The organism is Psychrobacter glacincola (assembly GCF_965118485.1).
GTDB lineage: Bacteria > Pseudomonadota > Gammaproteobacteria > Pseudomonadales > Moraxellaceae > Psychrobacter > Psychrobacter glacincola_D.
Genome location: NZ_CBCPJH010000008.1, coordinates 57,672 through 115,342, shown reverse-complemented (window position 1 = coordinate 115,342; position 57,671 = coordinate 57,672). Strand labels below are relative to the sequence as shown.

General features: G+C 42.1%; 44 protein-coding genes (1 of these 44 only partly in view). 20 read left to right on the top strand and 24 right to left on the bottom strand.

The genetic code is table 11. From position 1 onward, the window contains the following. Positions 1–27: 27 nt before the first annotated feature. The 5 genes from uvrA to yghU form a co-directional block, all read right to left on the bottom strand. Positions 28–2,586, bottom strand: a complete 2,559-nt coding sequence (gene uvrA, locus ACMHKH_RS04580; protein ID WP_413519483.1) for an excinuclease ABC subunit UvrA — start codon at positions 2,584–2,586, stop codon at positions 28–30. 297 nt (positions 2,587–2,883) lie between these two features. Further along, a complete protein-coding gene (locus ACMHKH_RS04575) occupies positions 2,884–4,128 on the bottom strand; it encodes a DUF819 domain-containing protein (protein ID WP_413519482.1) in 1,245 nt (414 codons plus the stop codon). A 219-nt stretch (positions 4,129–4,347) separates the two neighbouring features. Then, positions 4,348–6,012, bottom strand: coding sequence for a DEAD/DEAH box helicase (locus tag ACMHKH_RS04570; protein ID WP_413519481.1), 1,665 nt, complete (start codon positions 6,010–6,012; stop codon positions 4,348–4,350). Positions 6,013–6,584: 572 nt separating this feature from the next. Continuing rightward, positions 6,585–7,802 (bottom strand): DUF1176 domain-containing protein, encoded by a 1,218-nt coding sequence (locus ACMHKH_RS04565; RefSeq protein WP_413519480.1) that lies wholly within the window; start codon positions 7,800–7,802, stop codon positions 6,585–6,587. Between the two features lie 346 nt (positions 7,803–8,148). Beyond that, a complete protein-coding gene (gene yghU / locus ACMHKH_RS04560) occupies positions 8,149–8,985 on the bottom strand; it encodes a glutathione-dependent disulfide-bond oxidoreductase (RefSeq protein WP_413519479.1) in 837 nt (278 codons plus the stop codon). A 291-nt stretch (positions 8,986–9,276) separates the two neighbouring features. On the opposite strand from yghU, the gene ACMHKH_RS04555 reads away from it, so the two are divergent. Beyond that, on the top strand, positions 9,277–10,653 hold the full coding sequence (locus tag ACMHKH_RS04555) for a DHA2 family efflux MFS transporter permease subunit (protein WP_413519478.1): 1,377 nt from the start codon (positions 9,277–9,279) through the stop codon (positions 10,651–10,653). Positions 10,654–10,819: 166 nt separating this feature from the next. Here the strand turns inward: ACMHKH_RS04555 and bfr (ACMHKH_RS04550) are convergent, their stop codons facing one another. From bfr (ACMHKH_RS04550) to ACMHKH_RS04540, 3 genes are all read right to left on the bottom strand, one after another. Next, entirely contained in the window at positions 10,820–11,293 is a 474-nt protein-coding gene (bfr, locus tag ACMHKH_RS04550; RefSeq protein WP_413519477.1) for a bacterioferritin, read from the bottom strand. Positions 11,294–11,354: 61 nt separating this feature from the next. After that, a complete protein-coding gene (gene bfr, locus ACMHKH_RS04545) occupies positions 11,355–11,843 on the bottom strand; it encodes a bacterioferritin (RefSeq protein WP_413519476.1) in 489 nt (162 codons plus the stop codon). A gap of 474 nt (positions 11,844–12,317) precedes the next feature. Further along, on the bottom strand, positions 12,318–12,509 hold the full coding sequence (locus ACMHKH_RS04540) for a bacterioferritin-associated ferredoxin (RefSeq protein WP_193005005.1): 192 nt from the start codon (positions 12,507–12,509) through the stop codon (positions 12,318–12,320). A gap of 288 nt (positions 12,510–12,797) precedes the next feature. Between ACMHKH_RS04540 and ACMHKH_RS04535 the strand changes: the two genes are divergently transcribed. Then, positions 12,798–13,115 carry an ArsR/SmtB family transcription factor gene (locus tag ACMHKH_RS04535; protein WP_413519475.1) on the top strand — a complete coding sequence of 106 codons (318 nt, stop codon included), beginning with the start codon at positions 12,798–12,800 and terminating at the stop codon, positions 13,113–13,115. A gap of 165 nt (positions 13,116–13,280) precedes the next feature. On the opposite strand, the gene ACMHKH_RS04530 is transcribed toward ACMHKH_RS04535, so the two are convergent. The 5 genes from ACMHKH_RS04530 to ACMHKH_RS04510 all read right to left on the bottom strand — a co-directional run bounded on the left by ACMHKH_RS04530 (position 13,281) and on the right by ACMHKH_RS04510 (position 18,739). After that, entirely contained in the window at positions 13,281–14,003 is a 723-nt protein-coding gene (locus tag ACMHKH_RS04530) for a sulfate/molybdate ABC transporter ATP-binding protein (protein ID WP_413519474.1), read from the bottom strand. A 95-nt stretch (positions 14,004–14,098) separates the two neighbouring features. Then, on the bottom strand, positions 14,099–15,046 hold the full coding sequence (cysW, locus tag ACMHKH_RS04525; protein ID WP_413519473.1) for a sulfate ABC transporter permease subunit CysW: 948 nt from the start codon (positions 15,044–15,046) through the stop codon (positions 14,099–14,101). A gap of 1 nt (position 15,047) precedes the next feature. Continuing rightward, the gene (gene cysT, locus ACMHKH_RS04520; protein ID WP_413519472.1) at positions 15,048–15,932 is read right to left on the bottom strand and encodes a sulfate ABC transporter permease subunit CysT; all 885 of its coding nucleotides are present in this window, start codon (positions 15,930–15,932) and stop codon (positions 15,048–15,050) included. 291 nt (positions 15,933–16,223) lie between these two features. Further along, positions 16,224–17,315 (bottom strand): sulfate ABC transporter substrate-binding protein, encoded by a 1,092-nt coding sequence (locus ACMHKH_RS04515; RefSeq protein ID WP_413519471.1) that lies wholly within the window; start codon positions 17,313–17,315, stop codon positions 16,224–16,226. A 245-nt stretch (positions 17,316–17,560) separates the two neighbouring features. After that, positions 17,561–18,739: a sulfate ABC transporter substrate-binding protein gene (locus ACMHKH_RS04510; protein WP_413519470.1), complete on the bottom strand. Its 1,179-nt coding sequence runs from the start codon at positions 18,737–18,739 to the stop codon at positions 17,561–17,563. A gap of 451 nt (positions 18,740–19,190) precedes the next feature. Here ACMHKH_RS04510 and ACMHKH_RS04505 point away from each other — a divergent pair, with 451 nt between their 5' ends. Continuing rightward, the gene (locus ACMHKH_RS04505) at positions 19,191–19,724 is read left to right on the top strand and encodes a hypothetical protein (protein WP_413519469.1); all 534 of its coding nucleotides are present in this window, start codon (positions 19,191–19,193) and stop codon (positions 19,722–19,724) included. A gap of 104 nt (positions 19,725–19,828) precedes the next feature. Here ACMHKH_RS04505 and sat read toward each other — a convergent pair whose 3' ends face one another. Beyond that, the gene (gene sat / locus ACMHKH_RS04500; RefSeq protein WP_413519468.1) at positions 19,829–21,082 is read right to left on the bottom strand and encodes a sulfate adenylyltransferase; all 1,254 of its coding nucleotides are present in this window, start codon (positions 21,080–21,082) and stop codon (positions 19,829–19,831) included. 336 nt (positions 21,083–21,418) lie between these two features. On the opposite strand from sat, the gene ACMHKH_RS04495 reads away from it, so the two are divergent. From ACMHKH_RS04495 to ACMHKH_RS04465, 7 genes are all read left to right on the top strand, one after another. Further along, positions 21,419–23,104: a nitrite/sulfite reductase gene (locus tag ACMHKH_RS04495; RefSeq protein WP_413519467.1), complete on the top strand. Its 1,686-nt coding sequence runs from the start codon at positions 21,419–21,421 to the stop codon at positions 23,102–23,104. Continuing rightward, a complete protein-coding gene (locus tag ACMHKH_RS04490; RefSeq protein ID WP_413519466.1) occupies positions 23,097–23,693 on the top strand; it encodes a DUF934 domain-containing protein in 597 nt (198 codons plus the stop codon). The genes ACMHKH_RS04495 and ACMHKH_RS04490 overlap by 8 nt, the downstream gene beginning before the upstream one ends. An 82-nt stretch (positions 23,694–23,775) precedes the next feature. Beyond that, entirely contained in the window at positions 23,776–24,414 is a 639-nt protein-coding gene (locus tag ACMHKH_RS04485; RefSeq protein ID WP_413519465.1) for a phosphoadenosine phosphosulfate reductase family protein, read from the top strand. Positions 24,415–24,646: 232 nt separating this feature from the next. Continuing rightward, positions 24,647–26,263, top strand: coding sequence for a siroheme synthase CysG (gene cysG / locus ACMHKH_RS04480; protein ID WP_413519464.1), 1,617 nt, complete (start codon positions 24,647–24,649; stop codon positions 26,261–26,263). Between the two features lie 136 nt (positions 26,264–26,399). Next, complete coding sequence (locus ACMHKH_RS04475; protein ID WP_413519463.1) at positions 26,400–27,929, top strand: exonuclease SbcCD subunit D C-terminal domain-containing protein; 1,530 nt, start codon at positions 26,400–26,402, stop codon at positions 27,927–27,929. 113 nt (positions 27,930–28,042) lie between these two features. Continuing rightward, entirely contained in the window at positions 28,043–31,954 is a 3,912-nt protein-coding gene (locus ACMHKH_RS04470; protein WP_413519462.1) for an AAA family ATPase, read from the top strand. A gap of 55 nt (positions 31,955–32,009) precedes the next feature. Further along, positions 32,010–32,264 carry a hypothetical protein gene (locus ACMHKH_RS04465; RefSeq protein WP_413519461.1) on the top strand — a complete coding sequence of 85 codons (255 nt, stop codon included), beginning with the start codon at positions 32,010–32,012 and terminating at the stop codon, positions 32,262–32,264. Between the two features lie 206 nt (positions 32,265–32,470). On the opposite strand, the gene ACMHKH_RS04460 is transcribed toward ACMHKH_RS04465, so the two are convergent. Further along, positions 32,471–37,333, bottom strand: a complete 4,863-nt coding sequence (locus tag ACMHKH_RS04460) for an NAD-glutamate dehydrogenase (protein WP_413519460.1) — start codon at positions 37,331–37,333, stop codon at positions 32,471–32,473. Positions 37,334–37,755: 422 nt separating this feature from the next. Here ACMHKH_RS04460 and purD point away from each other — a divergent pair, with 422 nt between their 5' ends. Beyond that, positions 37,756–39,090, top strand: coding sequence for a phosphoribosylamine--glycine ligase (purD, locus tag ACMHKH_RS04455; RefSeq protein WP_413519495.1), 1,335 nt, complete (start codon positions 37,756–37,758; stop codon positions 39,088–39,090). 298 nt (positions 39,091–39,388) lie between these two features. Next, positions 39,389–40,783, top strand: coding sequence for an ABC1 kinase family protein (locus ACMHKH_RS04450; RefSeq protein ID WP_413519459.1), 1,395 nt, complete (start codon positions 39,389–39,391; stop codon positions 40,781–40,783). 183 nt (positions 40,784–40,966) lie between these two features. Here the strand turns inward: ACMHKH_RS04450 and ACMHKH_RS04445 are convergent, their stop codons facing one another. After that, positions 40,967–41,608 (bottom strand): DUF938 domain-containing protein, encoded by a 642-nt coding sequence (locus ACMHKH_RS04445; protein WP_413519458.1) that lies wholly within the window; start codon positions 41,606–41,608, stop codon positions 40,967–40,969. 200 nt (positions 41,609–41,808) lie between these two features. Here ACMHKH_RS04445 and ACMHKH_RS04440 point away from each other — a divergent pair, with 200 nt between their 5' ends. Next, positions 41,809–42,006 carry a DNA gyrase inhibitor YacG gene (locus tag ACMHKH_RS04440; protein WP_413519457.1) on the top strand — a complete coding sequence of 66 codons (198 nt, stop codon included), beginning with the start codon at positions 41,809–41,811 and terminating at the stop codon, positions 42,004–42,006. Positions 42,007–42,069: 63 nt separating this feature from the next. Continuing rightward, the gene (locus ACMHKH_RS04435; protein WP_413519456.1) at positions 42,070–43,251 is read left to right on the top strand and encodes an aspartate aminotransferase family protein; all 1,182 of its coding nucleotides are present in this window, start codon (positions 42,070–42,072) and stop codon (positions 43,249–43,251) included. Between the two features lie 114 nt (positions 43,252–43,365). Here the strand turns inward: ACMHKH_RS04435 and ACMHKH_RS04430 are convergent, their stop codons facing one another. The 7 genes from ACMHKH_RS04430 to ACMHKH_RS04400 all read right to left on the bottom strand — a co-directional run bounded on the left by ACMHKH_RS04430 (position 43,366) and on the right by ACMHKH_RS04400 (position 52,663). Beyond that, positions 43,366–44,265, bottom strand: a complete 900-nt coding sequence (locus tag ACMHKH_RS04430; protein WP_413519455.1) for a LysR family transcriptional regulator — start codon at positions 44,263–44,265, stop codon at positions 43,366–43,368. Positions 44,266–44,499: 234 nt separating this feature from the next. Next, on the bottom strand, positions 44,500–46,554 hold the full coding sequence (dnaX, locus tag ACMHKH_RS04425) for a DNA polymerase III subunit gamma/tau (protein ID WP_413519454.1): 2,055 nt from the start codon (positions 46,552–46,554) through the stop codon (positions 44,500–44,502). Positions 46,555–46,622: 68 nt separating this feature from the next. Next, positions 46,623–47,903, bottom strand: coding sequence for a hypothetical protein (locus ACMHKH_RS04420; protein WP_413519453.1), 1,281 nt, complete (start codon positions 47,901–47,903; stop codon positions 46,623–46,625). 102 nt (positions 47,904–48,005) lie between these two features. After that, positions 48,006–49,550, bottom strand: coding sequence for a lysine--tRNA ligase (gene lysS / locus ACMHKH_RS04415; protein WP_413519452.1), 1,545 nt, complete (start codon positions 49,548–49,550; stop codon positions 48,006–48,008). A 127-nt stretch (positions 49,551–49,677) separates the two neighbouring features. Then, on the bottom strand, positions 49,678–50,151 hold the full coding sequence (locus tag ACMHKH_RS04410; protein WP_413519451.1) for a hypothetical protein: 474 nt from the start codon (positions 50,149–50,151) through the stop codon (positions 49,678–49,680). A gap of 39 nt (positions 50,152–50,190) precedes the next feature. Further along, positions 50,191–51,279 (bottom strand): peptide chain release factor 1, encoded by a 1,089-nt coding sequence (gene prfA / locus ACMHKH_RS04405; RefSeq protein ID WP_413519450.1) that lies wholly within the window; start codon positions 51,277–51,279, stop codon positions 50,191–50,193. A 238-nt stretch (positions 51,280–51,517) separates the two neighbouring features. Continuing rightward, the gene (locus ACMHKH_RS04400) at positions 51,518–52,663 is read right to left on the bottom strand and encodes a beta-ketoacyl-ACP synthase III (protein WP_413519449.1); all 1,146 of its coding nucleotides are present in this window, start codon (positions 52,661–52,663) and stop codon (positions 51,518–51,520) included. 336 nt (positions 52,664–52,999) lie between these two features. On the opposite strand from ACMHKH_RS04400, the gene pnuC reads away from it, so the two are divergent. From pnuC to ACMHKH_RS04375, 5 genes are all read left to right on the top strand, one after another. After that, positions 53,000–53,758 carry a nicotinamide riboside transporter PnuC gene (gene pnuC / locus ACMHKH_RS04395; protein ID WP_413519448.1) on the top strand — a complete coding sequence of 253 codons (759 nt, stop codon included), beginning with the start codon at positions 53,000–53,002 and terminating at the stop codon, positions 53,756–53,758. Next, on the top strand, positions 53,709–54,308 hold the full coding sequence (locus ACMHKH_RS04390; protein WP_413519447.1) for an AAA family ATPase: 600 nt from the start codon (positions 53,709–53,711) through the stop codon (positions 54,306–54,308). The genes pnuC and ACMHKH_RS04390 overlap by 50 nt, the downstream gene beginning before the upstream one ends. A 42-nt stretch (positions 54,309–54,350) precedes the next feature. Next, positions 54,351–54,965 (top strand): hypothetical protein, encoded by a 615-nt coding sequence (locus ACMHKH_RS04385; protein WP_413519446.1) that lies wholly within the window; start codon positions 54,351–54,353, stop codon positions 54,963–54,965. A gap of 1 nt (position 54,966) precedes the next feature. Beyond that, a complete protein-coding gene (locus ACMHKH_RS04380) occupies positions 54,967–55,569 on the top strand; it encodes a hypothetical protein (protein ID WP_413519445.1) in 603 nt (200 codons plus the stop codon). Positions 55,570–55,914: 345 nt separating this feature from the next. After that, positions 55,915–56,625: a DMT family transporter gene (locus tag ACMHKH_RS04375; protein WP_413519444.1), complete on the top strand. Its 711-nt coding sequence runs from the start codon at positions 55,915–55,917 to the stop codon at positions 56,623–56,625. Positions 56,626–56,666: 41 nt separating this feature from the next. Here ACMHKH_RS04375 and ACMHKH_RS04370 read toward each other — a convergent pair whose 3' ends face one another. After that, on the bottom strand, positions 56,667–57,263 hold the full coding sequence (locus ACMHKH_RS04370) for a class I SAM-dependent methyltransferase (protein ID WP_413519443.1): 597 nt from the start codon (positions 57,261–57,263) through the stop codon (positions 56,667–56,669). Between the two features lie 284 nt (positions 57,264–57,547). On the opposite strand from ACMHKH_RS04370, the gene ACMHKH_RS04365 reads away from it, so the two are divergent. After that, positions 57,548–57,671, top strand: the 5' portion of a protein-coding gene (locus tag ACMHKH_RS04365; protein ID WP_413519442.1) for a hypothetical protein. 212 nt of this gene lie beyond the right edge of the window; 124 of the gene's 336 nt are visible here — the first part of the coding sequence; its start codon is at positions 57,548–57,550; the stop codon falls past the right edge of the window.

The window sequence follows — 57,671 nt, the reverse complement described above, 5'->3', positions numbered from 1 at the left end:
GATTGTAAAAATCGATCGCGAATAACCCTACACCAATAGAAACGGTGCCGTTCGGCTAATCTTCGATTTTGCGACATCATTAGGGGTACCTTGAGCGACAATCAGTCCGCCCTCATCCCCTGCCCCTGGTCCTATATCGATAATCCAATCACTATTACTGGCCACTTGCATATCATGCTCGACCATGATCACCGTGTTACCCGAATCAACAAGTCCATTTAATTGTGTCATCAGCATGGAGATATCAGCAGGATGTAGTCCGGTGGTAGGCTCGTCCAATATATAAAGGGTATCGCCTCGCTGGATACGCTGAAGTTCGGTCGCAAGCTTAATACGCTGAGCTTCGCCACCTGATAATTCAGTAGCGGGCTGACCAAGACGTAAATAACCTAGACCAACTTGCAATAAAGCGTCTAAGGAGCGCAAGATTGACGCCTCGTCCACAAAGAATTCATAAGCCATCTCAACCGTTAAATTCAGTACTTCAGCGATGTTTTTATCTCGATAATGGATGGCGAGCGTGTCATCATCATAACGTTGACCATGACAAACTTGGCACGGCGCATAAACACTTGGCAAAAATAACAGCTCGACACTGACAAACCCTAATCCCTCACAATTTGGGCAGCGTCCTTTTACCGTATTAAATGAAAAGCGACCAGCATCATAGCCATGCATTTTTGCTTGCTCTGTTGCCGAAAATAATTTACGCACATCATCAAACAGTCCTGTATAAGTAGCAAGGTTTGAGCGCGGTGTACGACCAATGGCTTTTTGATTAATATTAATCAAACGACGTACCTTATCTATGCCAGCAACGATTTTTCCATCTGTTAGCGTCTCAAACTCTTGTTCAAGCAAACCCGCTTCATCCGTTGGCGCTTCTACGACAGACTTTTGCCCCAGCGCTTCAGTCACCAGCTCAACCAATGCCTGACTGACGAGGCTTGATTTACCTGATCCGGAGACGCCAGTGACACTGGTCATCACACCTAGTGGAAACTCAACGTCTAGCCCATCGACATTGTTTCGTTCGACATTCTCAAGCTTAAGCCAACCCGTTGGTTGTCTTATCTCTGATTTTTCTTTAACCATAGTCGTATCGTTAAAAAGATACTGACCAGTGTACGACTCGGCAACATCACGCAAGCCATCTACATGTCCGCTATACACAATTTCACCACCATGCGTGCCAGCTTTTGGCCCGACATCGACCACCCAGTCCGCGTGCCTAATCACACTCACATCATGCTCAACGACGAATACCGAATTACCCGCTGCTATGAGCTCATCTAACGCGCCAAGCAGTGCTTGAGTGTCGGCAGGATGCAAACCTGCAGACGGCTCATCAAGCACATAAACGACCCCAAAAAGCTGCGAGCGAATTTGAGTCGCCAGTCGCAAACGCTGTAACTCACCAGGAGATAAAGTTGGTGTCGTCCGTCCAAGTGATAGGTATCCTAATCCCAATCTTGTCAGCGCTTCGACGCGGGCAAGAATATCACTGGCAATACGCTGAGCAACGATGGCCTTTTCGCGGTTTGGCATATTATCATCAGGGACTCTATTGGCAGCGTCCTCTAGTTTGAGCGCCAATTCGGTGAGGGTTAATTGTGATAACTCGCCGATATCTAATCCGGCAAATTTGACTGACAACGATTCTTTTTTAAGCTTCTTGCCATGGCATTCTGGACATTCAGAGATTTGCATAAACTGCGAGACGCGCTTTTTGGTGCGCGGGCTTTGGGTATTGGCAAAAGAATGCAAAATGAAGTTTTTGGCGCTAGTAAAAGTGCCCATATAGTTTGGTTTCTCGCCCTTTTCAATAGCCTCGCGCGTTTGTTCAAGATTGTACTCAGGATAAACAGGCACCGTTGGCGTATCGTCAGTAAACAAAATCCAATCGCGGGTTTCCTTCGGTAGTGTGTTCCAAGGCTTATCAATATTATAGCCAAGCGTTGTCAATATACGGCTGAGGTTCTGACCTTGCCACGCTGGCGGCCAAGCGGCGATAGCACGCTCGCGAATGCTCTTAGTATCATCGGGAACCATTAGCTTTTCGGTGACCTCAAACACACGGCCGATACCTGAACAAGTCGGACAGGCGCCTTCTGGTGTATTGGGAGAAAACGCATCGGCGTATAGCATCTCTTGGCCCGCCGGATACTCTCCCGCTCGTGAGTACAGCATGCGCAGACCATTTGAGATAGTCGTGACGCTACCAACAGATGAGCGTACCGAAGGCGTGCCACGTTGCTGTTGTAGCGCAACTGCGGGTGGTAAACCTTCTATGGCATCGACATCTGGCTCATCAACTTGGTCAATGAGTCGTCTGGCATAAGGCGATACCGAATCAAGGTAGCGTCGTTGTGACTCAGCAAATAAAGTCCCAAAGGCTAAAGAGGACTTTCCTGAGCCAGATATACCCGTGAATACTACCAACGCATCGCGCGGTAAATCAACATCCACATTCTTGAGATTATGAACGCGAGCACCCCTTACCTGAATGTGGCTGTGAGAGGTATTATTAATAGCGCTATTAAAGTTATTATTAAAATGGTTAGGAGTCTTTTCATTATTGATCATAAAATTACTATTCCTATTAATTTTTATTATGAAGTCTTAAAAAGATTAACATATCAGGGATAAATACCTAGGCTAGGTTTACCTATTACTAGCAGAGTTAGACAAAACGATACTTAACATTAAAACTTAATTTCAAAGCTTCTTTTAAAGCGTAGTATTAAATACTAGATATCAAGTTAGAAGAACAAAAAACCCGCAACTGCCTATTATCAGTGCGGGTTTTGACCTAAAAAAACGTGCTTTCAAGGGCTTAAAATACTGACCAGTATTTGTCTTGCCGTCTAAAGTATTACTAAACTAAGACACCACCAAGCGCATCAACTGAGTACTGATATATCCACCAAACGTTCCTACCGCATAACCTAAGATACCCAAAAACACGCCAACGGGTGCAAGCGATGGATGAAAGGCTGTCGCGACGATAGGTGCTGAGGACGCACCGCCAGTATTGGCATTAGAGCCGACCGCTAAAAAGAAAAATGGTGCACGGATGATTCTAGCAAAAATAAATATTAACACCACATGGATACTCATCCATAGTAGACCAATAAGTAGCAAGCGCCACTGTGAGACGATGCCCGCTAAATTAATCTGCATACCGATAGCCGCAATCAATACAAAGATAAAAACCGTACCAATTTTGGAAGCGCCAACATGATCGAGCCGACGGATTTTGGTAAATGAGAAGATAACACCGATTAAGGTGATAATGACGACCATCCAAAAGAACGAGCTGGCAAAGCTATATTGTACCGCCCAGCTATAAGGCGCAAAGAACCCTGCAATCTGACCGCCGACGAAATGCGCTACCCCGACCATCGCAAAGCATAATCCAAACATCACCATTAAGTCATTGAGCGTGGCTGGGCGCGCATGATCACGCTCATAGCTTTCAACTGCTGCAATCACTTTATCAATACTACTGCTATCTGCCCGTAAGAACTTGTCTATTTTAGCGCTGTGTTTTGCCATAACTAAGATAGCCAATAACCATAATGAGGCATTGGTGGTATCAACCAAAATCATCATGCCAAACAAGTCATCGCTGACACCAAACAACTCTTTCATTGCCGCTTGGTTTGCCGCGCCGCCAATCCAGCTGCCAGCGACTGCCGAAAAGCCACGCCAAAGTGTATCATCGGTAAACATCTCAGGCGATACCCATTTAGCGATCCCTAAACTAATAGGACCACTTATGACAATGGCGACACTGGCAGCAAAGAACATCGCAATCGCTTTCCAACCTAAGCCCAATATCTTTGGCACATCCATTGACAAAGTCATGAGCAACAAACTGGCTGGCAATAGATAAGTAGCAGTGAAGCCATAAATCTGCGAGCCAATACCATCAGCGAAAACACCTAAGCTATTTAGTGTTGCAGGAATGAAGCAGCAAAGTACAATACCCGGTAATAGCGCATAAAACCGTCGCCAAAACTTACCAGGTAACCCTTGGGTATAAAACACCAATCCGATAACAGCCATAATGATGCCAAACGCTAAGGGCAGACTATCAATTGCTAAATGAAAAATGTCAGGCATCAAATGGCTCCGAAGGACACTATGAATAAAAACTTGTCAGTATAGAGAAGGCAAAATAGACCTGCAAGCAGCAAATAGATAAGGCTAACTATAAAACCATTAAACACAAAAAAGCCAGATACTAGCTATTAACTAGATATCTGGCTTTTTTTGCTTTATCTAAACGACTAAGTTAATGGATTTTCTTAAACCTATTATTAATCGTTAAATATAAGGCTATTACGAGTTGTTACCACGGTTGCCACCGTTTGGACGACCTTGACCACGGCTGTCAGAACGACCTGCTGGACGGCCTTGGCTGCCACTTGGGCGACCGCGACCTGTTGCAGCACGCTCACCACGTGGAACGCCAGTGCTATCGCCACGGCTAGGAGCACCAGTACGCTTACCTTGATAAGGCTTGCCACCTGAACGCTCACTTGGTTTGCCTGACGCATCACGTGGCTTACCTTGATAACCGCTGTCATTGCTGGCACGTTGACCAGTTGCTGCGCTGTCACTTGAGCGACCACGAGCATTAGCAGGGTTACCTTGATAACCACCACCCGCGCGACCACGACCTTGACCATTACCGCCACCGCTTGAACGACCACGACCGCGACCACGACCATTACCTTTGTTTTCGCTAGGAACGTAAGTTTTCTTAGGCTCCATGCCTTCGATAACAGATACTTCCATTTTACGATCTAAATAACGGTTGATCGCGTTAAGCTGTGGACGGTCATCCATGCTACATAAGCTGATAGCAACACCAGTACGACCGGCACGACCACAACGACCGATACGATGGACGTAATCTTCTGTTTGACGCGGTAAGTCGTAGTTAATAACGTGCGATAGTGCTGGCACATCTAGACCACGAGCAGCAACGTCAGTTGCAACTAGGATTTTGCATTTACCATTACGCAGGTCTTGAACAATGCGGTTACGCTTGCTTTGTGGCAAATCGCCATGTAGGAAGCTTGCTTTATGGCCTTGCTCTTGTAACTGTTTTGCTAGCTTTTCAGTGCTACGTTTGGTAGCAGCAAAGATAATAATTTGTTCCATATCTTTGTGGCAAACGATCTTGTCAAGTAAACGGTTTTTGTGTTCAAAATCATCACAGTAGTACACTTTTTCTTCGATGTGTGCTGATTCGACTTTGATTGATACACGCTCAGGGTTTTTGGTGAAGCTTGCCGCGATTTTGCCGACAGGACCATCCCAAGTTGCTGAACACATGATTGTTTGACGATCAATTGGCGCTGCACGTAGGATGTCGCTGATATCGTCAGCAAAACCCATGTCTAGCATACGGTCAGCTTCATCAAGAACTAGTATTTCAAGGCTTGATAAATCTACGCGACCGGCATTGATATGGTCAAGTAACCGACCAGGAGTCGCAACGATAACCTGTACGCCTTTTTTCAACGCAGTAATCTGACCGTTGTATGGTGCGCCGCCAACTAAAGGCACGCAGAATAGACCACGCATATCTTTAGAATAAGTACGAACGCTATCATGTACTTGCTGAGCAAGTTCACGCGTTGGCGTTAGGATAAGGGCTTTGGTTAATTTGTCGAAGCTAGTCGCACGGCTTAAACGATCAAGTACTGGGATGACGAATGCAGCAGTTTTACCACTACCGGTTTGCGCAGACAATAAAAGGTCACGACCTTGTAGAGCAAAAGGAATAGCTTCTGCTTGGATAGGGGTTGGATGAGTATAACCACTACGCTCAAGCGCGCTAAGAATTGGCTTGGCAATATTTAGTTCAGCAAAGGTAACTTTATTTTCGTCAGTAGCGTCTGTGGTAGCCGCTTCATTATTAGTATCAGTGTTTGGAGTGTTAGTAGTTTCGATGATGCCGTTTTCAGCAGCGATTGCAGATAAGATGTCAGTCATGAAGATCCTTGGTAAGTATAAGCTGCTGTAAATTCAGCAAACTTGATGCATACCACTGATAACCGTTCATCACGCTACACCTATAAAATTATTATCAAAATAATGATAATTGCATGCCAAACCCATAAGGCTTGTCAATAGTATAAAGGCGTTCGTGCTGTCTGACGTATTTTGGTGGTAGTGCCGAGTGTCTCATCTTTGTCTGCTAAAAACTCAGTATCAATGCTTTGTCCAAAGCGGATAAAGGTAAATAACAACCAATCTAGCCCCTACAAGGGTCCGTAGATAAGATATGAGTCAAAAATAATAGGATTATTTAAGTACACAAAATCATCGGCAACAATTACTTTCGGTCATCCTAGACCCAAAATCGCAGGCGATGTTATCAATCTCATAATTCACATTAGACTATGCTAACGTGGCGACGCAGTATAGCACAAAAAAGCATAATTAGTAGCCGTTTTTATAACTTTTATAAAATTACTATATAATCTGTATTATTAAGCGCTATATGGCATATAAATTCCAACAGCGCTTTTTAAGCAAATAATAAATGAGCGAAAACTTCACTATCAACGTGAGAGTTTAACGTCTGTGACATAGCTTGGCATTTGCCATGCGCCGCCCGCTTCAATCATACGGCATAGACCGGTAGTACTTTCATGACTTTTCTCAAAGTCTTTACCAGTCCATAGCCATTCAGTTTTGGACAAACAATCGCCGATACCACGCCCTTTTTGCAAAGCGGTAATTTGACCTTTATCATAGTCGGTCGCATCGGTCGTGACCAGTTTTGGCTCATAAGGTTTGGTGTCATTCATGACCCAAGCGCCAGTACCGACATTATAAGCGCCCATCCAGCAGTTATGCTGTACTAGCAACTGCTTACTGTTTAAGCGGCTGATACGCCATGCGGATTTATCAGCCAAGCTTGGGCAATCGTTATTAACATCTTTTACCGTCCCTTTCATCAGCTCTGATAATTGCGAGGGGCGCATGACGAATTTTTTCTTAGTGCTAGAGGTGGGTTTGGGGTTTGGCATCACCATACGTATCGATGGTATCGGCTTAGGCGATAAGACACTGCCATTCGACTTACTTGCACCATCGGTACGAACAAAAGCACTTGCTGTACCTACTCGACCTTGTGCTTCATCCGCTTTTAGCATGACAGCACTCGCCCCTTTATCAGATAAGCGCCAGCGCGTATTGCGGATAACCAGCTCTATTTTACTAGATTTGGGCAGCGCTTCTAACAGTGCTGTTACCTGTGCTGAAGTGAGCTCGGCATAACCTGCAGCACCTGAGAAGGGTCTGGTTTCCCCATAGTCTTTGTCATTGATAAACAGCGATATCCGGTGACGATTACCGAGTTGCATCAAGGCTTTAGCAGAGCTTTCTTTAGCACCGCCAAGTTTCACCTGCCCATCAACCGTGGCATTCGCACCTGCACGGCGCACCAATAACAAAGAAACTGGTAGATCACTATTACCATCAGATTGATAGCCTGCTAATCGGCAAGTGCGGGTATTGTCACAGACTACTTGCCAGTCTTGGCTGGTAAAATCTACGGGCGTGCCAGCACTACTCGCGGCGCTATATAGCACAGCACTGATGGCGGTAAGTATGGGTAATAAAATTCTTTTTGACATTGAGTGCATTATCTTTTTTGTTTTTATAGATGGCGCTTGAAGATTGCCATTTTTTTCTAAATGTTGAGGATTGATAACCTTGCTCGGACCACCAGCAACGTTCACACTCGTTAAGACTATTAGCCTTTTCTTAAGCATCGTATTATCCTCCATCATCTTTACTCATCAATAAAATACAGATAAGCGCCCGCCCTTTATGGGTGGCAGATGCTATCTTAACGTACCAATGTTTCTATCTGTTGTACTAATGTACCATTATGTAATCATAAAATATATTTCAAGATACTTATATCTATATACTTATTTAGAATTATGAAGATTAAAAATAGAAAAGGTTAATGAGCGATGAACTCATTAACCTTTTTCGTTTCCCGTTGAAAATATAGCCCTATTAGCTATTTATTTTGTTTGTTAATAGGTTTATATTTTCAATAAACAAACTATCCGCACAAATTAATCACTCACATCAATAATAACAACCGATCTAAGCAATAGGCTTAAGGACCAAATCTACCGCCCGTTTGACTGCTGGGTGATCAGCAATTTTCTTCGCCCAGCGCTGTAGATGCGGATACTCATCAACTTGTAAGAATTCTGCTGCCTCGTATAGCTTACCGAGCGCCAATTGACCATACCACGCCCAAATAATCATATCGGCGATATTATAGTCAGCCTCATCATTGCCGCCTATATATTGATTGTCTTTTAGATGACGATCAAGAACATCCAGCTGACGTTTGACTTCCATCGTATAGCGATTGATAGGATATTCCATTGGCTCAGGGGCATAGGCGTAAAAATGCCCAAAACCGCCGCCTAAGAAGGGCGCACTGCCCATTTGCCACATCAGCCAAGACAAACACTCTGCCCGTGCTTTACCTTGCTGCATTGGGATAAATTTACCAAATTTCTCCGCTAAATACATTAAGATAGCCCCAGATTCAAAGAGTGCAATCGGCTCGCCAGCATCGGTATTATCAACCAAAGCAGGTATCTTAGAGTTTGGGTTGATAGCGACAAAGTCCGAGCCAAACTGATCGCCTTTAGAGATATCTATCAGATAGGCATCATACTCTGAACCTTTGATACCAAGCTCAGCAAGCTCTTCTAGCAAAATATTTACCTTAACGCCATTTGGGGTATTCAATGAATACAGCTGTAATGGCGCATCACCGACGGGCAGCTTCTGTTCATGGCGCGCGCCAGCCATCGGGCTATTAATACTCGCGAATTTGCCACCGTTCTCTTTATCTTGCGTCCAAATTTTTGGCGGTATATAGCTATCTGGCTGGCTGTTTGTAGCGTTATTATTCTGACTCATGATATGACCTATTTTTATAGTATTGTTTATTGTGTTGACTGTCGTTTCTAGCAGAGATGGTTGAAAAACAATGATATGAAAAATAGTATTGTTTGCCATCTGCTTCTCACTATAGCGAGGTCTTACCCCACCATTAAAGCCTTATCTTGTAATTATCGTTACTTTGCTGCTCTTTAACTACCCAGCGCTTGTTTCTATACTACGTAGAATATAACGACTTATTAAATAGTAATAAAAATCCGTTTAAACTAATTTTAACCAACCACTGTCCTGAATAATGGTGATATCCCTATGGTAGTTCTGACTCCAACGCAAGATAAATACCTACCTTATGTGCTGGCAGTGGCATTATTCATGCAGATTTTAGATGCGACGATTCTAAACACCTCGCTACCGCAAATGGCACAAGCCCTCGGCGAATCACCGCTGCAAATGCAGTGGGCGGTTATTAGTTATGCACTGACTTTGGCTATTTTTATTCCTATTAGTGGATTTTTAGCAGATAAATACGGCACTCGCCGTGTGTTTTTGGCTGCCATTATTGTATTTTGTATCGGCTCGCTGTTATGTGCCGCATCACCCACCTTGAATCTGTTGATTGGTTCGCGTGTTATACAAGCTATCGGTGGCGCAATGATGACACCCGTTGCCCGTTTAATATTGGTGAAGTCCTATCCACGCAATAAGCTATTAACGGTGATGAATTTTGCAGTCATCCCCGCTTTGGTTGCGCCATTGGTAGGACCAGTATTGGGCGGTTATATTGTTCAGTACGCCAGCTGGCACTGGATATTTTTAATTAATATCCCTATGGGTGTTTTTGGCTTTATCATGGGCAAAAAACTGGTGCCAGCATTGTTTGAGGATACCAAGCGGCTAGATTGGACCGGATTTTTATTGTTTGCTGCCGCAGCGTGTGGCTTTACATTGGCGGTAGAGTTTGGGGCGCAAGTTGGTCGTGGATTTTATGGACTGATGCTTGGGGTGCTGGCAAGTCTGCTAATAGGCGCTTATGTTTGGCATGCCAAACGTCGAGAGGCACCACTATTTCCATTAAGCTTGTTTCATATTCGTACCTTTCGTATAGGCATTACCGGTAATCTATTTACACGGTTAGGCATCAGTGCTGTGCCATTTTTATTGCCGCTACTGTTGCAGGTAGTATTTGAATACTCTCCTTCACAAGCAGGCTGGTTACTTGCGCCAATCGCTGTCGGTGCAATTGGAATTAAGCCTTGGGTAAGTAAGATTATCCAACGCTATAGCTATCGAACGGTCTTGTTCTACAACACCTCTTTTATGGGTATTCTCATTATCATCTTGGCGCAGTTTAATGATGCCGCGCAGTGGATGTGGTTTATCCCTATCTTAACTGTGATGGGCGCTTGTAACTCTATGCAGTTTAGCGCCATGAACACCATTACTATTGGCGATTTGCAAGGTACCCAAACCAGTAGCGGTAATAGCTTGATGGCGGTCAACCAACAGCTCGCTATCAGCTTTGGTATTGCATTTGGTGCAGCACTGCTTAATCTATTACGTGAGCGCCTACAGATGGATACGCTGGTAGCATTTCAAACCACCTACTGGATATTAGGAATATTGACCATTCTTTCAGGATTGCATTTTTTACGCTTAAAACCTGAAGATGGTCGGGGTTTATATTAAGAACGATTTTTGAAGGCTTATAGAAAATACAGATAAAAATAGTTTAATAAAGAAATGTAGATAAAAAAGGCTAAAAATAGACCAAAAAAAACCAGCCTATGCTTGGTTGATACCAAAACATAGGCTGGCTTGTTGCGATTCAATGAGAAATAAGAGTTGCTATTATTTAATCGTCATTCATCTGCGATTGGATATAGTTTTCGATACCGACGTCTTTCATTAAATCTTCTTGGGTTTCTAACCAGTCTTGATACTCTTCGTTACCATCTTTTAGAGTAACCAGTAGCTGACGGGACACATAATCTTGCTGCGCCTCACACAAGGTAATCGCATCGGTGATAATGCCAAATTTTTGCTTCTCTAAGCGCAAATTACAGTCAATCATTTCAGGCACATCTTCAGCTATGAACATCTTGCCGTAATCTTGCAAATTCGGTAAACCACCTAATAATAAAATGCGGGCAATCAAGTCATCAGACCATTTCATCTCAGCAATAGACTGTTTGTAGAAACTCTCGTTTAATGACTCTAAGCCCCAATGCCGCGCAATACGCGCATGCAAAAAATACTGATTAATGGCTATCAATGATTGACCCAGCACTTTATTCAATGCGCGGATAACCTCTTTATCCCCTTCCATATTTTCTCTCCCTACGTATTTGTGATTTAAGCTAAATATTGGCGACTGCTATCCATTACTATCAAACAAGATTGGGAGACACTTCAGCCATCTGACTTTGTAGATAGTTTGGTAAACCAATCATATCAATCAGGCGCAATTGCTGCTCTAGCCAATGAGCATGGTCTTCTTCAGTATCTTTTAGCTGCTCAACCAACATCTCTCGGGTCACATAGTCATGCGCTTCTTCACAAATCGCAATGCCTTCTTTTAAATGCTTCTGCACTTGATACTCTAAATTCAAATCAAGCTGTAACATCTCAGGTACGGTTGCGCCAATATTAATCTCATTAACGCGCATCTTAGGCGTGCCGCTTAACATCAAAATACGGCGAATAATTGCTTGTGCATGCAGGGTTTCATCTTCCATTTCATGGCTGATACGGTCATATAATTTACCGTAATGCCATTCAGCATACATCTCCGAATGGATAAAGTATTGGTCGCGAGCTGCAAGCTCACCACCTAACAAAAAGTTTAAATAATCAATCACTTTTGGGTTGCCAATCATCACCAATACTCCTGCATTTATTGTTGTTTATTATCTACATTCATAATTTTGAATATAGATAAAGCGCTATTCGCAAACCAACCAGTAACGATTAATTCGACGAAAATCCTTACAAATTAAGAAGTATATAGTAGCATACAGACGTCATAACGCTTGTAACGATATGAACTAAGAATAAGATGCAAATTGAGAATCATAACCACCCAACATTTATAGTGATCTATTGGTGCGTTAATGACTCGCATGCTAATACGCTCTTAACTCTTAATAAAGGTATAGGTAATTGGTTAGATGACTGGCTAGAGAGTAGTATTATTGGTGCGGTGTATCAGTAATGTTATATGGACGCTTGCAATGAAGCTTTTCGGTATAATGCTAGAAATTTAGATGTAGGATAGTAAATGTATGGCTACGCTGCTAGAAATTGTGGCACTTAGCGTAGACATTTAGAGGATAAATCTCTAAACGTTTGCTTTAAACCGCATAAGCCAGTACATCAAGCTTGGCATGATGCTCATCTAGATAATCGTTAACCATAGGCTCACAGCAGCCACAGCAAGTGGCGACATCTAAGGTATCTTTTAGACCATCTAACGTATCAATACCAGAAGCAATGGCAGCTTTAATTTGCTTTTCTTTGACATCATTACAGATACAAACGTACATATGCGGGTTCCTACTGTGATTGACTAACTTGTTATCCGTTATAATAACGATAACTATTACCATTTACAATAGTATTTGTTATATTTATTCGTCATATGAACCAACGCTTGATAGTTATATTACATTTAATTAATGCATGTAACTGAATATAACGATCCTTGTAACTCAAAGGTATGAAAGGTAGTAAAATAGCGACGAACTGTAAATCTGGTTATTTTTTAATCGATTTTTTAGATGACTGCTGTTATATTGTCCCCCTATTAACTAAATATATATTGGAATTGATGCATGTCTAATAATAATTCTATGATGCAACCGTTAGAGTTGTTTAAAGTATTATCTGACCCTACGCGCTTAAAGATTTTCCAAATCCTATATAATAAAGAATCACGCTGCGTCGGTGAGTTAGTAGAAATACTTGATCAGCCACAACCTACGATATCTCGCCATCTCAATCACCTGAAGAAATTGGGCATCCTACATTGTGTCCGTGATGGTACTTGGATGTGGTATGAGGTCGCAGACGATTTGCCAGAGTGGTGCCAAGATATATTGGATATTACCTATAAGCAGATATTGGATAAAGACAATACAATACAAGGCTAAAGCTCGCCTAGCACTGATAAGCGCAGTAGCAGGCAGTGAAACATTGCCATTAAAAGCATTTGGCTTCCTTTAGAACATGAAGTTAGCCCATAAAGAAGACCTCATCGTGAGGTCTTTTTTATGGGTACTGATAGTGTTTTTTACTTCAACCTTCTATACCAAGCTTTATACTAAGTCTAAAAAATCACTCACAAAAGCGTTAGCTGGGCGATTTATCAATTCTTCTGACGTCCCTACCTGCTCGACAATACCATGGTTCATAACCACAATCTCATCAGATACCGCCCTTGCCTCTTCTTGATCATGGGTCACCATAATGCTAGTAATACCAAGCTCATGGTGAATGTCTTTTAGCCAAGTACGCAGCTCTTTACGTACCTTAGCATCAAGTGCGCCAAACGGCTCGTCTAGTAATAGCAGTTTTGGTTTAACGGCTAAGGCACGTGCCAGCGCAATCCGCTGCCGCTGACCGCCTGACAGTTGATGCGGGTAAGCATTTGCCAGTTGTGGTAACTGTACCAACTCTAATAGTTCGGCAACGCGCTTATTAATATCAGCTTTACTTGGGCGCTCCGCCTTTGGTAACAAGGTTAGACCGAATGCGATATTGTCGGCAATGTTTTTATGGCGGAACAGCGCATAATGCTGAAACATAAAGCCGATATGGCGTTTTTGTACTGGTGTATTGGTCACATCTAACTCGTCGAATAATATTTGTCCTGAATCTGCATATTCAAGACCCGCAATAATCCGCAGCAATGTGGTTTTACCGCAACCTGAGGGTCCAAGTAAGGTGGTCAGCTTACCTGTTGGCACAGTGATACTAATGTCATTTAGGGCGGTAAAGTTACCAAAGTTCTTATTAACGTGTCTGATCTCGATGCTCATAGCAGTATCTCTTATTTTGTTTCTTATTATGACTTTATCTAATGGTGGCTCGTTTTGTTTTCTTTGTCAGCAGTTTTAACAGCGTCTGTAGTGACTTATTTATCAGCGTCTCTATCGTTACTAACAGGCTTCTTAACCGTCGCATTGGCACTAACGGGCAATTCAGGGGCGCTCACTAGCCGCTCAGATTTTGCAAACTTACGATCTTGCAGCTTAGTCATCACTTGTTGCACGAGCAAGGTCACCATCGCTAAGGCAGCAAGTAGGCTGGATAAGGCAAAAGCGGCCGTAAAGTTATAATCGTTATAGGCAATCTCAACCAATAGCGGCATGGTATTGGTCTCGCCGCGAATATGACCAGAGACCACACTCACTGCGCCAAACTCACCCATTGCTCGTGCATTAGTCAAAATCAAACCATATAACAAAGCCCATTTAATATTGGGTAAGGTAATATGCCAAAACGTCTGCCAACCGCTAGCGCCAAGCGTTAATGCTGCTTGCTCTTCAGAATCACCTTGAGTTTGCATCAAAGGTATCAGCTCACGAGCGACAAAGGGAAAGGTCACAAATAAGGTGGCCAAAATAATTCCAGGAACCGCAAAAATAATTTGTATCCCCATACTCTCAAGCCAGCTACCGATAGGAGAGTTCAGACCGAATAACAGGATAAACATCAAACCTGCAACCACCGGTGATACCGAAAACGGTAAATCTAGTAACGTGGTAACTAATTGCTTACCTTTAAACTTATAACGAGTCACCAGCCATGCAATGGCGATGCCCATCACCATATTAATCGGTACGACGATAGCGGCAGTAATGAGAGTCAGCTTAATCGCTTGTAGCGCTTCAGGTTCAATAAGAGAAGCAATATACAATTCCCAACCATTTTTAAGCGCTTCGTAAAATACCGCAAGTAGTGGAAAAACCAACATAATAATCATAAATAAGACGGCAATAGTAATAAAGATGCGTCGAATCCATGGCTTATCGCGGGTCGCAGGATTGCTTTGATAGTCGTAGCTATTGGCTATTTGCATCTTAGCGAGCTCCTACGCGGCGTGACAGTTTCCACTGCACTATATTAATCGTTAATAAAATTACAAAAGAAATCAGCAGCATAAATAACGCTACTGCGGAGGCGCCTTGAATATCAAATTGCTCAAGTTTACTGATAATAATAATAGGTAAAATCTCAGATTCCATGGGTATATTACCCGCGATAAAAATAACGGAACCATACTCGCCAGTAGCACGGGCAAACATCATGCCAGCGCCCATCAGCAGTGCAGGTAGTAGCTCTGGTAAAATGACTTTACGAAAGGTAGTAAATCGATTGGCACCCAGTACCGCAGCGGCCTCTTCAAACTCAACCGATAACTCTGCCAATACGGGCTGCACCGCACGTACGATAAATGGAAAGCTCACGACCACTAACGCCAGCCAAATACCTATCGGCGTAAAGGCTACTTGAATGCCAATTTTCTCGAACCACTGCCCGATCAAACCGTTAGGAGCGTAAAGCGTCGCAAGTGAGATGCCAGTAACGGCTGTCGGTAGCGCAAATGGCAAATCAACCAAGGCATTAATTAAAGATTTACCCCAAAACTCATAACGTACCAACACCCAAGCGACTAAGGTACCAAACACCATATTGGTCAACATGGCTAAAAACGACATCCATAACGTCAATTTGATGGCGGCTGCGACCTGAGGCTGGCTGATGGTTGTCCAAAATCCTGTCCAGCCCATTTGGGTTGTGGTATAAGCCATCATCGCAAACGGCAACACCACCAATAACGATAAGCTAAAGACGGTGATACCCATACTCAGCCCAAAACCTGGTAGCACATTACGTTGGCGCAAGCGTGTCAGCCAGCCCTTCTTGTGACTAGGTTTATTGGCAGAAGTGGTTGTTGCACTCATAATAATGTCCTATTGCCTATCTATATCTAACGGTGCTTATCGTTAAGACCATTTATATCAAGCTTGTTATTAGTATGCTTATGGTATAAAGGACATAGCGCGAGTGGCCATGTCCTTTATGTTGTGTGCTCTATTATCGAAAGATAAGGTTGATTATCTTTCTAAGCTAAAGGTAGCTCTAAACTCATTATATTTTATGAGTCAATGTTTTAAGAGCTAATGTTTTAAGAGCTAATGTTTTAAGAGCTAATGTTTTAAAAATTGTTTTTTTCAGAGTTATTCTTTTAAGGCTTACTTTGGCGCGTTAACGGCTAACTGGTCGAACACACCGCCGTCACTGAAGAAGTTACCCATGATGTCATCCCATGAGCCAAAGGTATCATTTGGACGGAAAGTCTCGATTGGTGGTAATTTATCACCGTTTTTATCAAGAACGCTCTTCACACTTGGACGTAAATACAAGTCAGCGGCCAATTGTTGAGCTGGCTCGCTCCATAGGTAATCAAGATAAGCTTTTGCAGCAGCAGTGGTGCCTTTTTTGTCGGTAACCGTTTTTACAATAGCTACTGGGCTTTCAGACTTGATAGAGTATTTAGGATAAACAATATCGACTTTACCAGCGCCAAAATCAGTCGCTGCAAGATTGGCTTCATTTTCAAAGGTCACTAGCACATCACCGATACCGCGTTGAACAAAAGTCGTGGTTGCTGCGCGTCCGCCACTCTCATAAACTTTGACGTTTTTAAGGACGTCTTTTACATAGCTTTTTGTTTTGGCTTCGTCTTTATTAAACGCTTTCAAACCATAACCATAAGCACCTAAAAAGGCATAACGACCGTTACCCGTCACTTTTGGGTTAGCCATAACAATCTCAACGCCATCTTTGGTCAAATCTGCCCAGTCTTTGATGCCTTTTGGATTGTCTTTACGTACTAAGAAAACGATGGTGCTGGTAAAAGGTACAGCGTTATCGGGGAATTTGCTTTCCCAATCTGCTTCAACCAAACCTTTTTGCTCAAGTAGCTCGATATCTGAACCTTGGTTCATGGTCGCCACGTCTGCTTGTAAGCCATTAGCAACAGACAGTGCTTGCTTACTTGAGCCGCCGTGTGACTGATTGACAGTGATATTACTGTTTGGGTTTTCAGCTTTATAATGTTCAATAAATAGTGGGTTATAGCCTTTGTAAAAATCGCGTGCTACATCGTAAGAGACGTTTAATAGCTCAATATTTTCAGCTGCTGCTGGCTCGCCCTCTACTTTGGCAGTTGGCTCAGTCTTTTCACTATTGCTACAGCCTGTCATACCCAAAGTAAGCGCCACACCGGCGATACTTAGGACACTAATCGTTTTATTTTTATAACCTGCTGTATATGATGTCATGGCTGCCTCAAAGGAGATAAGTTAAGTAATGCAGGTATGCTAACAGCGTAGGCTTATTATGTTTAATGACGAATATGCGTATGTTATTGCTAAAATGGAATAATGCATGTAAAAATATAGGCTTATCAAACACTTAATAAAACGAGCGCTTGATAAGCCTTATATTTTTATAAGCGAGTGACCTATTGTTTGCATCATTCGCTAGTAAACAGCCGAAAGTAAGACAGTAATTTCTTATCCTGTTTTTATTTCGCACTTGCCAGCGTATCAAAACGACTACCATCAACGAAGAAAGTCTCCATAATTTGCGTCCAAGGACCAAATACGGCTACTGGTTCAAACGTTTCAATATCACGCAAGGTATCTTTATGGGCAGCAAGCACTTGCTCATTACTAGGACGCATATACATCTGTGCCATGAGTTCTTGTGCTGGCTTGTCCCATAATCCTTTAAGATAGGTATTTGCTGCGGCTGTTTTACCCGCCTTATCCGTCACTCCAGTCACTACCGCGACAGGATTAGCAATCAATACTGAATAACTTGGATAAACGATATCGACTTGTCCTTTGGCAAATTGCTTGGCAGCCAGATGTGCTTCGTTTTCGGTCGTAATGAGCACATCGCCTAGACCACGCTGGGTAAAGCTAGTCGTTGCGGCACGTGCACCATTATCATAAGTGACGACGTTTGCCAGTAGCTTTTTGATAAAATCATCTGTTTTGGTAGAAGCATTAACATTTTCTTTAAAATGATGCAGTCCATAGCCATAGGCGCCTAAAAAAGCATAACGCGCGGTGCCACTGGTTTTTGGGTTAGGTATCACGACACCGATGTCACTACGTGCTAAATCTTGCCAGTCTTTAATACCTTTTGGATTGCCACTGCGTACCAATAGCACCATGGTACTGGTATAAGGGACAGCCTTATTTGGTAATGCTTGTTGCCAATCAGCAGCGACTAAGCCTTTTTCGACCAACAGATTCATATCACTTTCTTGGTTAAAGGTCACCACATCCGCTTGTAGACCGTTAGCGACCGATAGCGCTTGTTTGCTTGAGCCACCATGTGATTGATTGATGCTGACTTTGCTATCGGGATGCTGTTTTTGATAACCCTTCGCAAACAAGGTATTGTAGTCCTTATAAAAATCACGTGATACATCATAAGAGACGTTGAGTATCTCGATATCTTGTGACGGTTCTACTGACTTTTTGCTGCCCGCTTGGCTGTCGCTTTGTGTCGCTTCAGTAGGGCTACAAGCGCTCATAAATGCTGCCATACTCAGTACGCCACCTATTATCAAGGTGTGCGATGCTTTGTTTTGCATGATTCGCATGCTCTGATTACCAGTCGCTGAGATATGACGTGAAAGGTTACTCTTAATGGGATTGATCGTTTGCATAGACGCTCTCAATAATGTCATGCTGCGATTGGTCGACCTTATTTACAGAATTAATTGATAAGGGTAACAAAGGCAGAGATTGTTAAAATTGTGGTAGATGAATGTTTTTTGTTGATGAGAGATATGCTAGCAGCATAGATGGCAAATGCTTAGTGACAAATACGCTTATCGAGTGATTAACTTGGCATAAGTAATGTTGTTAGTTATTCTACAATGGGAATTTTTAATGGCCGTTTTTGCGATATAGAGATAAGCCGTCGCTATTGCGTCACTTGTGCGTAAGTTATGGTATTGCTTATGCAGTAGACGAGCATTTAGATAAACGCTATCATCGCCTGCACTTTAAGGCCTACATATAGCTAGCAACTTAAAATTCTTTACTTTCATTAATAGCAATACACTTAATTAACAGTGGCTAATATGGTTGTTAGAGCCATTTTCTGCGACTTATTCACTCAAACAAGGCGTCTCAATGACTATTTCTTTCTCTCGTTACTCGCGTTTTTTTGCAGCTTTATCCTTGACGAGCGCAGCGCTGCTTACTTTAAGTGGCTGTAATAACATAACCAAAGCTAATGTGGACAAACAGAGCGCCTCGCAACCTAGTACCATACTTTCTACCACTACGAACTCGCCAGCAGTAAAAGCAGTCGTTGGCAATTATGCGTCTGAAGATTATGCTAAGCGCGCACAAGGTTATGATTGGGTGGGTGTGATAATAAGAGCAGACGGGAATGAGCAGATTGACATCAAAGTACGAGCGCGTAGTGATGTCAAAAAACCAACCTGTCAATTTGATGGTAAAGCGACATTGATGGGTCAAGATGATGCGCACGGTGTCATTTTCCAAAGCAAGGTTAATGACAGCACCGCCTTTTTTCAATTTAAAGACGATATGCTGACCATTGATAGCCAAGATAAATACGCATTGAATTATTTTTGTTCGGGTGGTGCTACCTTGGTCGGTGAATATCAAAAACTGGCAGGTGATTTAGAGCTAAGCTAAGCACGATATTTTTAAGATATTCAAATAAAAAAATAAAAAAGGGTCAGATAATAAATCTGACCCTTTTTTTATTGTTCAATATTTCATTAATTAATACTTAATTCTTATACCGCAGAAGCGCCAACTAACTTCACCTCAGTACGTTCCTCGCGCGCGATACCTGCATAATAATTACGTAAAATCTGTAGCACTTCTGGGCGACTAAAGTTGTCTGGCACCTCTTCGTCCTCAGACAAAGCCTTACGCAATTTGGTTCCTGATACTTTCACATGCTCAGACGCTTCATGCGGGCAAGTTTTGTCCGATGCCATGGCATTACAAGCATTACACCAGAACGTCCAGCCAATTTTTAACGGCTGAGTGATAAGGTCGTCTTTACCGACATAGTCAAAGATAGCCTGCGCATCAAAGGCACCATAGTAATCACCAACACCGGCATGGTCGCGACCGACAATCAGATGGCTACAGCCATAGTTTTGACGGAAGACGGCATGCAGCAATGCTTCACGTGGTCCGGCATAACGCATATCTAGCGGATAACCGGCTTGAATAACGGTGTCAGCTCTAAAGTAATTGTCAATCAAGGTTTTAATCGCTTCTTGGCGCACGTCTGCTGGAATATCGCCTGGTTTTAATGCGCCCAATAACGAATGTATTAGTACGCCATCACATATTTCGATAGCAATCTTGGCAAGATATTCATGCGAGCGGTGCATTGGGTTACGAGTTTGAAATGCAGCAACCGTTTGCCAGCCTTTATTGTCCAAAATTGCGCGCGTTTCAGCAGGAGTTTTATAGATTTCTGGGTATAAGGTTGGGAACTCGCCTTCGCTTAATACTTCGACACTACCGGCAATATTGACCTCGCCTTGCTCTAAGACTTGTTGAACGCCTGGGTGCTCTGCATCTGTGGTAGTAAAGACTTGCTGGCATTCGTGGTCTTTATCGATGGTATAGGTTTCTTCTACCGTTAAGATGCCCATAATCTCGCCATCTTGCGCCACCAAAGCGACTTTATCGCCTTGATTAAGACTATCAGCAGTTACTTTGGGTGCTGACAAAGTAATAGGGATTGGCCAAAACAAGCCTGCATTGTCGCCACTTTGCAAGCGCATGTTATCAACCACGCCCTGCCAATCTGCTTGATTCATAAAACCATTCAATGGTGTAAAGCCACCAATACCAAACATAATCAAATCACCACGCTCACGAGAGCTTAGGGTAATGGTTGGCAAGGTATTGGCAAGCTTTAATGCTTGTTTAAGAGCGTCGCCATTTAATAACAACGGCTTAAGCTCAGCGCTACCGTGTGGTGGAACAAGTTTTGATGGTGATTGATTAGGATTGATAGATGTCATGGTAATTTTACAACCTTAAGAAATGGTGAAAAAAAGGATTGAATTGAAAGTAACTTTTTTGAAAGGCGTTGCGATGAATAAGGTATTAATTGCCGTAAATTAATATTAAAAGTAGCTATTAAATTTGATAAGCATAGGCTACCTAACTTTCGTTATGAAAATTTATGCTGTGTTTGGATATGGATATGTCTTAAAGGAATTTATGTTTAGAAGGTTAAGCTTATATGATGTAAATCTGAATGGTTTACCTTGCGACTGGCAATAATAAAATCGAGTACACACGCAAATCATTTTCGTCGCAGCTTTTATATTTAAAAACAAAATTGAGATTACGTCATGTATCAATATAACTACGCTGACCAAACCTTGGTAGAAGAACGAGTCGCCCAATTTCGCGACCAAACCGAACGGTTTTTGGCAGGCGAGCTGCCAGAAGAGCAATTTTTACCGCTGCGCTTGCAGAATGGGCTTTATATCCAGCGCTATGCACCTATGCTACGTATTGCAGTGCCTTACGGATTATTGGCAACTTATCAATTACGTAAATTGGCTGAGATTACCCGTAAATATGACAAAGGTTACGGACACTTTACTACCCGCACCAATATGCAACTGAACTGGCCAAAACTTGAAGAAGTACCAGATATTTTGGCAGAGCTAGCGTCAGTACAAATGCACTCCATCCAAACCTCGGGTAACTGTATCCGTAATACCACCACTGATCCTTATGCTGGTATTCATAAAGAAGAGATTGCCGATCCGCGTCCTTACTGCGAGATTATTCGTCAGTGGTCTACCTTTCATCCTGAGTTTGCATTTTTACCACGTAAATTTAAGATTGCCGTTATCGGCACTGCCAATGATAGGGCAGCGACACAAGTGCATGATATTGGACTGCATTTGAAAACCAATGACGCCGGCGAGCTTGGTTTTGAAGTGATTGTGGGCGGCGGACTTGGTCGTACACCCGTCATTGGTAAAACTATTAACAAGTTCTTACCGCGCCAGCACCTGCTCAGCTATTTAGATGCCATTTTGCGGGTTTATAACTTACATGGTCGCCGTGACAATAAGTTTAAAGCTCGTATCAAGATATTGGTTGAAAGCATGGGTGGTCCTGCCTTTGCTAAATTGGTCGATGCCGAATGGGAAGCGCATACCAAAGACGGCTCACTGACATTAACCGATGCCAACTTTGACAAAGCCAGTAGTTTTTTTACTGAGCCTGATTACCTTAGCTTCGATGCACTGCAAATACAGTCTGAGCTACAACAGACACTTGATAGCGATAAAGACTTTGCCAATTGGTATCAGCAAAATACGGTTGCCCATAAAATCGCCGGTTATCGTGCCGTGGTGATTTCTTTAAAGGCAGGTTTGGTTAATGGTAAGTACGTACCATCAGGGGATATCAGTGAATCGCAAATGGACGCCCTCGCCGACCTTGCCGATAAACATAGCTTTGGCGAGTTGCGTGGTACTTATCAGCAGAATTTAGTTTTTGCTGATGTGCAAACTAATCAGTTATACGAGTTATGGCAACAGCTAGCTAAATTGCATTTAGCCCGCCCAAACATCAACACCCTAACCGACATGATCGTTTGCCCGGGCTGGGACTTTTGCTCACTTGCCAACGCGACGACCCATAATATCGCTGAGCAAATCGAAAAACAGTTTGATGATCTCGATTACCTTTATGACTTGGGTGACATTCGCCTCAATATGTCTGGCTGCATGAACGCCTGTGCGCATCATCATACTGGCGATATCGGTATACTTGGTGTCGATAAAAAAGGCGAATACTGGTACCAAATCAGTCTTGGCGGTAACTCTAGTAATAACGCCAAACTCGGTAAGATACTAGGCAAAGCCGTACCTTCTGATGATGTCGCGACGACCATACAAAAAATCATCGACGTCTACATAGAGCAGCGCGTCAGCAATGAACATGACGTAGAAGGCTTTGGCGACTTGGTCGATCGTGTCGGCATTGCCCCCTTTAAGGAGAAGGTCTATGGCTAATCACCATGTATTAAATGAGCAAGGCGAAAATATCAGCCAAAACGATACCTGGTTAGCGCTATATACCGATACGCTACCAGATGGTATTACGCTAAGCCAAATATCACTTTTAGAGCTGCTACAAAAACAAGAAAAACCTGATGTGTTACTGCCACTTAGTGATTTGTTAGATGCTAAAGGCAATATCGCTGGTGGGCTGTCTCAACAACTGCGCGAGCTATTAGCCGAACATGCCAGCCGTATGGGCGTTTGGGTCACATCAGATAGCGATACGGAGGTACTGACGCGTATACCAAAGTTCTTATTGCAACAAGAACTGATTGTTATTCATGTGCCAGCCTTTACCGATGGACGCGGCTTCAGCTTCGCCCAAACGCTACGTCAAATCGGCTATGAAGGTGAAATTCGTATGGCTGGCAAGTTTGGTCGCGATCAAATCGCTTATCTATTGCGTGCAGGTGCTGACAGCTTTGTGATAAACGACCATGACCTGCAGTCTATTTCTGATATCAGTCAAGCCTTTAACGCCCTTGCCAGCAGTTACGACGGGCGCAACGTTGCCGACTTACCGATGTTTGCAGGTGCTTAATTTAGCATTAAATATAAAACCTACTATTAACCACTTATAAATTTAACTATTTAATTTATCATCCACCATTAAGGAAACTATCATGAGCCAATTACACCCAAATCTAGATATCGACAACGCCAATAAAGATCTGCAAGGTAAGTCACCTGAGCAGATCGTCGAATGGGCATTATCTCAAGCGAAAAACCCAATCATTACCACCAACTTCCGCCCTTACGAATCAGCTATTTTGCATTTGGTCGCTAAGCAACGCCCTGATATCACGGTATTGTGGGTAGACTCAGGTTATAACACCGATGCAACGTATCAGTTTGCCAATAAAGTGATTCGTGATTTAAACTTGAACGTTATCACCTATATTCCTAAGCAAACCGCTGCCCATCGTGATGTGACCATGGAAGGTATACCAGGTATTGATAACCCGCAACACGATGAATTCACTGACCAAGTCAAGCTTGAGCCGTTCCGCCGTGCACTAGATGAGCTAAAGCCTGATGTTTGGTTTAACGCTATTCGTAAAGACCAAACCGAATTCCGTCAAGGTCTTGATGTACTTAGCCTATCAAAAGATGGCGTCTTAAAAGTCGCGCCATTGTTTGAGAAAACTGATGCAGATTTAGATGTTTATCTTGAAGAACACAGCCTACCTAATGAGTTTGATTACTTCGATCCGACTAAGGTAGAAGAGCATCGCGAATGTGGTTTGCATACGCAGTTATAAATAACAGTTAATGCTTATAATGCCTAAATAAAGTTAATATCCCTTTCATCATTGGTGAGAGGGATCTTTTATACCAGATAGCTATCTTTTTGCTTTCCCCTATTCCCTTTCATCGCAAAAACTACCCTCAATATCTCAAAAACGACTATGCTAATGCCAATTCACTAGATGAGCCATCGCCCATGATAATTCATAATAGCTGCATATATTAAATTGAATCACTGGTAATACTATGAATACCTTTCCGCTATTTTTTAAATTAGAAGGTCGCAAAGTGCTTATCGTTGGCGGCGGCGATGTGGCGCTACGTAAAGCTGACTTGCTGAGCCGTGCTGGCGCGTGCATCACTATCCTTGCTCCTGCTATCTGCGCTGAGCTACAAGCACTACTCACCAATAATAAAACAGATGCCAAGCACCAACTCATTTATGAAAATTATAATAAAACTTATATGACAGGCGCACGCGTCATTATCGCTGGAACGGATGATGAAGCGCTGAATCATAAAATTCATGCCGATGCCACCGAGCTAAATATCCCCGTAAACGTCGTCGATACGCCACATTTATGTGATTTCATCTTCCCTGCGATTGTTGATCGTAATCCTATCGTCATTGGCATTTCATCAAACGGCAAAGCGCCAGTATTAGCACGTCTATTGCGGGCACGGTTAGAGACCTTGATTCCACAAGGCTATGGTAAATTAGCCAAGCTTGCTGGCGATTTTCGTGGTGAGGTAAAAGCCAAAATCCCAACGCTTACCGGACGTCGGCAGTTTTGGGAAAAGGCATTTGAAGGCCCTGTCAGTCAGCTCATGTTTGCAGGCAATGAAAAGGAAGCTGTGGCACAATTACAAGCTGATTTAGATAACACAGCAGCTGTTATCAGTGGAAAAAATATTGTGAATGATACAGCTACAAAATCCCAAACCGGAAAAAATGAGATAGGTGAAGTCTATATCGTCGGTGCTGGTCCTGGCGACCCTGAGCTGCTCACATTTAAGGCGCTGCGTTTGATGCAACAAGCCGATATCGTCTATTATGATGCGCTGGTATCACCGCAAGTATTGGACTTATGCCGCCGAGATGCTGATAAGGTTTTCGTCGGTAAAAAGCGTAGCAACCATGCCGTTGCGCAACTGGGTATTAATGAACTACTGGTTAATAGTGCCAAAGAAGGTAGCCGCGTAGTGCGTCTAAAAGGCGGTGATCCATTTATCTTTGGTCGCGGCGGTGAAGAGATTGAAAGCTTACGTGCGCACGGTATTCCTTATCAAGTGGTCCCCGGTATTACCGCTGCTAATGCCGCTGCCAGCTATGCCGGTATTCCCCTTACCCATCGTGATCATTCGCAGTCAGTACGTTTCGTAACAGGATTTTTAAAGGCTGGTGCGCCCAACAGTAATTTTAAGAGCTTTCTAAATACTGATGAAACCGTGGTGTTTTATATGGGATTGCACTCGCTACCACGCTTGACGGAAGGTTTGATTGACGCTGGCCGTAGTGCGGAGACTCCGATTGCCATTGTCTCTAACGCCAGTATGCCGAATCAGCAAGTATTAACGGGAACGCTTGAGAACATCGTTGAGTTGCAAGAAAAAAACCAGCTTCCCACGCCAGCACTGCTCATCATGGGTGATGTCGTAAGTTTGCATCATGACTTGGCTTGGTACAACCTACAAAATCAGCAGCACAATCAAAACGTTAGTGATACTGGTAGTAATTGGCTACGAGGCGGTACAGCGGCGACACCAAAAGACAATCACACTAATCAGCAAGCACATGCGCTATCTATGATTGCTAATTTGGCAACGGAAGATGAAGGTCTCGAGCAGTTAGTGATTGGTTAGAGTAAATCCTAAAAAACCATTTTAATTTATAGCCCTACCGATTTATTGGTAGGGCTTTTTTCTGATTGTAACAAAGCAAACTTCTCCAATCCTTGCTAGAATAATCGCTGTCTTTCATTCAATATTAAGCCTCATTATGTCTGTATTTGCTGTTACCCCTCTTACTATCCTTCACACCTCTGACTGGCATCTGGGGCGCAGGCTTTATGGGCGCATGCGTTATGATGAGTTTGAAGCTTTTTTAAGCTGGCTACAAGACACCATTAGTGCGCAGCAAGTCGATGTGCTTATTGTCGCTGGTGATATTTTTGACACTATGACCCCAAGCAATAGAGCCCAAGCGCTGTATTATGAATTTTTAGGTAAGGTTTCAAAATCATGCTGTCAACATATTGTCATCGTCGCAGGTAACCATGACTCTCCTACTTTTTTAGATGCCCCAAGCAATGTGCTTAAGTTTTTAAATGTCCATGTCGTTGGTACGGCTTGTGACGACTTAAATGATGAAGTCATGGTGTTAGATAATGCTGAAGGTACACCGCATTGTATTATCGCGGCTGTCCCTTATCTGCGTGACCGCGACGTGCGTAGTAGTAATGCTGGCGAGTCAGGTCAGACTAAAGACGCCAATGTTATCGCTGGTATCTGTGCGCACTATGATGAAGTTGCAAAGATTGCCAAAGCCAAGCAAGCTGAAATAGCTAAGGCACATAAGCGTCATATTCCTATTATTGCCACAGGGCATTTATTTGCTGCTGGTGGCACTACCACCGATGATGATGGTGTGCGTGAGCTGTATGTTGGCTCACTTGGTAAAGTCTCAGCCGATATGTTCAGTGAAAGTTTTGATTATGTCGCACTTGGGCATTTGCACGTGCCTCAACGCGTTGGCGGGCGTGAAACCATTCGCTATTCAGGCTCACCCATTGCCATGGGTTTTGGCGAAGCTCGCCAGCAAAAACAAGTGTTGCTTATAGAGTTTGGGGTAGCGTTAGAAAATGAACATTTAACGGCAGAAAACTTGCCTGAGAGCGCTTCTCATCAGCTGTCTAATACCGTAGAAAAAACCGCTAAAAAAGTAATCAAGCAGTCAGCAAGCTTTATGGATGACCTGTTTGCAGATGTAGAGTCGGTAGAAGGAAGTGATGAGGATAATACAGCGTATATTGCAGAAACTCCTAAGCAAACAGAGGTTACTCTAAGCATTCATTCCACTTTAATCGCCAAGCCCAAGCTATTGCACCACGATATTGCCCGTCAGATGCAGGTAATCTCCCTGCCTATTCCAATATTCCAAAAACTAGCGCAAGTATCGGGTGATTTGGAGACTATTGAGAGCACTATTAAAGAACTCGCTCATTCGGAAATGGTCTGGTTAGAAGTAACTTATACCGGCGATAATATCGTCAATAATTTGCGTGATAAAGTTGATGAGATAGTAAAAGGATTATCGGTGGAAGTTTTACTAGCTAAAAATCCGCGTAACTATAACAAAGTTTTAAATAAACAGCAGACCTCTGAGACGCTACAAGATTTAAATGAGCAAGAAGTATTTGAGCGTTGCTTAATAGCGCATAACGTCCCTGATGAGCAAAAATTAACCTTACGTGATGCTTATGAACAAATCGTTTACAACCTACGTCATGAAGATACTCAAGCTGAATAATAGCCATTAAATATAGAAACTGAAAATAATAACTGCTAGCTATTCAACACCTTCATCATTACTTTTATAGTTATCTTTATTACTGCTAACCCTAATAAAAATAAGACCATGCCATGCGCCTAATTGAACTAAGACTGAAAAACCTCAACTCCTTAAAAGGCGAATGGCACATTGATCTTAATGATCCCGCTTTTCTAAACGAAGGTATCTTTGCCATTACTGGACAAACAGGCGCTGGCAAGACCACTATTTTAGATGCTATTTGTTTGGCGCTGTATAGCCAAACGCCACGACTCGGCGATATTACTGGCTCTACCAATGAGATAATGACCCAAGGTACAGGAGAGTGTTCCGCAGAAGTAATTATTGAAATTGACGCCAAACGCTATCAGTGTTCATGGTACCAACATCGTGCCCACAAAAAATCCAAGGGTAACTTATTGCCGATTAAGCATGAAATCAGTGAAGTTGAAACTGGCAATATCTTAGAAGAGAAAAAATCCAAAACCTCCGTCTATATCCAAGAGTTGATAGGCATGGATTTTAATCAATTTACCCGCTCTATTATGCTGGCCCAGGGCAGCTTTGCCGCCTTTTTGAATTCTGATATTGGCAATAGAGCGGCAATTTTAGAAAAAATAACGGGCACTGCTATTTATGCCAAAATCTCACTCAACGTCCATGAAAAAAAACGTAATGAGGAAGAAGTACTTGGCAAGCTACGGGCAGGCGTTGATGGCTTATCTTTGCTAAGTATTGAAGACGAAAATCTGCTTGCAGCTGAGTTAAGAACCTTAAATCAGCAGCAAAACATACAGCGACAGACCTTTAAAACACTGAGCGAGCAGCTACAATGGCTGGATAGTGTACAGCAATTACAACAAAACCTCTTATCCTATCAGAGCGAATTTGCATCAGCGCAGCAGCTACAGCAAGCCTTTATTCCAGAGGCACAGCGTTTAGATATTGCCAATAAGGCATTAGAGATTGATAGCCAGTTTCGTGGGCTTAGCTATAGTCGTGAGTCGGTAAAGAAGTTGGATATTGAACAACAGGGATTACTGAGTCAGATTCCTGCTCAGCAAGAAGCGTTGTCGCAAGCTCTTCACGTTCTAGACGATACCAATAAGCTAGCAAAGCAAGCAACAGACAATCTTCAAACCACCTTACCTATCATTACAAAAACACGCGAGTTAGATGCGGATATAAAGCAGAAAACACAATCTCTAGCAGACGACAATCAGCGTAAAGAGCTATTGGTAAGCAATACCCAGACATTAGGTCAAGAAATACAGAGCCACGCACAGACAGAACAACAAATTAACGATCAGCTTACGCGCATAGAAAGCTATTTTAGCAACTATCAAGAGCTGATTGACCTTGATACAGATATGGCAACCTTTGATAGCAGCTGTAGCCGCTTAAAAGCATTGCTACAAGATAATGCAAATTTAGCCGCTGATCAGCTGACTCATGATAATCAAGCCAAACAACTACAAGCTGATTTTGATAAGTTAACGACGCAGCAAATCCTAGATAAAGCACAAGTACAGCAGCAACGTGATGATATTGCCGCTCTACAACAGCAGCAAATAGCACTCATTGAAAATCAGTCCATTGCTAGTATGCGCAGCGAGCAAGAACAAATCGACCAAATAAATGCGCAAATCGAGCAAGCCAGTTTTAAGTTACAGCAGCTGTCTGAGCTTGCCAGCCAAATCAAAAACATTAATCTCTCGCTACCGACTCTGAATCAAGAGTTAGTAAGCTTAGAAGGTTTAATTGCAAGTTATCAATCAGATATTCAAAATACCAAGCTTAAAAGACAAGATAAGCAGGAACATCTAACGTTACTACAAAAAGTGGCTAAGCTTGAAGATTATATAATAGAACTCAAAGATGGGTCGCCCTGTCCGCTGTGCGGTGCGCATGAACATCCTTATGGTAACAAGCATCCGCTATTAGATACTAATATCGATGATAAAAACCAGCCTTCTCAGGCGCAACAAGCCCAGCAGCAGATAACTGAGCTTGCAACACTCATTGAAAACCTAGAGCAGTCCTTATCAAAATATCATATCGAGCATGCAACCAAGAAAGAGACACTTAATAACCAACAAGCTCTATTGACGCCCCTACAGCAGCAATCTAAAGCTTTATACAGTGATATTCAGGCTTATCTAACCGATCTGTTTGACGCGAACAAGGATTATTCTGAAGCGGTTCACTCGATTATCAATCCGCTTACTCAGCTAAATAATGACATCAATATGACTGGTAACGATATCAGCCACTCTTTATCTTTATTGAGCAGTGCCAAACACCGCCTTATTGACCAAAAACAATCCCTCAAAGCCAACCTGCTTCAATATGATGATCTGACGGCAAGTATCTCCAAACTAAGTAGCACTATCGAGGTTGAAGATAAACGGCAACAAGCACTTGTTAGTGCCACAAGTAGCCTGACAACTGACATCAAGCTCAACTCTCAAAAAATTGAAGGTATCAAAGATAAGATAGCAGCTAATTTCTTCGAGCTAACGCCGATGATGAATATCGTTTCCTCTTTAGTGGATAAATATCCTAGCGATAAATACCAAGAATATTTAGGTGGAGAGCTTACAAAAACAGATATTCAACATGCACTTAGAGAATTGAGTAGTAGTATTGCTCAGCAAAGAGTGCTCGATAGCATCGACTATGATGGTCATATCGATAGGTTACGCCAGCAGCGCAATACCTTGAAGCAGTTAAAACAGTATTATAATGAACAAAAAATCAGCCAACAACAGCTAACCAATACCTTGAGTAGCTTAACGGCGCAGATTGAAACCAAAAAGTCACAGCTTACTAATGATGACATAGCACTCAAAAACATAGAACAACTAATGACTGATAAGACTGATGTTATTAATGCTCTAAAGAAAAGTAGAAAAGATATTTTTGCGGATAAAAACCCAGACTATGAAGACACTCAATTACGCCGCACCGTTGATGCCGCAAAAGACAAGCGAGAAAATGCACAAAGACAGTTAGACAGTGCTCAGCAAACGTTAGAACAACTACAGGTTAGACAACAACAGCTAGCGTCAGAAATGCAGTCTGTGACTAATACGTTAGAAACCCAGCAAACTCAGTTTACTGACTTACTAGTAGAGTCACAGTTTGTAGATGAAGCTGCTTTTATCAATGCACGCCTGCCGAGAGAAGAGCGTGAGGCACTACATACACGTAAGTTGGCGATTGATAACGCTATGCAACAGGCCAGATTGCAATTGGATAGCACTCAGAAACTGCTAGAGCAAAAACTTGCGACGCCTATGACTGAGCAAAGTCGTGATACGCTGGCAAGCCAACACTATCAAATACAAACGGACATTGATCAACTAAATCAGCAGATCGGTGCCATTGATCAAAAGCTCAAAGACAATGCCAGCCAAAAAGGTCAACAAGCAGAACAACTGATTGTCATAGATGCGCAAAAACAAAAGCTGCAAGTTTGGCAGCAGCTGCATACACTCATTGGTTCAGCGGATGGCAAAAAGTATCGTACCTTTGCCCAAGGGTTAACCTTTGAAGTCATGATTAATCATGCTAACGATCAATTACAAAAGATGAGTGATCGCTATTTGCTGATTCATGATGACAGCAATCCGCTTGAGCTTAATGTCATTGATAATTATCAAGGCGGTGATATTCGCAGCACTAAAAACCTATCCGGTGGTGAAGGTTTTATTATCAGCTTAGCGTTAGCTCTTGGACTATCGCAAATGGCCAGTCATAATATCCGTGTGGATTCACTGTTTTTGGATGAAGGTTTCGGTACGCTTGATGAAGAGTCGCTTGATATTGCTTTAGATACCTTGACTGGCTTGCAACAAGAGGGAAAATTGATTGGCATTATCTCCCATGTACAGGCATTAAAAGAACGTATCCTAACCCAAATTAAAGTTGAAAAACTCTCAGGCGGTTTTAGCCAAATCAGCGGTCAAGGTTGTCGACGCGTTGTGAGTGATAAAGTGTGATTTGTTACTACGACATAAGTTAAAGCGATTAACAAATAACAAAAAGTATATTGCTATGATTAATAAAGAAAACTACAACAATATTAGTCGAATAGCTATAAATCCTACCAGTCTCGAACTCTTAGCTGTTTTATCTTTTGGTGCTATCAGCGAGGACATCCAAGACGATATTATTGGCGCCCAAATATCGATAGCGATGGTAAGCTACTTCTATCTTCTGACGCGCCTATTAGAAAGTTTTTATATCATCAACTTTATACTTTTAAAAAGGCTGGCGAGTTTGGGATTATTAATGATAAAGGTGAGATGATACTAGAGCCACAATTTGATAGTTATCGTGATGACGCTGATAAAGTATGGTTAGAGAAAAACGGCAAAATGTTAGGTTTAGATATGCTACTAAGATTAGACTAAGCATCAATGATGTTTTTGATGTTCAATGTCAGACAATAAAAAACCACCGTTAATCGATAACGGTGGTTTTTTCATATAAAAAATAACAGATAGTTAGTAAATTTATTTATTCACTAATCCACTCAGCTCACTCATCAAGACAGATAATGTTGATAAGCTGATAGTAGTATCATCATTACTGTTAATTTTTTCCATCTCTGCCGTGACGGCGGTAAGCTGGCTAGCGTGACGTGACTTCCAATCATTAAAGGCTTGAATGGCGTCAGGCTGAGTCAATAACATATCCATCAGCATACGTAAGCTGCGCGATACCTCGTTGGTTAGCGCATGACGGGCACGGCGATCCCAATGATCTTGCTGCGGTAACATAGCAATATTATCCGTCATCCAATCAAGCTGTAAGATATGGTAAGCCTCAAAGTATAAAGTCGCAATCTCATCAACCGGACGTTCATACTGCTCTGCTAAGAGTGCTGCATCAAGCGCATCGACATGGTATGGCAGCATCGCAAACATCGCAGCATCATTAGCAGAGAGATCATCTGCCATCAAGCTTGTGGTATCGGCTTGCAAATATTGCGAGAATTGCTGCTCAATAAAGCCACCTGATTTAGTCAGCTTCTCGACGCTGTCTTCAAAGCGATTGATCATATCGGCAACTTGCAAATCTTGCCCAAAGGCATTGATAAACCAGACGACGCCATTTTCGAGTGCAGCACGTAGACGCAACTCAATCTCGAGTAGCAAGGTGGCATCCACCTGATTATCAAGTGATTCAAGTAGCTCCCATGCTTTTGAGACATGAAAAACATCACGCGTAATCGCATAGCCACGCGCAATAGTCGCAAGCGTTTGTCCTGTTTCTTCATGTAAACGGAATATCGCTTCGATACCCAGACGATTCACAATGTTATTGGTCAAATAGGTACTGATAATTTCACGATGTAGACGATGTTCTTTCATCTCATCAAAGAAGCGTGATGCCAGCTCATCAGGGAAATATTGGCGTAATTCATTGACGAAATACGGTGCATCAGGTAAGTCTGAGAGCAGTAAATTATCATAGACCCACATTTTGCCATAAGCCATCACGACCGCTAGCTCAGGATTGGTCAAACCGGTTCCTGCTTTTTGGCGTTTGGCAATTTCTTCATCTGATGGCAGATACTCAATTGCGCGATCTAAACGACCTTCTAATTCCAACATCTGAATAAAGCGCTGATGATCACTTAAGTTTGCCGCCGCACGGAGTTGGCTCAGCTCAAGCGCTTGCGGTTGCAAATAGTTTTGACGCAACACCAACTCGCTAATGGTATCGGTCATACTTTCAAGGAGCTCATTGCGCTGCTTGAGCGTCATATCACCTTGCTCAACCACTTTACCAAGTAGGATTTTGATATTGACTTCATGATCTGAGCAGTTGACGCCGCCTGAGTTATCGATCGCATCGGTATAAATGCGTCCACCAGTTTGCGCATATTCGATACGACCTCGCTGGGTGAAACCTAAGTTACCACCTTCCCCGACGATAGCAGTGCGTAATTCACCACCATTGACACGCACGGCATCATTGGCGCGATCACCTACATCGGCATCGCTCTCCTCACTACTTTTGACATAGGTACCGATACCACCATTCCAAATAAGATCTACTGGCGAGCGTAGTAAGGCACTGATAAGATCATTAGGCGCCAAGCTATCCTCAGAGATATCAAACAGCACTTTCATCTCAGGGCTAAGCGCAATGGTCTTATCTTGACGTGAAAAGATGCCACCGCCTTGACTAATGAGCGACTTCTCATAATCTTCCCACGATGAGCGAGGTAGGTTGAATAAGCGCTCGCGTTCGGCAAAAGACGCTGCTGTATCTGGGCTTGGGTCAATAAAAATATGCATATGGTTAAAAGCCGCCACCAACTTGGTATGGGTTGATCTGAGCATACCATTACCAAAAACGTCACCGCTCATATCGCCAATACCGACCACAGTAAAGTCGTCTCGATTTTGAATGTCCATGCCGCGCATACGGAAGTGGCGCTTGACCGACTCCCAGCCACCGCGTGCGGTGATACCCATCGCTTTGTGGTCATAACCCACCGAGCCACCAGAAGCAAAAGCGTCATCGAGCCAAAAATTATATTCAGCAGACAAAGCATTGGCAATATCAGAAAAGGTTGCCGTGCCTTTATCAGCCGCAACGACCAAATACGGGTCATCTTCATCATGACGCACGGTATTGGCTGGCGGGACAATCACCCCATCAACAATATTATCAGTCACATCAAGCATACCGCGAAGGAAGGTTTGATAGCAGACAATGCCCTCGGCTTGGAACACATCACGCCCATCTGCCATGGTTTTGGTCTTAACGATAAAGCCACCTTTTGAACCAACTGGTACGATAACGGCGTTTTTCACCATTTGTGCTTTGACAAGACCAAGGACTTCGGTACGGAAATCCTCCATACGATCAGACCAACGCAGACCGCCGCGAGCCACTTTGCCGCCGCGTAGATGCACTGCCTCAACGCGTGGCGAGTAGACAAAAATCTCAAACATTGGCTTAGGTTTGGGCAGATTTGGGATATCCGCTGCCAAAAACTTAAAGGACAAACGATCTTTACGCTGTCCATCCGCGTCTATTTGATAAAAGTTAGTACGTACCATGGCGTTAATCAGATCTAAGTACCAGCGGAAGATACGGTCTTCATCCAAGCTACTGACATTGGTTAATGCGGTGGTAATTTGCTCTTGAATGCGACTGGTTTTGCTGGCACGTTCCTCATCACTGTATAGAGGATTCATTCGTGCATCAAATAAACTGCTTAATGCGACACTGATATCACTATTTTTCACCATGGTTTGTTGAATATAAACATTAGAAAATGGTGCTTTTGCTTGCATCATATAGCGTGATAAGGCGCGTAGTACCACCACATCATAAGTATCTAACTTAGTAATTAACACCAGCTCGTTAAGTGCATCGTTCTCAACATTCCCTGCCCAAATTTGCTTTAAGCTGTCCTCAAACTGCGACCTAACCACTTGCATATCAATGGTATCGACGTGCTCTAAAACTAGCTCATATTCCTGCATCCAAATAGGCTGCTCAGGCAAATCAAACTCATAAGTCTGGGCTGAGATGACCGACACCCCAAAATTCTCTAGTACCGGCAAGACTTTGGATAAAATAACCGCTTGCTGGCGACCATATAGTTTTAGATGCAGCTGATTGCTTGCGTCACCTGTCGATTGATATAAATGCCAAATCATTGGCTGCTCATCACTCAAACCTGCTAAACGCTTGGTATCTTCAACGGCGGTACGCGCATCAAAACGCTCTTGATAAGCGGCAGGTATATAACTTAAAAATCTGCGTGTTAAGGCATTGGCATGCTGCTCACCAACATTATCCAGCAGCATTTTTTGATAATTATCACTCCATGATTGCATCAAAGAAGATAGCTTGGCTTGGAGTGCAGCGGTATCTACTTCATGTACTTGACCTGGCACCGTACGAACATGCACATGAACGCGGGCGTGTTCTGATTCATTAAACTCAGTCGTGAAGCCTGAAGATGTGCCACCGTACGCTTCTTTTAGAACATTTTGTACTTTGATACGAAGCTCGGTATTGAACTTATCGCGCGGAATGTAGACCAAGCAGGAAACAAAACGCTGATAATGGTCAATACGACAAAATAAGCGCAGGCTCTTTTTATCCTGTAGCTGGCTGATACCTAACACTGTAGGATAAAGCTCTTCAATGCTTGCTTGAAACAAATCATCGCGTGGTAAGGTATTAATGATGTGCATCATTTTGTGATATGCATGCCCATCACGTGGCAGATTTGCCATTGCCATGATTTTATTGGATTTTTCGCGTAATAATGGAATTTGCTGTACGCTTAGTTGATAGGCTTGTGCTGTAAACAGACCGATAAAGCGGTACTCACCAATAAGCTTACCTTTATCATCAAATTTATGAATACCCAAAAAGTCCATATAAACGGGGCGATGTACAGGTGATACACGGCTTGATTTTGATAACATCAATACTTGCGGCGCGGTTAGCAGTTTTTTTAGATTGCTTGGCAGCTCATCAAAGCTTTTTGAGAGCTGATCTTCACTACCACCGCGTAATAAACCAAGACCACTATTTCCAATAGAAAATAAATCTAAATCGCTGCGGTCGGCTTGATTGGCTGTACTGCCAACCTCAACCCTATGCCTATCATTGTGTCCATCTTCTAAGCGGTATTCTCGATAACCTAAAAAGATAAAGTGATCATCTAATACCCAATCTAAAAATGCTTGAATCTCTTGCTGTGAATAAAACACTTCTGGCAGTGGTTTGGTAGCAAGCTCCGCTTTTATATCGGTTAGCTTGGCACGTATTTGCTGCCAGTCATCAACAACGACATCGAGTGTGTCTATTTTTTCTAGTAGCATCTGCTTTAACGCTTCAAGCTCATCATTGTCTTGATAAGAGATTTCACAGTGAATCAAAGACATGTGAGAGGTGCCACTTTCTTGCGCACTTTCAACCTGCGTGATAGACCCGTTTGCATCGCGTTCGACATTAACAATAATATGGTAAGTGCGATGCACATCGATGCCTTGCTCTTCAAGACTCATCAACAGCGTATCGACCAAAAAAGGTCTGTCATAAGCGACGATTTGGATAATAGTATGTGAGCTGTGAAAATGCTGCTCTTCTGCAATAGGGTTCAAAATAGCAAGCTGCGGCTGACTGCCATCATAGGCTTTTAATAGCGTGAAATGGTGCAGCGCCATACCTGCTAAATCAGGATTACTGATGTCTTTTGCGGTTTCTTGATGTAACGGTTGATAGTAGCTATGAATAAAGTGGTCAAACAACGATTTGTCTGCTTGTACATAACTGGTAGCAATATCGCTTATCTGGCTGATCCGCTCTTTTGCGATATTTAGAGAGTTAGGCATATCCTTTGTCCTTGTCTTTTTTATAAGCTTCTTATTAATCGTGGTGGTAGATCGGTTTGCAACTAATGATCATTATCAATCATGGTTTGTCTGACTCCCTTTAGACGAATATAGACGAATAATTTTTCGAAGTTACACCGACTCAGTAAGTCCGTGCTTTCACTCAAAGTGCTGTCTAAAGTGTAACGCACCTGCTTGCATAGCTAAAGCGTCCAAAATCATTTCATGAATCAGTAAGATGTCGATAACCTTTTCTAATGAGACAATAACACCCTAATGTAGTCTAATACTTGCTGGCAGGTGGATACTCATGACAATCACAGCGTTTTTTTGTTAGAATACTGCACTATATTGAACCGTATTTTACTGGTTCAGTACTAACTCACTCATTATGAATTTTAATGCTAAGGGCAAGACGTATGATGAATATTTTGGTGATTGGCTCAGGGGGTCGTGAACACGCATTGGCATGGCAGTGTGCAAAAGACGACAACGTACAAAATATCTACGTCGCGCCCGGTAATGCCGGCACTGCTCTTGAATCCAAATGCCAAAACGTCATTTTGGAAGACGGAGCTGATGCAGATGAGCATAGTGCCGTTATCGAGTTTTGCCAGAATAACTTTATTGATATGGTCATCGTTGGTCCAGAAGCACCTTTGGTAACCGGTATTGTCGATGCCTGCCGCGCTGCTGGTATCAAAGCTTGGGGACCGACGGCATATTGTGCTCAGTTAGAGGGCTCAAAAACTTTTGCCAAAGAGTTCATGGAACAAAACAACATTCCAACGGCAGCCTATCAAGGCTTTACCGATGCGGTAGCGGCAAAAGCCTATATCGATGAGCAAGGCGCGCCTATTGTTATTAAAGCTGATGGACTTGCTGCTGGTAAAGGGGTTATCGTCGCTGAGACGATCGAACAAGCTCATGAAGCCATTGACGATATGCTGGCAGATAATAAGTTTGGCGCTGCTGGTAGCCGTGTTGTGATTGAGCAGTTCTTAAAAGGCGAGGAAGCCAGCTTTATCTGTATGGTCGATGGTGAAAATATCTTACCAATGGCAACCAGCCAAGATCATAAACGCGCTTTTGAAGGCGATACTGGTCCAAATACGGGCGGCATGGGTGCTTACTCTCCTGCTCCAGTCGTTACTCAAGACGTTCATGATAAAGTTATAGTACAAGTCATTCAGCCTGTTGTTGATGCAATGAAAGCTGCCGGTCACCCTTACACCGGATTTTTATATGCGGGATTAATGATTGATGCTGCTAGCGACCCTTATGTGATCGAATTCAACTGCCGTTTTGGTGACCCAGAAACCCAGCCTATTTTAATGCGTTTACAATCATCGATGGTTGATCTGGTCGCACAAGGGCTGGCAGGTAAATTACCGAACGAAGCCAAATGGGATAATCGCCCTGCTCTTGGTATTGTCGTTGCTTCAAAAGGCTATCCTGAAACCTCTTCTAAAGATGATGTGATTTCTGGTTTACCAGCTCTTGGTAACCAAGGCGATAAAACCGTAAAAGTTTTCCATGCTGGCACCGCATTCTCTAATAATTCTGATAATGATACACCAAGCACTGAAAAAGAAGTGCTCACGAACGGTGGACGCGTATTGTGTGTCACTGCGCTAGCAGATAACATTTCAGAAGCGCAACAAGCAGCATTAGCTGTCACAGCAGCTATCAGTTTTGATGGTGCTCATTATCGCCGTGACATTGGTCATCATGCTATTGCCCGTGAAAATGTTTAGAATGGCACTTTAAAACAAAATCGTTATAAAAAGTTGTTATCGATAACGGTATCAAATTTTGTAAAAACGACCTCGCATGATGCCAGGTCGTTTTTTTTGATAAGCTGCTTTTACGATAACAAATACCTAATAATTTGAATTGGTCATCCAAGCTTACAAAGTAAATAATACAGCTAAGCTAAGCTGCATAACCTGCTGTCGTTATATGATACAATTCTGTACATTCATAACACATCTCCCTTGTATTGTAGGTGTCTCACCCACAAATCAATACCAACTCGATGAAATGACGATATCTATGGCAAATAATACCTCTAGGTCTTCTAATAATAAGCAATCTATCGATAATATTAAAACATCGGGGTTTGATCGCCGCCTGTCGATTGCTAAAACCTCATTAAACATCGGTCGTCGTTGGGCAGGTAATAGCGTGTCGGGCATGTTTCTCGATAAAGAAGCACGTACCGCACGCAACCAGATTTTTATGGAAGAACAGGCAAACTATCTGGCAGAAGAGCTTGGCAAACTAAAAGGTTCTGTCGTAAAAATTGGTCAAATGCTAGCGATTTATGGTGAGCATATCTTGCCGCCTGAGATTACCCGTGCATTGCAAACGCTGAATGATGATACTGCGACACTGGCATGGCCAAAAATAGAGCAAAATCTTCGTCAGTTATTGGGTAATAAGTTGCATGAGCTTGAAGTTGATCCTGTACCTATCGGTACTGCGTCCCTCGCCCAAGTTCATCGAGCAACTGTCATAGCAACTGGCGAACAAGTGGTATTAAAGATTCAATATCCTGGAGTGGCGGATGCGATTAACTCTGACTTAGCACTGTTTAAGCGTTTATTGAAAGTCAGTAATATTGTGCCTCAAACTCGCTCACTCGATGCTTGGTTTGAAGAGATACGCGATCTACTCCATCATGAAGTGGACTACGAAGCCGAAGCTTCTACTACTGAGCGTTTTTATGAACGCCTGAGTAATGACCCTCGATATATTGTGCCGAAAATAAATCGCACTTATTCAACCAAACGTTTGCTATGTATGTCTTATGAGCCAGGTATTAGTGTTGTCTCTGATGCATTACAATTATTACCTCTTGAGCGCCGAAGTGCTATTGGTCAGGCAGCTATTGAAATCATGATACAAGAGATTTTTGTTTGGGATGAAATGCAGACGGATCCAAACTTTGGTAACTATCTTGTTCGTGTCGCGAGCGATGAGAGTGAGATTGATAAGTTAGTATTGTTAGATTTTGGTGCGATTCGCCAGTTTGATGATAATTTGTTGACGATTGCTCATAATTTATTGCGCGCGGGATACTATCATGACCATCAAGCAATGATGCGGGCGATGACCGGTTATGACTTCTTCGACAGCATGAGCGATAAAGTGCGTTCAGATATTGCTTCTTTGTTCCTACTTGCCACCGAACCTTTTAGCGATCCTTTATTAAATCCTGATATCCCTGCTGATTGTTTAGATGAACAGCAGCGTTATATTTGGGCAAATAGTAAATTGCATACTCGCCTTTCAAACGACGCTTCACGTGCAATGCAATCTTTTGAGTTTAACCTTCCGCCCAAAGAGTTTATGTTTATCAGTCGGAAGTTTATTGGCGCTTATACCTTTTTAACGGTGCTTGACGCTCGTACTGACTCTAATAATTTGGTGAAACCATTTTTGTAATCGTTTTTAGGGCCAATTTTAAATAAAGTTTCGGACCGCCTTTTTTAGGCGGTTTTTTCGTGATTTATGATTTTTTTGCTTAGGCTATTTTATATTTTTAAATAGGGTAAAATTTAGTTACAAGTCTATTAAGTTGTTATTGTTTACTTAGGCTATTATTTTACCGTCTGAGCTTAGTACTTTTCAATCATCAAATCTGGTTTGATAGCTTGCTGGTTTCTTTATATTCAACTGCCAACAAGTTTCTTGACGTGCTAGATATTTGACCTCAAAGTGTGTTCGCTGACTACTACTTGCAATTTGACTGCGGATATTGGGTAGACACCAAACTTCACATACTTGCTGCTCAGCGTTATCCATATATGCTTCGATATTGGTCGCTAGTACTATCTCCCCACCTTCCTGCAAACGCGACAGTAGAAACTCAAAAAAAGGCATATTGAGCCACTGCTGATTAGGGTTATGTTGCTCAGGATTGGGATACAATATATAGATACTATCGATACTGCGCGGTGCTATTGCATGTACGATCCAAGCGATGGCATCGGCATGAATGGGTGTCAAATTACTTGAGTTTTGCTGCCCTGCCAGTTTTGCAAAGGCTTCAAACTTATTGCGGGTACGCTCAATAGCAATTAAATGCTTATCAGGGTTTTGCTGCGCAAAGCTAAGGGCATGCTTGCCTTTTCCGGCACCAATTTCTAGAACTAACGGTAATTCACTGTTGAGCAGTACTGAAGGCATGGAAAAGTCACGCGGCGCTGAGAGCTGATGCGGTTGGAATGCCCGTTTTTTCTGATGTGAAAGCTCAAGATTGTCACTCATACCCTACCCTTAGAATTTTTGTCATTTGTCATTATTCGACTGCATGCTATTATATAGTCAATGCCATGCAATAGTAATATCACGCTACTTATTATCTATCGACTGATAATGTAACCCTACAAATTAATATAGCAATGACTGACACTCAATGATTTTTAAGTAATACTTTTTTGATAAACCAAGGATTTACCTATTTTATTATGACTGAATCTACTTCTAGCGCCAGCCCTTCACCCAAAACTTATCCTTGTCCAGAATGCGGCAAACAAACCACATGGCAAGATAATAAGTACAAGCCTTTTTGTAGCCATCATTGTAAGCTGATTGACCTAGGCGCTTGGGCAAATGAGGACTATACTTTGCCTGCAGAATCCTCACCATTTTCTGATGAGCTATAATCGCAAGCTTTAAGCACTTTATTATTTTATTTCTATTACTTTTTTATTTAAAGGATGCTGTACATGTCTGCTACTTATCTGATGCCCACTTATAATCGTCAACCTATCAGTTTTACTCGTGGCTCAGGAAGCTGGCTGTATACGCAAGATGAGACGCCTTATTTAGATGCATTAACTGGTATCGCGGTATGTGGTTTAGGGCATTGTCATCCACAAGTAACTGACGCCATTCAACAGCAAGCAGCAACGCTCGTTCATACCAGTAATTTATTTGGTATCGATTGGCAAGAGCGTGCTGGTGAAGCGTTATGTAATGCGGCGCAAATGGACGGTGTGTTTTTTGCCAATAGTGGTGCTGAAGCAAATGAGGCTGCATTAAAATTGGCACGTCTATACGCGTATCAGCAAGGTTTTAAGCGCCCAAAAGTCATTGTTATGGAGCAATCTTTCCATGGTCGTACCTTATTATCATTATCCGCAACTGCCAACCCTAAAGCGCGTGAAGGATTTTATACCTTAGATGATGATTTTATCCGTGTACCATTCGGTGATATTGCCGCCATTGAACAAGCCGCTCATGACCATGAGGATATTTGCGCGGTATTTGTAGAGCCGATTCAAGGTGAAGGTGGATTGAATACCGCCGCCAATGGTTTTAGTTATCTTGAGCAAATACAAACTGTATGTGACACGCATAACTGGCTGTTTATGCTGGATGAAGTACAAACAGGTAATGGGCGTACTGGTAAGTATTTTGCTTATCAGCATAGTAATGCCCGTCCTGATGTATTAACGACAGCGAAAGGCTTAGGTAATGGCTTTCCAGTAGGTGCATGTATGGTTCGCGGACGCGCTAATGGTTTGTTCGGTGCCGGTAGTCACGGCTCAACTTATGGTGGCACTCCATTAGCTAGCCGCGTGGTCCATAGCGTATATGAGGTATTAGCTAACAGCGACATCATGCAAAATGCTGTTACCGAGGGACAATTTATCCGTGATAGTCTGACAGATACTTTTGCTCAGCAAGGTGTCAGTAGCCGCGGTGCCGGAATGATGATTGGGATTGCCTTGCCTACAGACATGGATTGTAGCAAGTTGGTTGATCGCGCCCGTGATGAGCAAAAACTTATCATCAACGTCACTGGCGGTCATGTTATTCGTCTATTACCGCCGCTTAACATGAGCCGTGATGAAAGCTCGCAAGTGGTTGAGCGTTTGATTAATTTATTGAAACCCTCATTTTAGACGATGATTTAATTAAAGTTTAAAACGTAAAAAAGCCTATAGATAATCATTATCTATAGGCTTTTCCCTTGCTGCTAATAATTCATCTATCATGCTACTTAAATGAATTAAATACTAATTAGCATGGAAATACTTTTTTAATACCTCCAAGCAGCGTGTAATTTTTGCTGGCTGCTGCTCACGATTTAAGGTAACCGCATATAATACAAAGCTTGGCATCTGGTAGCCTGTCAAAACTTCGACCAAATTACCGGATTCCAGTTCTTTTTTGACATCCATTTCCATAATTCTCATCAATCCATGGCCTTCTTTTGCCAAAGTCATTGCCATAAAAACATTATTGGTATGGATACGTGAATTCATTTTAATACGTGTTTTTTTACCCGTCTCAGTCTGAGCAAGTTCAACCTGATTGGCATCTTTCATGATATCAATACAAATCAGCTGATGATCTGCTAAATCTTTCGGGGTTTCAATTTTTTTATTCTGACGTAAATATTGCGGTGAAGCCACTAATACTTGACGCACATCAGATAAGGGATGATTGCTCAACGTTGAATCATTGATATTAGGACTCATACGTATCGCAATATCGATACGCTCATCAATCATATCAATATAATTATTATCGGCAAAATAAGTAATACTAAGATCATCATGCGCTGACATCCACGTCGATAGCGCAGGCAAAATATGATGCACACCAAGCTCTGGCGTCGTTGCAATACGCAAACTACCGGCTAGCTCATCACGTAATTGATTAACCTTGATACGCCCTTGTTCCGCAGCACTTACCACATCTTTTGCGGCTTCATAGAAGCTTGCACCCGCTTCTGTTAGGCTTAGCTTACGGGTTGAACGATGTAATAACACCACACCGAGCTCGTTTTCTAACGAACGTATCTGTTGACTCACAGCACTAGTAGTAATACCCAGTTCACGAGCGGAACCACTAAAAGAGCCGTGTCCGACCACACTGGCAAACACGGCCATACCACGTAAATTATCTAACATATTCTCACCCGAACTATTTTATAGTTGTTAATATAACTTAACCATTATAGCGGATTATAAATAATTTTACAGTTTTTTAATCTGAATGTCATAATCATTCAAATCAAGTTTTTAATAAATAAAAACAACAATATCAATATCTTATAAATAAATTACCTTGGTATTATAATGTGTGCCATGAGTTTAATAACGGTCTGGTTTTTGTAAAAAATAAAATATAAAACTCATGATTGTTTAATATAACTGAACTTTTCCCATCCTACCTTCGCCACGATCGATTAAATACTGCATCACTGGCGTATTACTCAATTTTGACTCTGCTACTGTTTTCGCTTCGATTAAGCGTTTTTGTTGACGGCGTTCAGGTGTTTTATCATCCGCTTGCATAATACTGTTATCAATTTGTAGGCTAACAGTGGCATCAGGAAACTCTAGCAGCATCTTTGCTGCTAGCTGCTCGAATGTCGCCTGTAAATGCTTACTATCTACTGCGGTGACAAAAACCGATTGGCCATTACAACTGCCAGTCATCATACCTTGACGTGCAAGCGCTAATTCATCTTGCGCCAAATGCTCAGCCTCACGTGCCGTCTGTAGCCAATAATCCCATTTTTCCGGTGTCCACTCACCTACCAGCTCTTGAGGTGAACAACGCAAAAGGGTGCGTGGATCATCAATCTGAGTGGATAATTGAGAATCATTTACTTCAGACTCAACAACAGGTTCAGACTCAACAACAGGTTCAGACTCAACAACAGGTTCAGACTCAACAACAGGTTCAGACTCAACAACAGGTTCAGACTCAACAACAGGTTCAGACTCAACAACAGGTTCAGGCTCAACAATAGGTTCAGGCTCAACAACAGGTTCAGGCTCAACAATAGGTTCAGGGCTAATGTTATGAGCTAATAACTCTTCATTATTACTGTAATTATCATATTGACTTAATTCAGTATTATCGTAGCTTGAGCTGTATGACTCGACTTCGCTTCGAATTTGATAATCAGCATCATATTCTTGTGGCGACGGTACTAATTCTGATATTAATTCTGAAGCTGGCGCTGATACTACTGAGGACCCTAATACTGTATGCTCGACCGTCTTTAATGACGGTGTATTAGATTCAGTCGTAGAAGATGCTGGCTCTATAGCTATTATCTTACTATCAGGTACGTTCGCTAAAATCTCATCAACTGGTAAGGGACGAAAAGCCAAGAGACGTAAAATACACATCTCAAGTGCTTGCATCGGCGTGCTAGCTAGTTTAACGCCTTCACGCGCTTGTACCACGATTTCATAATAAAGCTGTAATACGTCAGGGCTCATCTGCTGGGCAAGTTTATTGATATTCTGCGCCTGTGCTTCATTTACATTAAGAGCAACCTCAGGCAACAGCTGCGTCAATGCCAGCTGGTGTAATAGCTCAGCGAGTCCATCAAACATACTGCTAGCATCGACCATTTGCGCGCGCATCTGTTCAATATGGGCAGCGACGGCAGGCTTATCATGATTATAGATATCTGTGATTAAGCTTACTAAGTCAGCTGCATCAATCAAGCCAAGCATCGCATTGACAGTCACATCATCAAGCGCACCTTGACCAAAGGCGATAGCCTGATCGGTCAACGATAAAGCATCACGTACCGAACCTTTTGCCGCACTGGCCAATTGCCAAAGTGCAGGCTGTGTATAGCCTACTTTCTCTTGAGTTAAGACATTGGCTAGATGCTCACTGAGTAAGCTTTGCGATAAAGGACGCAGTACAAACTGCAAGCAGCGCGAGATAATAGTAATCGGCAGCTTTTGAGGATCCGTCGTTGCTAATAAGAACTTAACATGCTCAGGCGGCTCTTCCAAGGTTTTAAGGAGCGCATTAAAGCTGTGGGTCGACAGCATATGTACTTCATCAATCAAGTATACTTTATAGCGACCTTGGCTTGGAGCATAAGGCACATTATCAAGTAGCTCGCGCGTATCTTCAACTTTGGTACGAGAAGCAGCATCAATTTCAATCAGATCAATAAAACGCCCTTGATCAATTGCCACACAATTATCACAAACACCGCACGGAGTACTGGTAATACCCGTATCACAGTTTAAGCATTTAGATAAAATACGGGCGATGGTGGTTTTTCCGACGCCGCGCGTACCGGTAAATAGATAAGCATGATGCAGACGATTATAATCAATTGCATTAATCAGCGCCTGTGAGACATGTGATTGCCCAATCAACTCGTGAAAGTTTTTCGGCCGATATTTACGGGCTAAAACTTGATATTGCTGCGTCATAATGAATGCCAATGTGAGTCGTAAAATATAAATAAAGCATCAAATCAGCGATTTATATTAAGACTGGGTTATATCTGAGCTCTCAGCTCTGACAGTTGCTCGTACAAACGTTGTGTATTTACATCCATAAGCGTTCCGTTCTGATGGAAGGCATCAAGATGTACTTCGGTATTCACGCTATCTTCACAAGGCCTAACGTCTATACCAATTAAAAATAAATCCTGCATAACTGGCTGCTGCATTTGGGTATTGAGCTCGAACAGCAACTCTTGGTTAGATGCCCGAACCTTGTCCGCACTTAATGGACTGTTATCATCTTGTGCATAAAACACCAATAAATAATGGCGACCAAAAACATTATAAGAATGCTCGTGACGAACATAGCCTGCCCAACGTGATTCTTGATCAATGGTTCTATGATCTAGTATTTTTTCTACTAGACAAGCATAGGTGTACATAGACTCATCGACTAAAATATCAACCTGCTCTTTTGGTAGCGGTGTACCTGCTTCATAACAACTTTTGATTAAACTATTAAAAAGCTTGTACCACATTCGAGTATTCTTTTGAATCTCGACTATTATTGCTGCCGCAAACTCAGTTTGTTTAGGCTCTGCGGCTTTTAGCAAACGCGGCTCAATTCTTTCTATCAACTCGTGATGCACCAATTGCTCTTGCACCTTAATAGCCCTTTGATGAAAATCTGGCGATTGTAAAAATTGTGCGAGCAAAGTCGATTCATCTTCAAATGTTGCAAACCTAGTCAACTGACGGCGATGAAAATCTAAAAAAGCAGTCAGGTCACTGGGCGTCACTAATTGCTTTAATATCTCAGTAAAGTTCTGATAACTAAATACTTGCAACACGCTTTGCTCATCGTCCAAATCCAACACACAATCTTCAGCAAAAAACTGACTACCATATTCATAACCAACGGCATAGGATGGTGAGTTTGACTGCTGATTGTCCTGATGTTGCACTGAAAGTGAGGTTAAGCCAATGAAATACACCGCTTTATCAGAACCAGTTTCATGTTTCTCAGCGATTGCTCTATCATTTTTAAGGTAAAGCTGCGCATGCTGTTTGATAATTTGGTTGACAACCTCTTTTCTCCAAGTGCGAACCTGAGTACTATCAACGTCTTGCCTATTTGCCTGCATCATCACATCGTTGACAATGAGGTAGACGGTAGCATTAGAAAACTCAAAGACAAAATCATAACCCTGAAAATATTCAGAATCATTGATTTTGTCTTTTTGCAAATCATATAAAGACAGAAAGGTCTGCTGAATCATCTGCTGCCAAATCGTTGGCCATTCTTGCTGAGCATCCATAATATCCCTATCCATTGAGTACTCATAAAACCACATGAGTCTATTCCATAAAAGGCTAAAATAGCCTTCTTATGTTCAGTTTAATACCAGATGGAATTTATGGCAAGTATACAAGCTTTAGCTCTCAAGCTTGCGGCGCATGTGCGGGAATAAAATTACATCACGAATGCTAGCAGAATCTGTTAACAGCATCACTAAGCGATCGATACCGATGCCTTCACCAGCTGTCGGTGGCAAACCATAAGACAACGCTTCGATATACTCTTCATCAAAATGCATCGCTTCATCATCGCCAGCGTCTTTTTCAGCAACTTGGCCATGAAAACGCTCAGCCTGATCAGCAGGATCATTGAGCTCACTAAAACCATTGGCCAATTCGCGACCACCGATAAATAGCTCGAAACGATCAGTAATCTCAGGATTGTCATCGCTACGGCGTGCAAGTGGTGAGGTTTCAGCTGGATATTCTGTGATAAAGGTTGGCTGACGTAATTGGTGCTCAGCAGTTTCTTCAAAGATAATGGTCTGCAATTTACCCACACCAAAGACATCTTTTACTTGCTGCTTTAACGTTTTCGATGCGTACTCTGCAAGATACTCGCGATCATTGATATGAGCCATATCGAAGTTTTCTGCATATTTAGCAATCGCATCAGACATAGACAGACGTATAAATGGCGCTTTTAGACTGATGGCTTCTTCTTGATAAGTAATCTCAGTCGTTCCCAAGATATCTGTCGCCAATTCGTTAAATAAGCGCTCAGTCAAATCCATCAAATCATGATAATCTGCATAAGCCTGATAAAACTCAATCATGGTAAATTCAGGGTTATGGCGGGTTGAAACCCCTTCATTACGGAAGCTGCGATTAATCTCAAATACTTTCTCAAAGCCCCCAACGACTAAACGTTTAAGATAAAGCTCAGGAGCGATACGCAAATATAACGGCATATCGAGCGCATTATGATGGGTCACAAACGGACGCGCCACCGCACCACCTGGGATAGGATGCATCATGGGCGTTTCAACTTCCATAAAACGCTCATTTAACATAAATTTGCGGATACTGCTGACTACCTGACTCCGCACCACAAAGGTATCACGGGTCGTCTCATTGGTCATCAAATCGAGATGGCGGTTGCGATAACGGGCTTCTACATCTGCTAAGCCATGAAATTTATTTGGCATAGGTCGTAGAGCTTTGGTTAATAATTCAAACTCTTCAATATGTACGTACAAATCGCCTTTGCCCGAGCGACCAATATAACCTGATACACCAACGATATCGCCCAAATCTAACGATTTGATAGTGGCTAAAGTTTCTTCACTAAGCTCTTTACGTGCCACGTATAATTGAATACGACCTGTCATATCTTGAATAACAATAAACGCACCACGGTTGAGCATGACACGACCGGCGACATTGACCTGTGTTTTTTCACCCTTAGCGTCATTATCGGCAATTTCTTGTTTTGAGATACCCTCAAAAGCTGTTTGCAAATCTTGGGCATAATCAGTGCGTTTAAACTGGTTAGGATACGGCTGTTTGCCAGATGCTTTGATATCGTCAAGCTTAGCTTGAAGTTGCGCAATCAGCTCATTGGCATCTTCTGGGGTTTGCTCTTGATTATTTTGCTGATTATGATTATTAGGCTTTGACATGACACTCTCAAAATTATTAGATAATTAATGGAATAAACGAAAACTATAAAGGTAAAATAAAAAATTTAAAATCAGATAGCTAAATATTTAATTTATTTATGGTTAGTATTAAACACAAACAACACGATCAGTCGACACAGATAGCAGGCTGGGCCACACCTTTTTCAATGGTTTGATAACAGCCAAAACCGCTGCTGTCACTAGCGCATTGGCCAGACTGGTTTTTAGCACCATTCTCAATGAACTCACCGGTGTTTTTGCACTTGCCTTGGCAGTCTTTGCTGTCTTGGCAGGTTTTTCCTGCGTCTGGATAAGACAACACACATTGATAACAGCCAAGCATACCTTGCTGCGAAAAGGCTCCACCTTTTTTCGTGCAAGCTTGTACCATCTCAGCAAGAGGATAAACACAGTCTCGATAAGAAAGCGGGTCACTTTTATTATTTGCTACAGTGCTACTAGTCTGCTCTGGCTCCACTACTGGCATTGATGAGGGTGTAACGCTACAAGCAGCTAGCCAAAACGTCATCAACATCGCAACCATAACCATTGCGATTTTGCTAAACGGTATTATTAGCGCTGACTTAATTGTCATATGCATAGCGTACGCCTCTTATTTTATGGGCTTATGAATCTGTTATTAAGCACCACCAATACTGGCCATCAAGTCAGCTTGGTGCTCACGTAACAATGCATCAAGGATTTCATCCAAGTCACCTTCCATAATCGAATCAAGCTTATATAGAGTCAGGTTGATACGGTGGTCGGTCATACGCCCTTGTGGGAAATTATATGTACGGATACGCTCTGAACGATCACCACTCCCGACCAAGTCACGACGGATAGAGTCTGCGACATCGACCTGCGCTTGTACTTTGGCTTGCTGGATTTTAGAAACCAGCATCTTCATCGCATGGGCACGGTTTTTGTGCTGACTACGTTCTTGTTGACACTCTACCACGGTACCAGTCGGAATATGTGTCAAACGTACTGCCGAATCGGTGGTGTTAACGTGCTGACCACCCGCGCCACTTGAGCGAAAAGTATCCATTTTGATATCAGCAGGATTGATATCAACCGTATCGTCAATTTCAACTTCTGGCATCACAGCCACGGTACAGGCTGAGGTATGAACACGACCTTGGCTTTCGGTTTCAGGCACGCGCTGTACGCGGTGAGCGCCCGATTCAAACTTTAGCCGACCATAAACGCTATTACCCGATACCCGAGTGATGATTTCTTTATACCCGCCATGCTCACCCTCATTGGCTGACAAAATATCAACCGTCCAACCTTGAGTTTGTGCATATTTTTGGTACATGCGGAACAAATCACCAGAGAAAATTGCTGCTTCATCACCGCCTGTTCCAGCTCGAATTTCCAAAAAAGCGGGCACTTTATCATTAGGATCTTTTGGCAGCATCATGACATTGAGCGCTTCTTCCATCTCGATGATGGTATCACGAGCATTATCAATCTCTTCTTGCATCATCTCTTTCATGTCAGGATCTGAGGCTTCTTTTAGCATAACTTCTGCATCAGCTTGATCGGTTTCTGCACGCACATAGTTCTGCCATAAAGTAGTGATATCCATCAAATCGCTGTGTTCAACGGACAATTCACGGAACTTATTATTATCACTGATGACACTCGGGTCTGATAATAAGGCGGTAACCTCTTCATAACGGTCTACCATCTGGTCTAAACGTAGGCGTAAGGATTCTTTCATAAAAGGACTTTTAATTGAATAATTAGAATAAGACCGTGATTATAGCAAATTTTTGCGCTTAAATTAAAACCTCTCAGTAATCTTGCCAAGATATAGACAAAATTTTCTGCTGCTGCCGCAATATTCATGTTTTTTTAGATAATTTGACTACAGAACAATCGCTAGTTAAATTTTAAATAAAAAATAGCCAAGAATATTCTTGGCTATTTTGATGACAATTAAAACTTAAGATTAATAACTAAACCTTACGAACCAATACCGATCCAATAGAGTAACCGGCGCCAAATGAGCAAATCACACCCAAATCACCGGATGCTAGCTCATCTTTATATCGATGGAAGACAATCATCGGACTCGCTGAGCTGGTATTAGCAAATTCAGCAATCACACTCGGTACAATCGCTTTATCTGCTTCTTTACCAATGACCGTACGCAAGATCAAGTCCAGCATATTGGCATTGGCTTGATGTAGCCACATCATTTTTACATCAGAGGTTGGGATATTATTTTCTTGTAAATGCTCAGTGATAACCTCTGACACTTTTGGACAAACTTCACGGAATACTTTACGACCATTTTGTAAAAATAGCTTGGGAGTTACAGGCTCTTTGATGTCAGGATACATCTCTGTTTGCGCTGCTAAATACTCTGATCGATCCATAAACCCATATTCATTAGTAATATTGGTCGAAAATTGAGTAAATAGTTTAGAGTTTAGAATCTCATAGCCTTTTGGCGTGTCGAGATTTTCTACGATACAAGCAGTGGCAGCATCACCAAAAATAAAGTGGCTGTCGCGGTTACGCCAGTTAAGATGCGCTGAAGTAATCTCAACGTTGACCACAGCGACGCGCTTGGCAAGACCTGAGACGATAGAACCATGCGCTTGTGATAGACCAAAAGTGGCGGCACTACAAGCCACGTTCATATCATAAGCAAAGCCGCCAACCATACCAATTGCATTTTGAATTTCGATGGCAACGGCAGGGTAAGTGCGCTGAAAGCTTGAGCAGGCAAGAATAATACCGTCCAAGTCATTGGCTTCAAGACCAGCATCAGCCAAAGCATCTTGCAATGCGGCGGTACCCATTTCTGCCATGATAGACAGCTCTTCGCCTAAGTTACGATAAGCGATAACAGGTGCCATGATGTCAGGGTTTAAGATACCCTCTTTTTCCATCACATAGCGTGATTTGATACCGGATACTTTTTCGATAAATTCTGCTGATGAAGGCTGAAGTGCCGTAACCGTTCCTGCTTCAATGTCAGCTGCGTGCTCTGTATTATAATTATCAACATACTGATTAAAAGACTCTACTAGCTCTTCATTACTGATGCTAAAAGGCGGGATATATAGGCCAGTGCCTGTGATACAAGTCGTCATGATACGCTTCCTTGTCTACTACTATGGTGCTTGAAATAAGCATAAGGTGAAGTAAAACAACAGTCGTCTAATTTTGGGTGAATGACTGTAAACTTAAAATAAGTGCCTTTATTATGCCTGAATATTATTATTTTTCTAATGCTTTGTTACAAATAATCAGCTTCTTGACGAGAATGGATAAAGATTGGTCTTATTTTATAACAGCTGCGCTATAATCAGCAGCATTTACTGGCATTAGTAGGCTGTTTTATTTGTATACACTACTGCTACGTCATACGTCGGTTTTTTAAGCAATCATTAATAAATATCGAATATCTTGTCTATTTTGGAATCTCAATGATGGAACTTTTGAATGGGTTATTTGGTCAATATGCTGACTATCCAAGCTTATTTATTGCTTTAGAGCTAATTGCGGTTATTTTTGGGGTAGCAAGCGTCATGCTCGCCAGCAAGACCAATATTCTGGTGTTCCCTATTGGCTTGGTCAGCACCGCCATATTTGTCTACCTATTGTGGAAATGGCAATTATTTGGTGATATGTTTATCAATGCTTATTATACTATTATGAGTATTTATGGCTGGATCAATTGGTCAAAGAATAAAGAGCAAGCCAAGCAACAAGATCATATCAATCCGAACGCTCAGCAGAATAATCAAAACCAAGGTCACATTGATAGCATTATCCATAACCTGATTGAAGTAGAGCATCTAAATAAAAAAGACGTACCAATATTGGCGTTATTAGCCACAGTGACCACAGCTTTTGTGGCACTGATTTATTACTTTAGACCAGTCATTAACAACCAATTCAGCTTTGAAGGCACTGAGCTTGGTGTGCATTTATTTACTTGGGTCGACTATACGGACATGTTAACTACTGCGCTGTTCTTAATGGCAATGTGGCTGATGGCACGGCGTAAGATTGAGCATTGGCTACTATGGATTGTTGCTGATGCTATCTCAGTACCGCTCTACTTTTATAAAGGTCTCACCTTTACGTCACTACAATACGTAGTCTTCACTCTTATCGCAATTTGGGCTTATTATGAATGGCAACGACGTTACCGCGTTCAATCTCACCCAGCATACGCCTAAATCTGTCATCAAGGTCGCCGTTTTAGGGGCAGAAAGTACGGGTAAGACCACTTTATGCCGTGACTTGGCTGTCCATTTTGGCTGTCCTTGGGTGCCAGAGTATATGCGTACTTACTTGCAAGCCAAATGGGATAATGAGCAACTAACCTGTACATGGGATGATTTACTACCGATTGCGCAAGGTCAGATTGAGTTAGAAAACAAACTCGCTGAGCAAGCCACTCAAACGCGAGATAATAGCCATTATTTGTTTTGTGATACCAGTTTGTTTGAGTTAATGGTCTATTCTAACTGGTATTACGGCGATTGCCCTGACGCGTTAACGAAAGCTGCATTAACACATCATTATGACTTGATATTACTAACCGACATTGATACCCCGTGGGTCGCTGACGACTTACGTGATAGCCCGCATCAGCGTGAAGAAATCAGTGCTTATTTTGCTCATCAGTTGACGATTCATAATAAAGCGTTTCACATAGTCTCTGGTAGTAGAGGAGTGCGCGTTGTTGAAGTGGCTGAATTGATATTGAATTTGAGTTTAGATTAATTTTTTACTTAGGCTATTTTTAATCAATTATTGAGTAATTATATGAAATATAAAATATTAACTCTGGTTACTAGTGTTTTTTTACTGAGTTCTTGTGCTAGTACTCCTAAAATAAATACTCAAAGTGTTATGGATTGTACTGGTCTAGGAGTTATAGAAGTAAATGGTTTTGATAAAAATAGCCATCTATTTAATAAGAATGATCCCTATTATATTAAAAGATATGCTCCTCATACGGCATTTGAAGAAGTTAAAGTAATCGGCTGTACCAATGTATCAAGTGGAGAAAGGTTGGTAAGGCTATATACGCCAACTTACAGACAAGATATAAAATATGGCTCTTATTACCACAACCAAAGCCAGCAACAAATATTTCAGTTATTTATCAGCTCAACCGCTTCATCTCATTCAACGACCCAGCAAGGCTACCAAACGTTTAACCAAAGAATTGCTGCATTAAAATCTCAGTCTTCGACCGTACCAAAAGACCAGCCAGATTGGTATGTTGATATCGAAAAATCCTCTAACCAACCTATTTTGGTCTCTAACGCTAGAGATAGCGCCATGCTTGGCTTGATGGCCAATAGAACCATAGCACTGACTAAAGATGACGTTTTAGAAATTAACACCTTGATGACTGAATATTGGGAGCAATAATATGCAAAAACTATTACCGTTACTTTTACTTCCATTGCCGCTACTACTGACCTCTTGTATGTCAGATGCAGGCATCAAAGCGTCTTACCTTATGAATAAACAGCAGTCCACTCATACCTCTGTTGCCTTTGGTAAATTAAAAGTAAATGAAGAACTATCAGGAAGTTATAAAGCTTTTTTAGGGGAATATAAAGTCGAGGAATCTTGGGACAATAATGTCTTTCATATAGACAGAGTAGTTATTGAAGAGAAAAATAATAAACTCATTGTCTTTTCTTACCCTAAAGGATGGGAAATACCCAATCAGAAAACTGAATTCACAGGCTGTCAAGTTATCAATAATATCGGACACTCAGACTATGGCTTTAATAATACAGAACAAACGCTTATATGCTTAAGCACTACTGGTAATGTCTTTAAAGGTTATAGTTCTATGCAAGTAGTAAAGACGACCGACAACACCATCGGCAAAGTCAAAAGATCAGGAGCGATTTTGAATGCTTTGATGTCAGAGTATGACGTGAATATCAAGACGCCTTATGCCATAGAATTGAATCTTTGGGACGAGAGCCAACCTGTATTAGCAGTTAAAAAGGAGAAGTAGTGCTATCGTCTCCATGTTAAGAAAAGTTGGTAGCACTGTCACTTTCCTCCATCCAATGCTGTGCAGCATATCAATGATATTAATACTGACTGTTATTTCCTTCTCTTTTAATCCTCCTAGGAATTATTTTTGAAAGTCACCCTTTATACTCTCATTGCGTTAATAGCGTTTGCGGCAAACTCTCTGCTTTGTAGGATGGCATTAGCAGAAGGTTACATAGACGCTTTGAGTTTCACGATCGTTCGCCTATCAAGCGCTGCTATCTGCTTGGCTATAATCGTGGCGTCACAGTCCTATTACTTACGACATCGCGCATCAAAACTTAAGCATCCCTTCAATGACAGAATGTTAAATGAAAAAGGCAGTTGGCTAAGTAGTATAAGCTTAGCTATTTATGCGCTGTGTTTTTCGATTGCTTATGTAGAGCTCGAGACTGGCACTGGGGCGCTGATTTTATTTTCAGCGGTGCAGCTCACTATGATTGGTTGGGGTATTTATAAAAAGGAGACCTTAAACACTATGCAATGGACTGCCTTTATTATCGCTATCGCAGGGTTTGTATATTTGATGCGACCTTCGGTCTCGATGCCTTCATTACCCGCTGCGATACTGATGGCAATCAGCGGCGTGTCATGGGGTATCTATAGTATACGCGGTAAAACTTGCCTGTCATCGCTGCGAGCCACGGGTTATAATTTTATAAGAAGCCTAGTAGCCATACCGATATTGATAGGTATTGGTTTTATATGTCGAGGCAGTTTAGGCGTGGCTCTCATTGATATAGACAGCATCACCATAGAAGGGATATGGCTCGCGTGTGCATCAGGAGCCGTTGCTTCTGGTATCGGCTACAGTATCTGGTATATGGCAATGCCTTTATTAAAAAATACGCAGGCCGCCGTTGTACAGCTTTGTGTGCCTGTACTTGCTGCAATATTGGGTGTAGTGTTTTTATCTGAGCAATTGACCATGCAATTCGTTGTAACAAGCGCTGTTATTTTGGGTGCAGTACTAGTATTTGTGTTGAATAAAAAAACGCCAAAAGCTTTAATTTAATCAGCAACATCAACTCAAAGCTCAGTCTTTACACTTTGCTTTCATTTTTTTCCTATAAATTGCACAACTGCGCTCAAACCTTGATGGCGCTTACCTTCTGAAATCATACGCGACTTTTCAATACCAATTACCTCATCTAGCTCTACAAGCTCCGTACGCAGGACAGCCAATGACCCAAAGCGCTCTTTTTGCGTGGCTGGTGGACCACCCACTGCTGCCATGGTTAGCTGCTTTTCAGTGTAAGCCTCTAGAATAAAGACACCATCAGGCTTTAAAGCAGATGTAATCTGCGCGTGAACGTGCTGACGAACAGATTCAGGTAAATGTGCCCGAATCGAAACGATACCATCCCACTGTGCCTCGCCAAACTGATAGTCAGATAAATCTGCAACTTCAACCTTGATATCAACCTCTTTATCATACGCTAATTTCAATGCTTTTTTTAGACCGACTTCAGATAAATCAATAGCGGTGACTTTATAACCTTGCTCAGCTAAAAATACCGCGTTTCTACCCTCGCCTTCTGCCAGACATAATACCGTGCCACCTGCCTTTATGTTCTCAAATGTCTCTCTCAGAAAATCATTAGGCTCTGTACCAAAGATATACTCCGCTTCATCATAACGCTCGTTCCACATATTAACTTCCTCTTTAGTACATTACTTTTTGATATAAGAACCATTTTAAATCATTTATTCACTTAGGCTAACTATAAATATTTATATAATATTTTTATATATAAATCCAATACTTAAGGATACAGAGTAAAAGCTTTTATACCATTAAAGAAAATTGTTGACTTGTAGTACGTATTCATAATATAACATATATATTATATTCATAATTTAGAATATATTGATGAAAAATGGTCAATTTTCTACTGTTCTTAGAAAAACATAGGCAGACTTCAGGAGGATGCGATATGATTCGTTTAAGCTACACTCTCAAATGTTGGGCGTTGGGTGCTGCCTTCTTAATAGGGTTTTACACTATCGTTCTAACGAGTAATCCTGATTTTGCCAAATATAATTACATCTTAGCAGTCA

Coding starts and splice junctions, on each gene's coding strand:
- uvrA (WP_413519483.1), bottom strand. CDS start 2,586: ATGATCAATAATGAAAAGACTCCTAACCATTTTAATAATAACTTTAAT.
- ACMHKH_RS04575 (WP_413519482.1), bottom strand. CDS start 4,128: ATGCCTGACATTTTTCATTTAGCAATTGATAGTCTGCCCTTAGCGTTT.
- ACMHKH_RS04570 (WP_413519481.1), bottom strand. CDS start 6,012: ATGACTGACATCTTATCTGCAATCGCTGCTGAAAACGGCATCATCGAA.
- ACMHKH_RS04565 (WP_413519480.1), bottom strand. CDS start 7,802: ATGCTTAAGAAAAGGCTAATAGTCTTAACGAGTGTGAACGTTGCTGGT.
- yghU (WP_413519479.1), bottom strand. CDS start 8,985: ATGAGTCAGAATAATAACGCTACAAACAGCCAGCCAGATAGCTATATA.
- ACMHKH_RS04555 (WP_413519478.1), top strand. CDS start 9,277: ATGGTAGTTCTGACTCCAACGCAAGATAAATACCTACCTTATGTGCTG.
- bfr (WP_413519477.1), bottom strand. CDS start 11,293: ATGGAAGGGGATAAAGAGGTTATCCGCGCATTGAATAAAGTGCTGGGT.
- bfr (WP_413519476.1), bottom strand. CDS start 11,843: ATGATTGGCAACCCAAAAGTGATTGATTATTTAAACTTTTTGTTAGGT.
- ACMHKH_RS04540 (WP_193005005.1), bottom strand. CDS start 12,509: ATGTACGTTTGTATCTGTAATGATGTCAAAGAAAAGCAAATTAAAGCT.
- ACMHKH_RS04535 (WP_413519475.1), top strand. CDS start 12,798: ATGTCTAATAATAATTCTATGATGCAACCGTTAGAGTTGTTTAAAGTA.
- ACMHKH_RS04530 (WP_413519474.1), bottom strand. CDS start 14,003: ATGAGCATCGAGATCAGACACGTTAATAAGAACTTTGGTAACTTTACC.
- cysW (WP_413519473.1), bottom strand. CDS start 15,046: ATGCAAATAGCCAATAGCTACGACTATCAAAGCAATCCTGCGACCCGC.
- cysT (WP_413519472.1), bottom strand. CDS start 15,932: ATGAGTGCAACAACCACTTCTGCCAATAAACCTAGTCACAAGAAGGGC.
- ACMHKH_RS04515 (WP_413519471.1), bottom strand. CDS start 17,315: ATGACATCATATACAGCAGGTTATAAAAATAAAACGATTAGTGTCCTA.
- ACMHKH_RS04510 (WP_413519470.1), bottom strand. CDS start 18,739: ATGACATTATTGAGAGCGTCTATGCAAACGATCAATCCCATTAAGAGT.
- ACMHKH_RS04505 (WP_413519469.1), top strand. CDS start 19,191: ATGACTATTTCTTTCTCTCGTTACTCGCGTTTTTTTGCAGCTTTATCC.
- sat (WP_413519468.1), bottom strand. CDS start 21,082: ATGACATCTATCAATCCTAATCAATCACCATCAAAACTTGTTCCACCA.
- ACMHKH_RS04495 (WP_413519467.1), top strand. CDS start 21,419: ATGTATCAATATAACTACGCTGACCAAACCTTGGTAGAAGAACGAGTC.
- ACMHKH_RS04490 (WP_413519466.1), top strand. CDS start 23,097: ATGGCTAATCACCATGTATTAAATGAGCAAGGCGAAAATATCAGCCAA.
- ACMHKH_RS04485 (WP_413519465.1), top strand. CDS start 23,776: ATGAGCCAATTACACCCAAATCTAGATATCGACAACGCCAATAAAGAT.
- cysG (WP_413519464.1), top strand. CDS start 24,647: ATGAATACCTTTCCGCTATTTTTTAAATTAGAAGGTCGCAAAGTGCTT.
- ACMHKH_RS04475 (WP_413519463.1), top strand. CDS start 26,400: ATGTCTGTATTTGCTGTTACCCCTCTTACTATCCTTCACACCTCTGAC.
- ACMHKH_RS04470 (WP_413519462.1), top strand. CDS start 28,043: ATGCGCCTAATTGAACTAAGACTGAAAAACCTCAACTCCTTAAAAGGC.
- ACMHKH_RS04465 (WP_413519461.1), top strand. CDS start 32,010: ATGATTAATAAAGAAAACTACAACAATATTAGTCGAATAGCTATAAAT.
- ACMHKH_RS04460 (WP_413519460.1), bottom strand. CDS start 37,333: ATGCCTAACTCTCTAAATATCGCAAAAGAGCGGATCAGCCAGATAAGC.
- purD (WP_413519495.1), top strand. CDS start 37,756: ATGAATATTTTGGTGATTGGCTCAGGGGGTCGTGAACACGCATTGGCA.
- ACMHKH_RS04450 (WP_413519459.1), top strand. CDS start 39,389: ATGGCAAATAATACCTCTAGGTCTTCTAATAATAAGCAATCTATCGAT.
- ACMHKH_RS04445 (WP_413519458.1), bottom strand. CDS start 41,608: ATGAGTGACAATCTTGAGCTTTCACATCAGAAAAAACGGGCATTCCAA.
- ACMHKH_RS04440 (WP_413519457.1), top strand. CDS start 41,809: ATGACTGAATCTACTTCTAGCGCCAGCCCTTCACCCAAAACTTATCCT.
- ACMHKH_RS04435 (WP_413519456.1), top strand. CDS start 42,070: ATGTCTGCTACTTATCTGATGCCCACTTATAATCGTCAACCTATCAGT.
- ACMHKH_RS04430 (WP_413519455.1), bottom strand. CDS start 44,265: ATGTTAGATAATTTACGTGGTATGGCCGTGTTTGCCAGTGTGGTCGGA.
- dnaX (WP_413519454.1), bottom strand. CDS start 46,554: ATGACGCAGCAATATCAAGTTTTAGCCCGTAAATATCGGCCGAAAAAC.
- ACMHKH_RS04420 (WP_413519453.1), bottom strand. CDS start 47,903: ATGGATAGGGATATTATGGATGCTCAGCAAGAATGGCCAACGATTTGG.
- lysS (WP_413519452.1), bottom strand. CDS start 49,550: ATGTCAAAGCCTAATAATCATAATCAGCAAAATAATCAAGAGCAAACC.
- ACMHKH_RS04410 (WP_413519451.1), bottom strand. CDS start 50,151: ATGCATATGACAATTAAGTCAGCGCTAATAATACCGTTTAGCAAAATC.
- prfA (WP_413519450.1), bottom strand. CDS start 51,279: ATGAAAGAATCCTTACGCCTACGTTTAGACCAGATGGTAGACCGTTAT.
- ACMHKH_RS04400 (WP_413519449.1), bottom strand. CDS start 52,663: ATGACGACTTGTATCACAGGCACTGGCCTATATATCCCGCCTTTTAGC.
- pnuC (WP_413519448.1), top strand. CDS start 53,000: ATGATGGAACTTTTGAATGGGTTATTTGGTCAATATGCTGACTATCCA.
- ACMHKH_RS04390 (WP_413519447.1), top strand. CDS start 53,709: ATGAATGGCAACGACGTTACCGCGTTCAATCTCACCCAGCATACGCCT.
- ACMHKH_RS04385 (WP_413519446.1), top strand. CDS start 54,351: ATGAAATATAAAATATTAACTCTGGTTACTAGTGTTTTTTTACTGAGT.
- ACMHKH_RS04380 (WP_413519445.1), top strand. CDS start 54,967: ATGCAAAAACTATTACCGTTACTTTTACTTCCATTGCCGCTACTACTG.
- ACMHKH_RS04375 (WP_413519444.1), top strand. CDS start 55,915: ATGTTAAATGAAAAAGGCAGTTGGCTAAGTAGTATAAGCTTAGCTATT.
- ACMHKH_RS04370 (WP_413519443.1), bottom strand. CDS start 57,263: ATGTGGAACGAGCGTTATGATGAAGCGGAGTATATCTTTGGTACAGAG.